The organism is Belliella marina (assembly GCF_042682445.1).
GTDB classification, from domain to species: domain Bacteria; phylum Bacteroidota; class Bacteroidia; order Cytophagales; family Cyclobacteriaceae; genus Belliella; species Belliella marina.
The window spans coordinates 264,632-322,302 of the sequence record NZ_JBHUHR010000015.1; the positions used below are offsets into that span (position 1 = coordinate 264,632).

Genomic DNA, 57,671 nt, shown 5'->3' on the forward strand with positions numbered 1-57,671 from the left:
TAATATTTCTTGACCAACATTATATCTTGTACTTCCTCCCGATCTTGATGTTATTTGATTTCTTACTAAATCAGTTTTTAAAGACTTATTCAAAAAAACAGGTTCATATTCTCCCACTTTTTTTCCTCTAATTACAAATCCTCCAAATGTTGCAGTTTTGTCTCTATCCAAATAAACACTTGTAGATCCTACTTCTTCTCTTGTCTCTGAACTTCTTTGAAATAAGATGTCTCCGTAGTTTACCGGAAATTTGTCAAAGATGTCTTTATTGACATTTACACTTCCAATAATTTTATTGTGTGTTATGAACTCATTATTTAGAATGTCCAATACATTTATAAATTTGTATCCACTCCCATATTGGTCTTTTGTAGCATTTATACCATTCTTAAATTCCATTAAATCACCCAGTCTTTTCACCTCCCACTCCCCCTCAAACCCCGGGAATCTCAGCTGTGGGATGTTTGGATTTCCTGTATTTTGAACTTTTGTGATTAAGGATTTTAAATCCTAAATGCAGAAGATTCAAAATCCTTAATTTCTAATTGCTTTTCTTTGAGTTGTCCGATAAAAGATACCAACAGAGATATTAACAAAGAGATCACTCCTTTGGAGCTTTGATATTGAACTTGATTTTCTACAAACACCTCATCTCGGTGGAATTTCTCTTAAGCTCCATCGAAGCAAACCGTTTGTAGCAGATTTATGTGCGGATATGTGTTTAGCTCCACCGGAGCAATCTGTTTTTTTAACAATCAAACAATAAATGATTTAATAATTAATCTTAAAACCAAATTTGGATGAACAAGCAAAAACCAATTTCAGAAATCGTAAAAGTGTGGAAAGTAGACAAAAAACAGTACGTAAAAAAATCAAGCTTTTCGGCTTATGTGCTATTAATAGAAAACCACATATTACCCGTATTTGGAGACAAATACAACATTGAAGAAGCAGAAGTGCAAGTATTTGTATTCCAAAAACTGAAACAGGGGCTTAGCCATAAAACCATCAAAGACATCCTGATTGTCCTGAAAATGATTCTCAAATTTGGAGCGAAAAACAAATGGCTGGATTACACACCTTTTGACATCCAGTATCCCACTGAGCGGGAAAAACACAACATCGAAGTGCTTAGCCGAACCGACCAGAAAAAAATAATGAACTACATTCAGGAACATTTTACCTTTCGCAACTTGGGGGTTTACATCTGCCTTTCTTCGGGAATGCGCATCGGGGAAATTTGTGCCCTGACTTGGGAGGATGTTGATACAGATACCGGGATTATTAACGTGAATAGGACCATCCAACGTATCTATGTCATAGAAGATGGGGAAAGAAAAACGGAACTTATCTTGGACACGCCCAAAACCAAAAATTCCATCCGTGAAATCCCCATTAGCAAAGATCTGCTGAGAATCCTCAAGCCTTTTAAAAAAATTGTGAACCCGTCATTTTTTGTATTGACCAACGATGCCAAACCTACAGAGCCCAGAACATATCGCAGCTATTACAAAAACCTGATGAAAGAATTGAATATGCCAGAGCTTAAATTCCACGGACTCCGGCACAGTTTTGCAACCCGCTGTATTGAGAGTAATTGTGATTACAAAACAGTGAGTGTACTCTTGGGTCATTCCAATATCAGCACCACCTTAAATCTCTATGTCCATCCCAATATGGAACAGAAAAAGAAAGCCATTGAGCAGATGTTCAAAGCATTGAGATAGTTGTGATAATCGAGGCTTTGCTATAATGATAGCAGAGCCTTTTTTTGTTATATTTGGTAATACATGCTACATCAATCCAAAATTGTTTTTGATTAGCAATAACCAAAACGGGTCGCTCCTATGGAGCTTTGTGATTATTGTGCACTTTGTGCTACAAACAGTATGCTCCTACGGAGCCATTAAACGAAATAAAATCCATAAAACCGTTCGTAGAGAAAAAATGATAACCAAAACGGGTCGCTCCTATGGAGCTTTGTAATTGCTGTGCCTTAAGTGCTACAAACAGCATGCTCCTATGGAGTAATCAAACGAAATCGGCTCCACATGAAAATGTTTGAAGAGAAAAACTGATCGCTCCTACGGAGCAATTAAACAAAATCAAATCCATTAGAAAGAAACCGTATGTGAAAGTATAATAATCAAAGCAGTCCTGTAGGAGCGAAACTGTTTGTGGAAAAATAATAACCAAAACAGCTCGATAAGAGCAAAACCGTTTGTAGAAAAAAGAAAAGCCAAAACAGCTCCGTAGGAGCAGAACCGTTTGTAGAAAACATCATTAACCATCAATCAAGCTCCGTAGGAGCGACCTGTAAATATGCCTAACACCTATACACAAATTTACATCCAAATAGTATTTGCCGTAAAAGGCAGGCAATATTTGATTTCAAAAAATAAAAGAGAAGAATTACACAAATACATTACGGGAATTGTTCAAAATAGAGGTCATAAAATGCTTTCTATATTTGCAATGCCAGACCACGTTCATCTTTTGGTGGGGCTCAAACCAAACATTTCCATTTCCGATTTGGTGAGAGATATCAAATCAGGTTCATCAAAACATATTAATGACAACAATTGGGTAGTGGGCAAATTCAATTGGCAGGAAGGCTATGGGGCTTTTTCATATTCTAAAAGCCAGATTGATAATGTTGTAAAATATATTTTAAACCAAGAAGAACATCATAAAACCAGAACATTCAAAGAAGAATACATTGATTTTCTAGTTAAATTCGAGATTGAATATGATGAAAAATATTTGTTTGAATGGATTGAATAAAACGGGTCGCTCCTATGGAGCTTTGTAATTTGCTGTCCACTTGGTGCTACAAACAGTATGCTCCTATGGAGCAATCAAACGAAATAAAATCCGTAAAACCGTTTGTAGAGAAAAAATGATAACCAAAACGGGTCGCCCCTATGGAGCTTTGTAATTTACTGTCCACTTGGTTCTACAAACAGTATGCTCCTACGGAGCAATTAAACGAAATCAAATCCATTGGAGAGAAACCGTTTGTGAAAGTATAAAAACCAAAGCAGTTCTGTAGGAGCGAAACTGTTTGTGGAAAAACAATAACCGAAACAGCTTGATAAGAGCAAAACCGTTGGTAAAAAATGAATAGCTGAAACAGCTCCGTAGGAGCAGAACCGTTTGTAGAAAATATCATTAACCATCAATCAAGCTCCGTAGGAGCGACCTGTAAATATGAGTAAACAATCCGAGCAGATTTTAGAAGAACAACTCCTGATCCAGTTACAAAAATTGGGGTATAAATCTATCACCATTGCTGATGAAAAAGCCTTATTGGTCAACCTGAAAAGCCAATTGGAAAAGCACAACCATATCAAATTTAGCGATAGTGAATTTGAAAAAGTATTGAATATTCTCAACAAAGGTTCGGTATTTGAAAAAGCTAAAATTCTCCGTGAAAAAAAGCACCATATCATCAGGGACAATGGAGACAATCTGTATTTTGAATTGCTGAATGTAGAGCATTGGTGTCAGAATGAATATCAGGTAACCAATCAGATCTCGCAAGAAGGAAAATATCTAAACCGTTATGATGTAACCTTGCTCATCAATGGTTTACCATTGGTTCAAATAGAGTTGAAGCGAAGGGGTTTGGAAATGAAGGAAGCTTTTAACCAAATCAATCGTTATCAAAAACATAGTTTCGGAGCAGGCAAAGGATTGTTTCATTTTGTTCAATTGTTCATTATCAGCAATGGTGTAAACACCAAATATTTTAGCAACTTCGGCACAAACAAACAGCAATATCTCCAAACTTTTCACTGGACCGATGAGCAAAACAATCCAATGAACAACATCCTGAATGGTTTTACAGACACGTTTTTAGAACCCTGCCACGTCAGCAAAATGATATGCAAATACATTGTGCTAAACGAAACAGATAAATGCCTGATGGTACTTCGTCCGTATCAGTATTATGCCGTAGAGAGCATTATCAAAAAGGTGACTGAAAATGAAATTTTGAACGGGTATAATGTAGAAAAAAACGGTTATATCTGGCATACCACAGGAAGTGGAAAAACCTTGACAAGCTTCAAGGCAAGCCAGATTTTATCCAAAATTCCAGCTATCAAAAAAGTGGTTTTTGTGGTGGACAGAAAGGATTTGGATTATCAGACCAATCAGGAATATGATAAATTCAGCAAAGGCTCAGTAAGCTCCGCTACCAACACGGATGACCTTATTCGGAAATTCAATGACCCAAATGTCCGGATTATTGTTACGACTATCCAAAAACTAAACAATGCTATTTCGGGTAGGAATTTATTGAAAATGAAGTCCATTCAGGATGAGAGGATGGTCTTTATTTTCGATGAATGTCACCGCTCTCAGTTTGGCGATACGCATAAAAACATTGTTGCTTATTTTACCAATATTCAATTGTTTGGTTTTACGGGTACACCGATTTTGGAAAAGAATTCCGACGGAATGAATACGACGGCAAGCCTTTTCGGAAAATGTCTGCATAAATACGTGATAACCGATGCGATACGTGATGAAAACGTATTGAAATTCTCTGTTGAATACATACAAACGTTTAAGAAAAAAGAAAATATCATTGATTTGAAAGTTGAGCAAATCAACGAATCTGAAGTGTTTGAAGCTCCTGAGCGCAAAGAAGCCATTGTAGATTACATCATTCAATACCACGATCAAAAGACACAAAACAGAAAATTCTGTGCAATGATGTGTGTACATAACATTGATGCTGTGATCCAGTACTATGAAATTTTCAAACGTAAGAGATTAAAGGGTGAACATAACCTGAAAATAGCTACCATTTTCAGTTTTGCCCAAAACGAGGATGAGATGGAAGAACAAGTTATTTCTCAACTCAATATAGCGGCTGAGCCTCAAGCGGAATACGGATATACACCGCATCGTAGGGAACTGTTGGAAATTTATGTACAAGATTTCAACGAAATGTTTGGTGAAGCTCAGAATATCCAAGACAATGAAGGCTTTTACAAATACTACAATGCTGTGGCCAAAAAATCAAAACATCCTAAACACGAAACGGATATTCTTTTGGTTGCCAATATGTTTCTAACTGGGTATGACAGTAAAAACCTAAATACATTATACGTTGACAAGAACCTACAATATCACGGATTGATACAAGCTTTTAGCCGTACCAACCGTATTTTGGATAAGAATAAAACGCAGGGGAACATCGTGTGTTTTCGAAACCTGAAAGACAAAACAGATGAGGCAATCGCTTTGTTCAGCAACAAGGAAGCCATTGATGAAATTATCGTTGAGCCTTATGAAACCTATGTTGAAAAATTCAACGAAGCGACCCAAAAGTTACTGGGAATCGTCCCAACGGTCGATGCTGTAGATGGCTTATATTCGGAAGAAGATAAACTACAGTTTATCTTGGCTTTTCGTGCACTGATGCGCTTGCACAAAAAGATGAGTCATTATACCGAGTTTACTTGGGAAGATTTGCAAATAGAGGAACAGCTTTTTGCAGATTACACGAGTAAATACTTAGATCTGAAAGATGAAATCAACCCCGATAATTCACCGGAAAAAACATCTATTCTGAACGATATAGATTTTGAATTGGAATTGATACGACGGGATACCATCAATGTTACCTATATTATCCAGCTGTTGATTAAATTCAAATCTAAACAAAGCACGAAAGATAAGGGGAATATTGAAAATGAAATCTTCAACTTGCTCAATACCGAAGCTACCCTTAGGAGCAAACGGGAATTGATAGAGAAATTCATTTCAGAAAATCTTGGGGTTATCAGTGATCCTGATGACATTTCTCCAGCATTTGATCAATTTTGGAGCGAAGAGCAACAAAAGGAATTTACCAAAATCATTCAAGAGGAAAACCTATCGACCGAGAAGACTGAAAAACTTATCGAAGACTATCTGTTTGCGGAAAGAGAACCTCTCCGAGATGAAGTGTTGGAACTTATAGAAGGAGAAAAGCCAAGTCTGCTCCAGCGTAAAAAATTAGGCGACAGGATTTTGAAACGTATCAGGGGTTTTGTGGAGACATTTATAAATGGAATGAATACAAATCCATAGATTTTGGACTCTTGGAGAAGATAAAGGGAAAAAGAAGAAAGGTTTGACATTCAAATTTTCAAAGAAAACTTGAATGTCAAACCTTTTTTGATTCTAAAAAAGACATTTATCTATATGAGTATCCGCAATGTTGCACGTTGTGATAAAAATGACTTTATTCGATGTGGATACTCGTCAACAAACAACAGTTCACACTTGTGCGCCGCGGCGTAGTCAACAGAAACTCAAATTGCTCACCCAACAATATTTTGTTTGGCTACGTGCAAGAAAGCGGATAGTCATTTTTATCTATAGCATCGACCTAAACTGCTTCAAAAACCTGACGTCATTTTCTGTGAATAACCTGAGGTCTTTGATTTGGTATTTTAGCATTGCTATACGTTCTATTCCCATTCCGAAGGCAAAACCTGTGTACTTTTTGGAATCTATCCCACAGTTTTCCAATACGTTTGGATCGACCATTCCTGATCCGCCGATTTCTACCCAGCCAGTTCCTTTGCAGACATTGCATCCTGATCCACCACATAGTTGGCAAGAAATATCAATCTCGGCACTTGGCTCTGTAAAAGGGAAATAAGAAGGCCTAAACCTCACTTTGGTTTCTTTTCCAAACATCTCCTTGGCAAAGTGGTAGAGCGTGTTTTTCAAATCTGCAAAACCCACATTTTCATCAACATAAAGACCTTCCACTTGATGGAAAATACAATGTGCCCGAGCCGAAATCGCTTCATTCCTATACACTCTTCCTGGAGAAAGTGTTCTGATCGGTGGCTTTTGGTTTTCCATCACCCTTACTTGCACTGAAGAGGTATGGGTCCGCAAAGCGATATCAGGATTTTTTTCGATGAAGAATGTATCCTGCATTTCCCTTGCCGGATGGTTTTCCGGAAAATTCAATGCCGTGAAGTTATGCCAATCATCTTCGATCTCAGGACCTTCAGAAAGGTTGAACCCAATCCGCTCAAAAATCTCAATGATCCGCTGACGTGTAGCAGTCAACGGATGGATTCCGCCTACAGCATTGTTGGTAGGAGGCAATGTCAAGTCAATATCCTGGGATTTTGACTGCTTTTGGCTGTTGTTTACCTTGTCAATCAATTCTTGGAATTTCTCTTCAGCAAGAACCTTCACTTCATTGATCAACTGGCCGTAGGCTTTCTTTTCTTCGTTGGGAACATTTCTCATTTCAGCAAAAAGCTCCCCAACGACACTTTTTTTACTGATATATCTCATTCTGTAAGCTTCAAGCTGTTCTGCATTTGTAGCATCAGCCGCTGCTATTTCAGACTTTATGGCATCTAATTTCTCTTGTTGCATCTGCTCCAGATTTTTTGAAAATACAAATCTATAAGATTCTGATAGAATGGCGGATTTTTTATACCCTAAAATCCGAAAACCTTTCAGGTTTTGTTGATTGTTGGCTGCCAGTTAAAATTATTGAGCGAAACCTGAAAGGTTTTTATCAAACAATTATTTGATCGCACGAACATATCAAGGATTTTGGAAATCACAACAAAAAGGCTTTTATTCCTTCTTTTTAAGCTTGGCAATGTAAAACCCATCAAAGCCACTCTCTTGGGCCAATACTTTTTGGTCTTCCAAAAGTTCGAAAGCCTTGCCCTTTTCGGAAGCCAAGAATTTGGCAATCTGATCCTGATTTTCACTTGGCAGAATACTGCAAGTGGCATAGACCATGATTCCCCCTGGTTTCAACATCGCAGAGTAGTTTTGGATGATCTCTTGCTGGATTTCTTGGACTTTTGCGACTGATTCTGGGGAGATTTTCCATTTGGTATCCGGATTTCTTCTCAATACCCCCAAACCTGTACACGGCACATCCAACAAAAGTCTGTCAGCAGACTCTTTCAACCTTTTGATGGTTTTGTTTCCTTCGATTACTCTTGGTTCGATGATGCTTACCCCAGCTCTTCTCGCCCTTAGTTTGGCATTTTGTAGTTTCCAACCCTCAATATCCATAGAAAGGATCCTGCCCTTATTTTCCATCAATGCCGCTAGATGGAGAGATTTTCCACCAGCACCTGCACAAGCATCGATCACCCGCATTCCCGGAACCACATCCAATGCCTGCGCTACAAGCTGTGAAGAAGCGTCTTGTACTTCAAACATCCCTGCTTTAAAAGCTGGGTTTTTGAAAATATTCTGTCTTTTCCCTAACACCAAAGCATCTTTATATCCTTTTGGAGCATAAGTTTCGACTCCCTCTTCAGCCAATCTGTTCATGAGATCTTCACGGGAAGTTTTTAGGGTATTTACTCGGAGTACTACATCCGCCTGTGTGTTGAGCGTTTCGATCTCTGAATCCCACATTTCTCCCAAAAGGCTCTCGCCCATTTCATCCAACCATTCTGGAATCGACTGAAGCGTTGCTCTGTCTTGGATTTTGTTGAATCTATGTTCCACCATCTTGGAATCGATTCCTTTGAACTCTTTCCAGTCAGGCAGTTCGTTTCCTTGAAGAAGCCAATATGTCCCAAACAAATGGAATGTATTATCAGATGGGCTGATTTTGTTGATCAATTTCCACCAGCGAACCATATCATACACCGATTCTGCTATGAATCCCCTGTCTCTAGCCCCCCACTTGGGATTAGAGCGTAAAGTTTTTTCAATGACTTTATCTGCATATCTGTTATTCTTGAAAATGTCCTCAATGGCCGTGATGACCCCGTGGACTGTACTGGTGTGAAGCTTCATGATTGTATATTTGAAAGGGCAAAGATAGGAAGAAAAGCGTGGAATTGGGGAAAAGAGAAAAATTCAAAATATAATACTGAAAATAAATTCTCGGTATCATCATTGCGGATTCTTGGAAGGTAGAGGAAATGAATGTAAAGATGATTAAGTTTGAGCTATGGGAGAGAAAAAATGTCCCCACTGTGGGAATTGGTCCAAATGGACGACAGATATCAACGATTTGTGTGAACATTGTGGAAAGCCTTTGGGTGGTCGAGATTTAGAATACAAAGAACAAAGGGATCGGGACACAAAAGCCAATGAAGAGCAATGGATTTTTTACATCAAAGAAACGGACACTGAGTTCGTCAAAGGCATGAAAAAAGTCGGGAATTTCTTCTACACCATCTATATGGCAATCTTGACCTTCTTGGCTTGGGTGATTGCTGCTCTTCCAGGCTGATGTCCGTATTCAAGAATATTTATTTCATCATAGCTTGCCTGCTTTTTTGGATCAATCAGGCAGTAGAAAAGGTATTTGGGATTTTTATTCCTTATGTCCATGCGTATTTGGATGACCTATTGGCGATGCCCGTGGTATTGGGATTGACTTTGCAGGTATTCAGGTGGATTCATCCGTCGGGAAATCAATTTTGTTTCACCAAAGTTCAGTTGGTCGTAGGTTGGCTTTATTTTTCATTCCTCTTTGAAATATTGCTCCCCAGGTGGTCAGCTATCTATACAGCCGATATTTGGGATGTATTTTGTTATGGAATCGGTACGGTTATTTTTGATAGATTGATCAATAGGAAACATTAACTTTGTCCAAATTTTAAAATTCAATGAATCTAAGATCCCTCTTCAGCCAATACTCAGAAAAACTTCAGGCTATTTATGATAAGCAAGAAGCAGAAAGTTTGGTTTTTTGGCTTTTTGAAGCTTTTTTGAACAAAGGTAGATCGGAAATTCTCAGAGATGAATTCATCGAAAGTGCACCGGAAGAATTGGAAAAGGCTTTGTTCCAGCTTTTGGAGAAAAAACCGATTCAGTATATTCTGGGTACAGCGCCATTTTATGGAAGGGAATTCAAGGTTGATGCTTCTGTTTTGATCCCCAGAAATGAAACCGAAGAGCTTGTTCATTTGATAATCAAAGAAAACAAGCGGTTGAATCTCCGCATTTTGGATATTGGGACTGGTTCGGGCTGTATTCCTATCAGCTTGGCACTTGAGATCCCCTCTTCCAAAGTGTACGCATTGGATGTAAGTAAAGAAGCTTTGGCTGTGGCAGAAGAAAATGCAGAACAGCATGAAGCAAGAGTTGCGTTTTTTCAGACAGATGTTTTACGTGAAGAAATACCTATAAAGGAGTTGGACATCATTGTCAGCAACCCTCCTTATGTTTGCGAATCAGAGAAAAGCTTGATGCATGAAAATGTATTGCAGTTTGAGCCACACCTAGCCTTGTTTGTTTCAGATGAGGATCCTTTGGTTTTTTATAAAGTCATCGCACACAAAGCCAAATCACATCTAAAAACTGGCGGGAAAATCTATTTTGAAATCAATGAAGCTTTGGGAAAAGCAACCCAAAACCTTCTTGTAGATCTTGACTTTTCAGATGTAAAAGTATTGAAAGATCTAAATGGCAAGGATAGGATGGTGAAGGCTGTGTGGGGTTGAATAGCTTCATGATTTATTCAGTTAAAAAGACATCCATATTTGAAGTATAGTTATTAGTCAAATGGTGATCAGTGGATTATGGGTCAAGGGTTTGATTCACCATCATCGAGAAGATAATTTATTGAAATTCATCTGTAGCTTAAATCAGCCGATTTTTGAACTTTATACACTATACTTTTTTGCTTACACCTCCATCACAAATTCCCCAATCCAAAACAGTTTGTCTGACTTAAAGACAGCCGTTCCTTCTTCTACCTCGATGAAAGTAGCATAAGTAATGCGCTGGATTTGGCTATCATCCTCTTCCTGAATCTCAATAAATGTACCTTCAGGCGCATGAAGCTGCAAGGCGGTTCCGTTATGTTATTTTTTGAAAAAATATTTTTAGAAAAGAGTTTTCTTCATTTTAGCTTCATTTTCGTGCTTTTACTTTGAAGCATAATCAAACGATACTACCATGAAAAATTTAGCGATTTTACTTCTGCTTTCTGTATGTGCAAGCTTTAGCTATGCCCAATCAACAGAACCGGAAAAAACAAAACCAACAAGTACAGAGCTTCCTGAAAAGGCTGAAAAAGGAGCCGAAATAAGTCAAATGGCGACCACCATTGAAGGTGGTAAAGAAAAAGGAATTAGTATATCGAGTGCCGCTAGAAAAAGCTCCCTGCTTAGACAAAGGGCAGAATTGGGAAACGCCAATTCAGAAGCAGGTAAAGAAAGAGCTGCTCTGGGAGAGGCAAATGCTGAAAAGGGTAAAGAAATTTCCAACCAAGCCAGAACGGGTGGGGATGTAAGGCCTGCACTACCAGCACAAGCTACCAGACCAACTATCACAGTACCACAGGCAAGACCAAATCCACCAGTGGTCAGACCAACTACACCGGAGAGACCTGCAAGGCCAGTGACCCCTCCAGGAGGTAGACCAGGCGGAATTTAAAATGAACAATTAACCAACTACCAATTAAACAGGTGCGCCTTTTTAGAAGCGCCTGTTTTTGGTTTATCTTTTCCTTTAAAGGGTATTTATTTAAATCTTGCAAAACATGAAATTAAGGTTAATCCTAGTATTCGCTTTTTCCATTACAATAATCAAATCTGCAATCTCTCAAGAGAGTGACTCAACTGATGTTTCCGGGGAAAAAGAGGTCTATGACTTTATCTTGATCAATGCCAAATACCAGAATGCATTCCATTTTCTTGGAAGGGATTTTGGGGAAAATATCCCACTATTTTCCACTGATATGATGTATTATTTCCATTCTGGATTATACTTCAATGCTTCTACCATAAAATTTATGCAAGCTGAATTGCCTTGGCAATATGCTTTGAGTTTGGGGTACAATAAAGACTTGAGTGAAAAAACAGACTTAAACCTAAGCTACTCACAATTTTTTGTCAATGAAAAAAGTGATATCACAGGTATTCAAAACCTTGGGTTTCTTCAAGGGACCTTGGGGTGGGAATGGGGTTTGCTATACAGCAACATCCAAGCCCAGTTTCTTTTCAACGAGCAAACAGATTATTTCCTAAGCAGTTCACACTCTAGATATTTTGAATCTGATAAGAAATTATTCAAAAAAGTCACGCTTTCATTTGAACCGAAATTCACCTTGATGGCTGGGACCTCTCGATTTTACCAAAATGGTTACGATTTGATTGATCAAGAAAACCAGGATTTGGAGAAATTCCAGCTTTTGAGCTGGGAAGCGGTATTACCGGTTGCCTTTGGGATTGGATATTGGGATATAGAATTCCATACTCGATATATCAATCCCCTGAACATCCCAAGCTTCGATGAATCCAGGAAAAGGTTTATCTTTACTTTACAGACATCATACGCTATTCCGATCAAAAAAACCAAAAAGTTATGAGAGTTTTATTAGTCGAGGATGAAAAGCAATTGGGGATCGAGATAATAGACTTCCTGAAAAATGATGGATACGTCTGTGACTGGTCCGTTAATTTAGATGACGGGTCAGAAAAATTAGCCACCAACCCATATGATTATGTATTGCTCGATTTGGGACTGCCGGATGGTGACGGTCTGGAATTGATCAATGAAATCAATACCTGCCAAAAAGATGTGTCTATCATCATTTTGACAGCAAGATCCGAAGTGAATGATAAGATTGAAGGTTTGCAGCAGGGAGCTGATGACTACTTATCCAAACCATTTTCACTCTTGGAGCTCAAAGCAAGAATGCAGGCAATAGCAAGGAGAAAAGGAGGCTGGAACAACAATGTTTTAGAAATTGGGTCATTTCAAATAGATCTTAACAGCAAAGAGGTATATCATGGTCAAGAAGGGATTCCCATGACAAGCAAGGAATTTCGACTTCTCCATTTTCTTCTGATTAACAAGAATAGAGTTCTCAACAGATTTCAACTTGCTGAGCATTTGTGGGGGGACCATTTAGATGATGACCATCAATCCAATTACATTGATGTACATATCAAAAATATCAGAAAAAAGATGGGGGCTTACGCAGATGTGGACTGGCTAGAAACAGTCCGTGGATTGGGATACAAAATCAGAAAATAATTTTCATGAGGATTTCCAGGCAATTACTTTTATATAACTTTCTTTCCAAAGGGCTAATCCTTTTGGTCTTCATGACTGCCGCACCCTTCTTGCTGAAATATTTTGCACTGCGGAACACTGACAGCCAACTCCTTGAAAAAAAGAACGAGGTACTGGAGATTATTTCAAAAAATGGGATGGACACTTTTATAGCCCAAGAAGATCCAAGTGTTGGCTTTGGATCATATAATATTCTCAAAGAAGAATATATCTTACTTGAACACTGGGAGTTCAGTACGGATGTAGATACAATTTTTGTGGAAGACAGGATTCTTGAAAAAGAGAAGGTCACTTACCGCGTATATTCGCACACTTTCAATTTTGGAGACAACAATTATATTTTAGAGATCGGTAGAAGTATAGAGACAATCAAAGAGATAGAGGCAATCCTTTTCAATATTCTAATAAGTGCACTGATCATATTCCTTGTGCTGACCTCTATTTTGGATTCACTTTATACAGAAAGGATTTTACTTCCCTTCAAAAAAATCATCAAGTACAAACTCTCTCAAATCAACGAACCACAGCAGTTTCCCTATTTGCAAATTGCGAGCAATACGGATGAATTCAAACTTCTAGACCAATCTATAACAGAAATGATGAGAAGGATCCAAAAATCCTTTAATCAGGAACGTATTTTTATTTCACATGCCTCCCATGAATTGAAGACCCCCATTTCCATCCTTCAAACAAAGGTAGAGACATTATTTTCCAGTGATGGGGTGAGTGACCTTCAGATGGAAAAATTATTGGATATGCAGATGACTATACAAAAAATGAAGAAAACGGTAAATGCACTTTTGTTAATCTCCAAAGTGAATAACACCCAATTTCTTAGAACCGATTCTGTCCCTTTAAATAAAATCCTTGTAAACCTGGGTGAAGAGTGGTTGGCATTTGCGGAAGACAAACAAATAACTTTGAAAATCGAAAGAAACGAAGATTTTGTTTCTAAAAACAGTAATGAATCTCTTTGTAATATGATGATTCAAAATGCACTGATCAATGCTTTGAAATATACTCCTGAGGGAGGGGAGATCGTGTTGAGTGGGGCGTACCAAGTTGATAATTATGAAGTTCATGTACGTGATACAGGCCCGGGGATTTCTGAGAATCTTTTGCAGCAAGTGAAGGATGGGATTGTTTTTTTGAAAGAGGTAGAAAAAGACAAATCTGGATTTGGCTTACAAATTATGTACAAAATAGCCTTGTACTTAGGGGTCGAAATCAATATAACAAGTAGTGATAAAGGAACTGCCGTATGCTTTAAGTTTCCAACGATAGTGAATGAGCTATAGAAATACTGGGAGGTTAAATTGCTTACACCTCCATCACAAATTCCCCAATCCAAAACAGTTTGTCTGACTTAAAGACAGCCGTTCCTTCTTCTACCTCGACGAAAGTAGCATAAGTAATGCGCTGGATTTGGCTATCATCCTCTTCCTGAATCTCAATAAATGTGCCTTCAGGCGCATGAAGCTGCAAGCTAGCTCCGGCAAACCATTTTTTGAACTGTCCATTTTTCACTGGAAAATACCTCATGGGGGCATCCCAGACCACCAAATCAAGAAATGAAAGCTTAGCTTCCAATCCAAAAACCTGTTGATGGTCAAACCCAATGATATTGACTGCCTCATGTTTGGTAGCAATCAAATATTGTAATCCTTCCTCAAGATAATCCTCGTTGTTGACTCCCAAAAATTTTACTGGATACTGCTCTTCCAATAGGATGTAATTTTCTTTTTGGAAATCCATACCCGCTATGATCAAATCAATTTTGATTCCCCAAGAAATCACTGTATGAACCTCCTCCTGTGTCACCAATACGGTAGGTGACCATTCCAAAAGCGGAGCTATATTCTCGTAGCCAAAGCCTTTTGTGTTCAAAATCAATAAAGCTGGTTCTTGTTGTTCTTTTACAAAGTGGTGGGAAGACATGGTGCTTGTGTAATTTTTTTTTTAAGTAATGAAAAGATCAAACCTAAATATAAATAATTACTAACCATTGTTTTGAAACTAAAATCGTTTAAAATTTGTAAATTTATATTATGGAAAAGATCGTAATTCAAACTAAGGATAAATCAAAGCTTGATCTAGTAAAGTCAATGCTTGAAGCTATGCGGATTGACTTTAAAGTAGTTACAGATCAAGTTGTATCAAAAGAAAACCCTTCGCCAAGTAGAGACCCGTATTTTGATAACCCAAAAAATATTGAAAATATACTCGAAGGAGTAAAGCAAGCGCAATCTGGGAAGGTTGTTAAATTGAGCAAAGATAAACGCAAAAAAATGCTAGGCTTGTGAGTTTTGAAATCATCTTTACTAAAATTGCCGAAAAGGATCTCTTGAGGCATAAAAAATCTGGAAATAAAAAGCTCATCAGAAAGCTTGATCAATTGTTAGACGAACTTGAAGAACATCCTGAGACTGGTACCGGTAAACCAGAGAGATTGAAGAATAATCTATCTGGATTGTGGTCAAGAAGAATAAATCATGAACATCGTCTTGTTTATTCTATTGATGGTGAAAAAGTCATAGTCACAGTAATTTCAGCTTTTGGACATTATTAAACCGCTATAAAATGATAGCGGTTTTTTTGTGACCAACCCGACACATACTGGTTGATGTCTAATCTTTACTTTTAGAATTAGATATTTTCACTTCCAAGTTCTCAGGAAAAACTCCTGGGCATTCTTGAAAGCTAATTTTTCAAGTTGATCATGTCCCAACTTTTCAGATAGTGTAGCTAAGACTTCGGGGTATTTGCTGGCGTTTTCCACATTGGGAAAGTAGAATGGAATCCTTCCAATATCGGGGAATCCAACTGTATAGAAGAAATCTGCACCAAAGCAGATCTGGTTTTCAGCTCCTTTTTCAAATCCATAAAGGATGTGTTCGTAGATTCCGTTTGGATCCTCTGTATCTACGAATGCTCTCAGGAAATTCACTCCGACAATACCCTTTCTTAGGATGATTTCTTTGACAAATTCATCTGTCAGGTTTCTTTTGTGATTCCAAATCGACCTGAAGTTCGAGTGGCTGGCGATCACAGGCACATTCAAACTATTATTATCGATATGGTTGAGAATACCCTCTGCAAGTAAATCGGATGTATGGGAGAGATCTATGGCTATTTTTTTCCCTGACATATAGTCCAGCAATCTTTTACCATCATCTTTTAGCCCGATGCCTTCAGTATAATTTCCACCACCAAATCGATTTTCTTTGTGGTGTGTCATGCTGATGTAAGCCAATCTCCCTGTTTTTGAGATAATTTTATCCAATCGCTCAAAAGCAGTTTGGATAGGTACAGTTTCATTCGCCAAACCTGATGCGCTCTCTATTGCCGCCAAGATTCCGGTTTTATTTTGATCTTCAATATTCCCCAAAAAGTCGGTATCAGCTCTTTCGAGGTCTGTGGAAAATGCATTCTGAATAGCCTCAAAGTGGGCCACTTGCTTATCAGCGAAGTCCATGCTGCTTGGAACTACATCTGTGAATATCGCCAATACCTGCATTTTTACATTTCCAGCTTTCAAAAAAGGGATGGCACAAGCAATATCTTCAGTTTTGTCCGCTCTGGCTCCTGGCACACTTGCCAGATAAGAAAGCAAATCACAATGGGTATCGACTATTGGGGTCTTCATGGGGTTGATTTGATTTGAAGATCAAAGAAACTCAAAAAATGACAGTTTTTTTATACTTTTAGACTTCTTTTGAGTCAAGAGGCTCAAAGTCTTCAATGACCTAAAAGCCTCACTCAACAGATAAGTCTCTAATTATTACGAAGAAATCAAACATTCATCACTCAACCACTTTCGATATGCCTATTTCAAAGCCTATTAATTTCACCAAATGGATAGACGAGAACAGACACTTGCTCAAACCACCGATTGGAAACCAACAGATTTATAAAGACAACGAAGACTTTATAGTCATGGTAGTAGGCGGTCCCAATTCCAGGAAGGATTATCATTATAATGAAGGTGAGGAGTTTTTCTTTCAAATTGAGGGGGATATAACACTTAAGATAGTGGAAGATGGCAAGCCAAAGGACATAAACATCAAAGAAGGAGAAATTTTCTTGTTGCCACCCAAAACCCCACACAGTCCGAGGAGACCTGCGAATACGATTGGATTGGTCTTCGAGAGATATCGAAGAGCAGGTGAGCGGGATGGGTTTATATGGCATTGCGAAAACTGTGGCGAAAAACTCTATGAAGAGTATGCCGAAGTCACTGATATCGTCAATCAATTACCACCAATAATGGAACGCTTTTGGTCAAACCCAGAACACACCAAGTGCAAGAGCTGTGGAACGGTAATGACCAAGTAAGGAAGAAAGCGAACTGAGCAATTTCATACCTATATATTGACTAAACAAAACAGGATTAACCCTAAATAAAACGAAAATGTCCCATCCAATAAATTTTGATTTCAGTGAAGAGTTTGCTCGGAAAATGGATGAAAAAGACCCGTTGAAAGAGTTTCGTTCAAAATTCATTTTCCCCAAAGTAGATGGAAAAACGGCGATATACTTCTGCGGAAATTCACTCGGAATACAGCCCAAAACTACCAAGCAATACATACAAAAGGAGCTGGACAATTGGGCTGATCTGGCCGTTGATGGGCATTTTTATGGAGAAGATGCTTGGTATCATGTCCGAAAAAAATCCAAACCGGCACTGGCAGAGATCGTTGGGGCGCATGAGCATGAAGTGGTGGCAATGAACAATCTGACATCAAACCTCCATTTTTTGATGGTGTCATTCTATCAACCCACAGCCGAGAAATTCAAGATCATCACAGAAGCAGGTGCATTCCCCTCAGATATGTATATGCTGGAAACCCAAGTCAAATTCCATGGCTTGAATCCTGATGAAGTAATCGTAGAATTGACACCCAGAGAAGGAGAACATACTTTGAGGACTGAAGATATCCTGAAAACTATTCGGGAACATGGGGATCAATTGGCCTTGGTGATGATGGCTGGGCTGCAGTATTATACCGGACAGCTCTTCGATATGGAAGCTATAGCCAAGGCTGCCCGGCAAGTTGGTGCTTATGTTGGCTTTGATTTGGCACATGCCGCTGGCAATGCCCAATTATCCCTGCATGATTGGGAAGTTGACTTTGCGACATGGTGCAGTTACAAATACATGAATTCGGGTCCTGGAAATATTTCGGGGGTATTTGTGCATGAAAAACATGCCGAAAAACCAGATTTGCCCCGATTTGCAGGTTGGTGGGGCCATGATGAAGGTGAGCGTTTCAAGATGGAAAAGGGTTTTAAACCCATGTTTGGGGCTGATGGCTGGCAGCTTGCCAATTCAAATGTATTGGCATTGGCAGCCCATCAGGCATCATTGGATATCTTCTTGGAAGCAGGAATTGGGAATTTAAGGAAGAAAAGCGAAACTTTAACTGGATATTTGGAGTTTTTGATTCAGAATATAAGTGGAAAAAGCGGTGTAATAGAAATAATTACACCAAAAAACAAGAACGAAAGAGGTTGTCAGTTATCTTTGCTCGTTCATAAAGGAGGTAAAGCGGTGTTTGACGAACTGTACCAAAATGGTATAGTAGGTGATTGGAGACATCCGAATGTTATCAGGATTGCTCCGACCCCCTTGTACAACAGTTTTACAGATGTCTTCAGGTTTGCCCAAGTCCTGAAACAGTCTCTCCTAAAGTTTGCATAAAAGTAGGGCATTGAAATGGAAGTGATGGATAAAAATGATATTAGCATCTTAGGTGCTGGATTAATTGGATCTCTTTTGAGTATTTATTTGAAAAAAAGAGGCCTTGATGTTTCAGTATTTGAAAAAAGGCAAGACAACAGACAATCACAATATAAAGAAGAAGGTCGTTCGATCAACATGGCTTTGAGTGATAGGGGTTGGAAAGCATTGGATAAAATTGGTTTAAAGGATAAAATCATGCCTTTGGCCATACCGATGTATGGAAGAAGGGTTCATGATGAACATGGAAAGACTACATTTATCCCCTATGGCAAAGAAGACCAAGCTATCTACTCAATCTCAAGAGGCAGGTTCAACAGGGTACTGATTGACGAAGCTGAAAAAGAAGGGGTGAAATTGAATTTTGGCCATAGATGTGACCATGTCAATCTCAGCAAGGGGGAATTGCATTTTACACAAGGGGAAGATAGAAAGCAGGTCCTTTCGAATATAATCATCGGTGCAGATGGAGCGTACAGTTCCTTGAGGATGGCGATGCAAAAGCAAGGAAGGTTTAATTACAAGCAGGAATATATCTCCCATGGATACAAAGAGTTGACAATCCCCGCAACAGCTGAGGGCGAGTTTGCCATGGATCCCAATGCGCTTCATATTTGGCCGAGGGGGAAATTCATGCTGATAGCACTGCCCAATCCGGACAAATCATTTACATGTACCTTGTTTTTACCATTTGAGGGAACAAAGGTTTGTTTTGACAAAATCAACGATGAAGTAGATGTCAAAAGTGTCTTCAAGACATATTTTGATGATGCGTTTCGTCTAATGCCTAACCTTGCGGTAGAGTATTTCAAAAACCCAACTTCAGCATTGATCAATATCGAATGTTTTCCTTGGGTACATGAGCGGGCATTATTGATTGGGGATGCATCACATGCGATGGTTCCTTTTTATGGTCAGGGGATGAACTGTGGTTTTGAAGATTGCTTTATATTGGATGGTTTGATTGATAAATTTGGAACTACTGCATGGGATTTGGTTTTTGCGAAGTTTCAAAAAATCAGAAAACCTGATACAGATGCTATCTGTCAGTTGGCACTTGAGAATTTTGTGGAAATGCGGGACGCAGTCTCTGATCCCAAATTCTTGATCAGAAAAAAGATCGAGGCGAAGCTCCATGCCTTGTATCCAAAGGATTGGATCCCACTATATACCATGGTGACATTTTCAGACATTCCTTACTCGGAAGCCTATGCACAAGGTAAATTGCAGGAATCGATTATGAATAAGGTCATGGCAAACCCTTTGATTACCCAAAACTGGGATAAGCTGGACTACGGTGATATCATAGACCAGATGGATGCTACAAAAGCAGTCTAAGTTTATGAAAAAACCAAAAAAGGGCTGTCTTAAAAGTTGATTTTGTGACTGCCTAACCATATATTATTTGGGCAACCACCCTACAAAAGCAAGAAGGGAAGAGAAAAAGGCTAAAGGATCAACCTCTTTAGCCTTTTTCTTCTTCCCATTTTTGTGGTTGGTTCAATTTTCACATTTGTATTTTGAGAAAACAAGCTGCTTTTAAAATATGCCAGACTTTAATCGGCTTTAGTCCATTTTATAGTGCATCCTATAGCTTTGGTTGTCTCCAAAGCTATTTTTTCCCCAGACAACAATGCATTCATTGCATTTTCTACGTACTTTTCTGTGACTGCGGAAGGATTCTGGTAGTTGTTGTCAATAGCCCCGATATATTTCACAATAAGCTCATCACCTTCCTTGTTGAGTAGATATACATGGGGAGTCCTTGTGCCTCCATATGCTTTTATGATTTCCTGTGATTGGTCGTAAACATAGTGAAAAGGGAAGTTTTTGTCATTTGACCTTTCCTTCATTTTATCGAAACTATCCCCTGGACTTAATTTCGCATCGTTGGAGTTGATGGCAATTACAGGGTATCCTTTTGAAGCAAACTTCTCATGCAGGGCAATCATCCTGTCTTCATATGCCACTACATAGGGGCAGGTATTGCAAGAGAATATAACTATTGCACCTTTTGCACCACTGATACCTGATATAGACACCCATTCACCATCTACGCTTTGGAGTTTGAAATCCGTGGCAGCATCACCAATCTGGTAACCTGCATTTTGCGCCAAAACCGCATTGGGAAGTGAGTAGAGCAACATCCCTCCCAATAGTATCATGATCAATTTTTTCATTTTATTTAAGGTTTATAAGTGATAAATTATTTTATGTGGATATACGCTTCCTTGCCAGTAGACCTATAGACCATCCTCAACAAAGGATCCATCCAGTATGTTGATGTTGTTAACCGTTGACATTCGTGCGCCTTGGCGTAGTTGAAGATTATCAGTAACATTATGCCCTTGGTATTTATTTACTGGCAAAGTAGCAGATAATCATATTATTTTAAATCTAAAGGCTTGATATCAATGACAGGAGCTCTTCTTCAGACACTTCCCCTTCATGGAACACTTTCTCTCCATTAGGTTTGATAAATAGTGTTGCAGGGATTGCTCCAGACCACTTGGGACTTACTTTATTGATCCATTTGTCATAATCCACATCATTCAATAAGTATACTGGGTTTTGGATTCCTCTTTTTCCCATAAAGCTCGTGACCCTTTCAGGATTTCGACTGTCATCCATTGATATGAACACCAACTCCAAATCTCCATTGTCGGCAGCCACACTTTCAAAATAGGGCATCTCCTTTACGCAAGGAGCACACCAAGTTGCCCAAAAATTAAAGACCCTGATTTTTTCTGATGGTTCTGTCATCATGCCTTCAAATTCCTCAAATGTAATAATCCTGAAATCCTCAAGATTGGATTCTGTACTCGGTGCGGAAGCAAGAAAACAACCTAGGAGAATAGGGAAAACATATGCATGTAGGTAGCCTTTCATTTTTATTGTTGTGCTTGTTATATAGAAACAATCAAGCAGTACCTGAATGTTGTTCTAAGTTATAAATGAACAGCCAAATTTTCTTCTATTCGGAATACAATATTTTAGCCGTAAAAGAACTACGAATCAATGCCAAATTTGTTTGACCACTCATCAAAAACCTTTAAAAAACGACGTATGTCAACAAGTAAAAAAGCAAGTGTTTTTTATCCACAATTACAAAAAGTTATCCACAACACTATTCCGTAACACTTCATCACACTGACTACCAATCACTTATGAACTTGATAAAACAATAGTATTTGTGGATAATATGCTGTAAATGAGATTATTAAAATTTACACATGTTTTTCCAAGGTGGATAAATTCAAAAACAGAATATTATTTTTCAATAAGGGTCTGCTCTGGACATTCAACTTCCGTGAGGCCTAAACCCTATCTCAGTAAATATACATCTTCCCCACTTTTTTGATATAAATTTTCCAACAAGGGAATCCTCTTAATGAGGTTTTCAAAGGCACTTTCCTGATCAATGATAACCTCGGGCCTTTCTGTCAAAAACTCTTGGTATACACTGGCCATATCGGCAAAATCATCGAAATCCTTCAGGATCCTGTTGGACAATTTGCTGTTGAGATAAGAGGTAGCTAAACTGGCTTCTTTGTAATAGGCGATATCGTCTCCAAGCACAAGGATTCTTTTTCCTGCCGTTATCTTGTGCTTTTCCTGGTACTTGACTTCATAGGAGCGAAGATTTCCCGAATTTTTCTGATAAGCCAACCAAGAGTACCCAACCAACGGCACACCAATAAAGAAAACAACAGCTAAGACATTGAGCGCTTTGGCATGAGTCAGGTAGATGAAGATTTGGCTAATAAAATAAGTCAACGCAGGAATCAAAATTATCCACTGATAGGGAGTACTTCTATTGGTAAGAAAAATAGAGGAAATGGCAAAAACCAAAAATATCACAATCAATTGCCTCTGCTTTTGCTGGTTGACCGTGATCAATTTGAACCATGCCCCTACAAAATACCCAAAGAGGGCCAATAGGATCGGCAATGCAAACAACACGACCACGTCCATGAATCCCACATGAGAATAGATATCGATGATTCGGGTTGCGAAGAAATATTCGAATATAAATTCAGGCAAAGCATCCATCCAAAAATAATACAATCCACAGAAGACGATAGGAAGGAAATAACCAATCAAAGACAAGACGAATTGGTTGAAAGAAAATCCGCTCACCGCTATTCCAGCAACTATCAAAAAGGGCAAAAAGATCACCAAAGGAAAGTGGAAGCAAGTGGCAATCCCACCAAAAACCCCTACCAACAATACCGAATCAGACCCCTCTTTTTGTAAAACTGTCTGGGAGAATAACTGTCCCAGTGCCAAAACTATAAATGTACTGCCCATCAAGGCTGGCGAGATTGTCAAAAAATCGAAAGAAAGATGAAACAGGACAATCATCACTGCAGCAGGTATATAGGTATTTTCTTCAAATGATTTGTATTGGATAAATAGGGAATTGATATAAGCCACCTGGAAAAGGATCACAATCCCAGCAATGAATTTATATATAAACAAGTTTTTGCCAAATACCAGATGGATGATCCAATAGACCCCAGCTGACAGTGGGCCAGTGTCATCGACGACATCCTTGTACATGTGGAAGCCACTCGCAAGACGCTCTCCCGCGAGCATCCATATGAGCTCTGGCTGTATCATGGGAGCCTTCAATACCCAATAGTAAATACTACTCAAAACGACAAGTATGAGCAGGATTCCAATCATGCGAAAGGGATCATTGATTCTAAAAAAACGGAGCAAAATCTAGTTGATGTTAAAAGGTGTGACATTCATACCCCACGAAATTAAAGGTTACTCATTTAATTCACTAAATTTGTACCAACTATTATCATTATGGAAAGTAAAAGACAACAAAAATATTCTAAGTTGATTCAAAAGGAACTTGGGGAAATTTTTCAGAAAGAGGCTAAGCTATTGGTAGGCAATGCAATGGTCACTGTAGTCAGGGTGGGTATGAGTCCGGATTTAAGTGTGGCAAAGATTAATCTGAGCTTGCTGCTGGCAAACAACCAAGAACTTTTTGAGAAGATCAATGAGCACAAAAAAGAAATCCGTAAGTATCTGGGCAAGAGGATTGGAAAAAGTGTAAGGATCATTCCTGAGTTGGCGTTTTTTATGGATGAATCCGCTTCATATGCCCAGCATATGGACAAGGTAATATCCTCGTTGGATATTCCTGAGGCTTCAGAGGAAGATGGGGAGGAGGAAGATTAATTCCAAACAACTAAGTTCTTGAACCTCTCCTTTTTCATAGCGTCAAGATATTTCCGTAGCAAAAAGAAACGGAATTTTATCACCATCTTATCCCGGATCTCCATGGTTGGAGTAGCGATTGGTACGATGGCATTGGTGATCGTGCTTTCTGTTTTCAACGGCCTGGAGGATTTGGTGAGGGGGTTGTATGCCTCATTTGATGCTGAGCTGAAGATAGAAGCTGTTCAGGGGAAGTCCTTCGTTGTAGACAGTGAATTCCTGTCAAAAATCAACCATGTCGAGGGGGTAGAGATAGTTACCGAGGTCATAGAAGACAATGCCCTTTTCAAATATAAAGATTACCAGCACCTTGCCAGGTTGAAGGGGGTATCGGGGAACTATTTAGACCACGGGAGATTTCAGGAAGGATATGTCTCGGGAAAACTTGACCTGGGGACTGACTCCCAACCCAGGGCCATCATCGGTCAGGGCGTTGGTTTTTACCTTTCGATAGATATAGAAAATGAATTCGAGTTGTTGCAGGTTTTTTATCCAAAAGCCCCCAGAAACGCTGGCACTTTGGATCCTAGGCAGCTCTATTCCAGAAATGTAATCAAACCCTCCACATTTTTCAGCATCGACAAAGAATTTGATGACAATTATATCATCGCCCCTATTGGTTTTGTGCGAGACTTGCTGAATTACGGAGAAAAACTGAGTTCGATAGAAATCAAAGTCCGTGAAGGGCAGCGGATTTCTTCTGTAAAGAAAAGACTGAAAGCAGCTTTGGGTGAGGACTTTACGGTCAAAGATACGGATGAACAGCATGCCGGACTTCTCAGGACTATCCAAATCGAGAAGCTTTTTGTTTTCATCACTTTGAGTTTTATCCTTGCAGTAGCATCTTTTAATATTTTCTTCTCACTGTCTATGATGGCCATAGAAAAAAAGAAGGATACGGCTGTATTGGTTGCTATGGGCGCCAAGACCAAGCTGATAAAACAGATCTATTTGAAACAAGGGGCAATCATTGCCTTTTCAGGGGCCGTCATTGGTCTGGTATTGGGTTTCATTTTTTGTCTGATCCAAGACACCTTTGGCATTATAACATTGGGGATCAGCTCTTCCGTGATAGAAAGTTATCCAGTGAAAATGATCTGGACGGATTTCTTGTGGACAAGCATCGCTGTGATCGCCATCACATTTGTAGCATCCTATAGGCCAGCGGTAATTGCCTCCAAAGTGAAATCAACGGATCTATAGTATCTTTCATATATATCCTCTTACTCACCAATAGCCACTTAGTATATTTTACCTTTAATATTTCCAGGGGCTGTTGACTATGTCTCGGCGCACAAGTGTCAACCGTCGACTATTATCCGCATGATTTCATATGCATCTTAACTGCTGGTGCCATTGCGGATAACCATAATCTATGTTATATCAATTTCAGGATTTCATCGATGTATTCCCTGGAATTAGAGAGTCTAGGCACCTTATTTTGCCCTCCCAACTTCCCTCTGGATCGCATCCAGGATTCAAACAATCCTTCTGCCACCAAATGTACTTTGGGAGCTGTCAATGCCAAATCCTTGTAACGTTTTGCGTCATAATCTGAATTGATTTCCCTCAACGAGACATCCAATAAATCCCTGAATAAATCCGGATTGTCCGGCATGGTTTTGAACTCTACGATCCATTCATGTGCTCCTTTGGATTTTGAATCATTGAAGTACACGGGAGCTGCAGTGAAGTTCATAATGCTTGCTCTGGTTTTTTCAGCCGCCATCTGTATGGCTTTCTCTGCATTTTCCACAATAACCTCTTCCCCAAATGCATTGATAAAGTGCTTTGTCCTTCCTGAGATTTTGATCCGATAGGGGTATGTGCTTGTAAACTTGACAGTGTCTCCAATTTTATACCTCCAAAGCCCTGCATTGGTCGAAATCAAGATGGCATAATTTTTCCCAACTTCAACATCGCAAAGAGGGATTACTTTCGGACTTTCCTTTTCCAATTCTTCCATAGGGACAAATTCATAAAAAATCCCATAATCCAACATCAGAAGGAGTTCATCAGAATCTCTTTGGTCTTGGATGCCGAAAAAACCTTCCGAGGCATTGTAAGTCTCCATATAGTGCATGGTCTCACTTGGGATCAATTCCCTGAAAAGGCTTCTATACGGCCCAAAAGCCACTGCACCATGGAAAAACACTTCCAGATTTGGCCATACTTCAAGGATATTTTTTGCTTTTTTCAACTCCAATACCCTTTGAAGCAATACAATAGTCCAAGTCGGCACTCCAGAAATACTGGTGACATTTTCATGCATTACCTCCCGAGCCATCCGGTCTATTTTCGCCTCCCACTCTTCCATCAAAGCAATATCGAGACTTGGGGTTCTGGCCATCTGAACCCAAATGGGAAGGTTCTGGGTGATCACTGCAGAAATATCTCCCACTCGGCTTGTTAGGTCTGGAGAGATCGGGTTGGGTGCCAGACTGCCACCGATAGTCAGGGCTTTTCCAGAAAACAGTTTGCTTTCGGGATAGTTGTTGACATACAGGGAAATCATGTCTTTCCCACCTTTGAAGTGGCATTCTTCAAGCGACTCTTGGGACACGGGAATATATTTGCTCCTGCTGGAAGTAGTGCCTGATGATTTTGAAAACCACTCTATCTCTGTTGGCCAAATCACATTTTGAGTGCCTTCCATAGTTTTTTCTATGTAAGGCTTCATCTCTTCATAATCATGGATCGGGACATTTGAGGCAAAATCATTGTAATCTTTGATTTTTGAAAAACCATACATCCTGCCAAATTCCGTTCTTTTGGCATTGTCTATCAGTTCAAAAAGAATCTCTTCTTGAACTTCAATCGGGTTTTCCATAAAATTTTTGATTTGACCAATACGGTTTTTAAAAATCCAGGTCATAAAAGTATTGACTACTTCCATCAATTAAACACTTTACGTTTCAATTCAAAATTTTGTCCCAAGTATACTTTCCTCACTTGTTCGTCTGCGGCAAGTTCTTCTGCTGAGCCAGCTTTGAGCAATTTCCCTTCAAACATCAGATAGGCCCGATCGGTAATCGATAGTGTCTCATTCACATTATGATCGGTGATCAGGATTCCTATGTTTTTGTTTTTGAGCTTCGCCACTATAGTCTGGATCTCTTCTACAGCGATGGGGTCTACACCTGCAAAAGGCTCATCCAGCAGCACAAACTTAGGGTCTACAGCCAATGCCCGTGCAATCTCCGTCCGCCTCCTCTCTCCTCCGGACAGTACCATCCCCAAGTTTTTTCGCACATGGGTCAGGGAGAATTCCTCCAAAAGACTCTCGACTTTTTCTTTTCTCTCTGCTTTTTTCAGCTTAGTCATTTCCAACACAGCCATGATATTCTCCTCCACAGACAGTTTTCTGAACACAGATGCTTCCTGCGCCAAGTAGCCAATGCCTAATTGCGCTCGTTTGTACATCGGTAAGGATGTGATATTTTTATCCTCCAAAAAAATCTGACCCTCATTGGGCTGAACCAAACCGACTATCATATAGAAAGAAGTCGTCTTCCCTGCCCCATTTGGGCCCAATAAGCCAACTATTTCACCTTGTTTGACTTCTACGGAAATGTCATTGACAACTTTTCTGCTCTTGTAAACCTTCACAAGGTTGTCTGCCTTTAATATCATCATATCAATCGAATTTTATGTCTTTGACATACAGCTGCAAGCTACTGTTATTTCTGAAGGTATTTTCCCTGATTTCGAATGCCAAGTCGAACCTCATCTTTTGTTTCAGCATTTTGTATACAATCTCGTCCTCGTATTTGGTTCGGTCTGCCATTCCAAAAGCAATACATACCGGTTTGGTGACCTGACCATTTTGAACGACATTGAAACGAAGATGTTTTTCTTTGAGAATCCTCACGTCTTCTGCATATACTTGGTTGGCATAGAAAATAGGCTCGGAATTGCCCGGTCCAAAGGGTGCCATTTGTTTCAATATGTTATAGAATTTATAATTGATCTGATCCAATAGAATCTCATCATCCACCTCCAAGACAGGCATCAAGTGTACATCTTGGATTCTGGCACTGACTACTTTCTCGAATTTCTCCTGAAATGCCACCACATTTGATACCGACATGGTCAGACCGGCTGCATACTTATGTCCTCCAAATTGCTCCAGCAAATCACTGCATTCACTGATCGCTTCGTAGATGTTGAAATCATAAACTGATCTGGCACTTCCAGTGGCTTTATTGTTGGACTCTGTCAGGATGATTGTTGGCCGGTAGTACTTCTCGATACATCTGGAAGCTACGATCCCTATCACTCCTTTGTGCCAATCTTCTTTAAAAAGCACTGTGGATTTCATTTGGTGGATGGTATCTTTCTCTTCGATCATCTGAAGGGCTTCCCTTGTGATGTTTTCATCAAAGTTTTTTCTGGCTGCATTGACCGTATCTACGATTTCTGCCCGGCGCATGGCATCGTCGAGATCTTTGGAAATCAATAATTCCACAGAAGCTTTGGCATGTTCCAACCTTCCTGAAGCATTGATTCTTGGCCCGATCTTGAAGACGATATCAGAAATATCAATTTCTTTTTCGATCAGATTGCTTTTTAATATCAATGCTTTGATACCCGGCCTGGGGTTGTTGTTGAGCCTTTCTATCCCATAAAATGCCATTATCCTGTTCTCCCCGGTAATCGGGACAATATCCGCCGCTATGCTGATCGCCAACAAATCCAAGTAAGAAGTGACTTTGGATGCATCTTTGCCTGTTTTCATGGCATATCCCTGAATCAACTTGAAACCAACCCCACAGCCACTCAATTCTTTGTAGGGATAAGTACAATCTGTCCTTTTAGGGTCGAGTATAGCTACTGCCGGAGGCAGTTCCTCTCCTGGCGTATGATGGTCACAGATGATAAAATCCACTCCCAATTCCTTGGCCAACTTTACTTTTTCTATGGCTTTGATCCCACAATCCAAGGATATTACCAGTTTGAAATTTTCTTCTGCCGCATATCTGACCCCCCTTTCCGAAATCCCATAACCTTCTTTGTACCTATCTGGAATATAGAATTCCAAATGGCCATAAAACTGGCTCAAATAGCCATAGACCAGAGCCACTGAAGTAGTGCCATCCACATCATAGTCCCCATAGATCAAAATCTTCTCTTCGGCGGCGATTGCTTGGATCAGACGATCCACTGCCTTGTCCATATCCTTCATCAGGTAGGGGTCATGGAGCTTGTCCAAATCCGGCCGGAAGTAGTCTTTTGCTTTTTGGAAAGAATTGATGCCTCTGTTGACCAACATGTTGGCCAATGTTTCATTGACATTGATTTCACTACTCAAAGAATTCACATCCTCTATATCCGCCTTTTCTCTGATCTTCCAGTTGTACACCATAAGGCTAAATTACTAAACTGAATGGCTAATTAAGTATAGGGAGTTGAATTTATTTGTTCTTTTCTGATAAACTGGATTCTGGTTTATATCTTAGATATGTGTAGTTTTCTGAGAAAATTAAAAATTTACTGGCTAATTTAAAGGTTAAAAATATATCAGCTGATATTGGAAAGAATTAAGAAAATATAAGAATACGGATATGGAGCAGGGTTACCGTTTGCAACCTTTTAAAAATGATACTGAGCGTTTGGAATAATTGTTTAAAATGCGTGAAGAGATGTTGCAAAAGGATCCCCTGTTAGCGAAAGTTAAAAAACGAAGAAAAAATGAGCAAGAAGGAAAATAAAAAATTAGAGTCAAAGGAAATAATTCGCTCTTCATCAGCAGAATACTTAACCTTTATTGCAGCTACGGGAGAAGGCGGTGTGGATGCTATTTATGCTGAAGAAAATGTATGGCTGACACAAAAAATGATGGGTACGCTTTATAATGTAGAAACGCATACCGTGAATTATCACCTCAAAAGGATTTTTTCTGACAGTGAAGAGGAAAGCGCAGTTATTCGAAATTTTCGAATAACTGCTTCAGACGGTAAAACTATAATAAACAGCATTTTATAACTTCGAAAAACACTTTATTCAAATGTCTTTGATCCCATCTAAAAACAGATTAGCACATATAGTTTTCGAACATGATGACAAAGCTTCAAGAGCTTTTGACATAACCATCCTGATTTTGATATTGGGGAGCGTCATTGTGGTGATTTTGGATTCGGTAAGTGCTATCCGGATGGAGTACCATGCATTTTTCACTGTATTGGAATGGACTTTTACTGTACTTTTTACACTGGAATATTTACTTAGGATTTGGTTGAGCAAACGAAAATTAGGCTATGTCTTGAGTTTTTATGGTCTCGTGGATCTTTTCGCAATTGTCCCGACTTATTTGAGCCTGATTCTTTTGAACACCCAGTTTCTGGTAGTAATCAGGTCACTGAGGTTGCTTAGGGTCATCAGGGTCCTGAAATTGGGCAGGTACCTGAATGAAGCTGAATTTCTGAAAGAAGCATTGAAGGCAAGCAGGGCAAAAATCCAGATATTTATTGGGTCTGTTTTGGCGATAGTATTGATAGCAGGTACACTGATGTATATTGTGGAAGGACCTGAAAACGGCTTTACCAGTATCCCCATGTCCATGTATTGGGCCATAGTCACTTTGACTACTGTAGGGTTTGGCGACATCACACCACTGACAGCATTTGGAAAGTTCTTGGCTTCCCTGATCATGCTGATGGGCTATGGAATCATTGCCGTGCCGACAGGTATCGTAACTGCAGAAATGGCAAGTGTAAAGAATAGAATCAGCATGGCAAATGCACGTACTTGTAGCAATTGCAATTTTATAGAATCTGACCTCCAAGCTAAATTCTGCAAAAATTGTGGTGAGAAATTCCCTGAAAAATAAGCCTTGATTTTATTTCATCCGTTATACTTTTTAAAATTCACTAAAACATATGAAAAAATCTATTTTCTTTTGCTTGCTGCTGGTCAGTGTGGGATTTACTGCACAAGCCCAGTCCGACGAAGTCCAGGAATCATTCAATGAATGGAAAATCGTAACAGTGGTAGAGTCCATCATTCCGATGGGTCTTGGGAGGTCTAGGATGATCGAAAACATGACAGAGGTAGATACCGAACAGTTTCGGACTTCCAGGACAGACGGGAAGAAGTCTTCCCAAAGAAATGTAAGTCGCAAAGAGCTTAAGGTAGACAAATTTGACGAGGCCAAGCTGTTGAACTTTTTTAGTGCAACAGGGATAAATTTCCAGAACATTGCTTCAAATGATGCGATGATAGCAGCTAGAATCATGGAGCTGGAATCGGAAGGGTATGGTTTGGTGTATGTTACAAGTGCAGTTGAAAGCCATGCTGGAGCGGAAGATAGCAGTGGTCTGTTTATTACCAGAATGTTTTTCAAAAGGACTTTAACCGATTAGACATTGTTCGTCTGACCTCCCAAGCACTAGTCAGGGCTGAAGGAGGTCAGACAAATAGTATACTTTTTGGCATCGAAGTTATAATTTTTTTATCTTTCATTCATGAAGTTTAAGATTGCGATTCTAGGTACAGGAAATGTGGCTTCCCATCTCGTCCCTGCTTTGGAAAATGCGGGACATACCATCACTGAAATTTATGGTAGAAATCTGGAGGATGCAGAAAAATTGACTGAAAAGGTCTATGTGGCAGAAGCTGTAGATGATTTGGATTTCTCTGAAAGTGAAGCAGAAATATTCATTCTGGCGGTCAGCGATGCTGCCATTTCGGATATAGCTGATGAGATTATCCTACCTGAGGAAAGCATTCTTTTACATACTTCGGGAACTGTCCCATTAAGTATCTTAGGCTACAGCTCTGCCTCCTATACTGGTGTTTTTTATCCTTTGCAGACCTTTAGCAAGGGGAGGAAGATTGATTTTGAGGATGTTCCATTTCTGCTGGAGTCTGAGGATGAGGAGACTTTGCAAAAATTGAAAAAACTGGCTAAGAGCCTTTCTCCGAACAACTACTTGGTAAAATCAAAAGATAGGCTGGCATTACATGTAGCAGCTGTATTTGCAAGCAATTTCACCAACCATATGATAAGGTTGTCGGAAGAAATCATGGCGAGACAGGGATTGGACTTTGAAATGATCAAACCCCTGATCATTGAGTCTATCAGCAAAAGTTTGGAAATAGGTGCCAAAAAAGCCCAGACTGGTCCAGCCATACGGGGAGATTTTGGCACACTGGACAGCCATCACCATTTTCTGAATTACAATGAGCAAGTGGCAGAGCTGTACAGGCTTATCTCACAGGATATAATCGATGTGAATTAGTCCTCCCAAACTCCAAATTTCCCAGCTTGATAATCTTGATAGGCTTGCATGATTTCTTGCTGAGTATTCATCACAAAAGGACCGTGTGCTACCAAAGCTTCGTTGAAAGGCATGGCATGCCCCAAGAGGATTACTGAATCTTTTGATGCTTTTACCGTCAAGGAATCTCCATCGTTATTGAATTCAATGAGGTTTCTGAATGGAATATTTTCACCCTGAATCTGTACTTCTCCCCTCACTACATAGAAAAACACATTTTCTTCTTTTGGGATAATTTTGGTGAATGAACTCCCTGGTTTGAGGTAGAGAGTACTCATCAGCATCGGACTGATGGTTTCGAGAGGTCCTCGATAGCCATTCCACTCACCAGAGATCAGTTGTACGCTGATTTTTCCTCCATCCAGTTCAAAACGCGTGATTTCTTCATTTTGCAAACCTACGTACTTGGGTTTTGTCATTTTGTGTTTGGAAGGTAAATTCACCCACAATTGAAGTATTTCAAGGTCTCCTCCCTCTTTTTTGAATTTACCTGAGCTGACCTCCGCATGGATCAGCCCACTACCTGCAGTCATCCATTGGATCCCCCCTTTTTCAATAACGGACTCATGACCACCGGAATCTTTGTGCATGATGTCTCCTTCCAAGATAAATGTGACCGTTTCCATTCCCCTGTGCGGATGTGGACCAAACGGAAGTCCATTGTTATTTTTGGGGTAAGTTTGAAATCCATGGTGATTGAGAAAAATAAAAGGATCAATTTGCCTTAGATTCTGTGAGGGCAAGGGGTTGTAGGTGATGAGATCTGCGATTGGATGGTAAGATGCCGGATGTATTGCCTTGATTGTTTTCATTGTCGAATTTGTGTGTATATACATTCAAATCGCTTTTCCATCAAATTTGTTCCATGCTAAACAAAAAAAGCACTGGGTTTGAATCCAGTGCTTTTCTATAGTCTTTATTCTAAATGACTTCCCAATATTATTTTAACCAAGCTAATTGAACTTCGTCTGGCGCTTTCATCCTATCGGCTACCCGCATGTAACGGTCAGCTAGGTTTGCCAAATAATCTTGTGCTTTTGAAGCCACATCATTCAATCCTGACAATTTTTCGATATCCCACAATTTGACCAAGTGGTCAATGATTCTGGCATAATCCCATCCGGTATATACCCCGATTTTCTGTGTGATGGCAGAGAATTGATCAAACAGGGTAGGGTTTGCGCTTCCTTCTCCCATCAATACCGCAGGCATCACAATCTGCTTGCGCATCATTTTTTCGAATGCCATGATTGCCCCATTAGGATCTATTTTGAATATCTCAGACATAAAGCTTTTATAGGCTTTTTCATGCCTTGCTTCATCTCCGGCTATGGTTTTGCAGATCCTAGAAAGGACATCGTCACCAGCTTTGTCAGCCAGCTTTCCTGTATTGACGTGGGATACTTTGGTAGCCCTTTCTTGAAATGAGGTATAGATAATGGCTTGATACGGATCTTTTTCTGACTTTGGATCAAACCCATTGTAAATCAACCTGTGGATTGTCTGCTCCACTTTCTTCATATCGGCTCTTCCTGAGAGATAGAGATACTTGTTGAGAAGATCACCGTGACGGTTTTCTTCAGCAGTCCAAGCTTTGGACCATCTCACCCATCCCGAAGGGCTGAGCAAGCTTCCTTCCTCATTGATTCCTTCCAGCAAATTGAAATAAGTCTGGTAACTGGGAAGTGCCTCTTCGGTAATCATATTTCCGATTAGAGAAGTGATCACGGTATCCGGAATACCTGCAGCTCTCTCCTGAAGGAGTTTCACTTGATCGAAGGCATCCAATTTAGCCATATCCGGCAAAAAATCCGTTGGCTGCCAACAATCATCCGGATCAACCAAAACATTGTCCACAGCATGACCCACGAAATCATCCAATTGGCTGATGACTTCCATGTTTTTTTCTAATTCGTAATTGATATTTTTTGACTTGTTCATAATGTAATCATTCAACACCCTACAGAAATCCCCAAAAATTCTTTAGTCATAGATTTATGTCGGGAAATTGCTATAAAGATACGTACAAAATAGAGAAATGCGATGTAGTAAACCTTATTTCTAATTAAGGTTTATTACTCAATAGTTTAATTTATACGCAACTACCTTGTTCTTAAAGAACGTAGGAACAAGGACAAGGTTATCGGAAGGTATAAATCCTATATCCGCAGTATTCGATTCTTCGTCTTTGGTATCCAGTATTTTAGTCTCTTTTCCATCTTGGATCAGATAGATTTCCCCTTGCCATCTACTTGCTATGAAAGTATGCTCATCAATGACAATCAAACCATCACCACCAGTAACTACCCTATTGAGTGTTTCGAAACTTCCGTCCGAATTGTATTTTTTCAATCCTGAACCATCTAGTCCGTAAAGCACACCATTCTTGCCTACCCTTAGGCCATTGATGTTATCTTGGCCTTCGGCAAAAATACTGAAATCACCATTTTCGAAAAGATGGATTCTCCCGGTTTTCATATCGGAAAAATACACCTTGTCTCCATCCGTATCTATGTCATTTAGAAACTCAGCCCCTTCTATTGCATACCTCTTGCTGATCTGGGCTGTTTCGATATCTATCTCAACAAGCTCATCGATGTTTGTGACATATAACTTTCCATTGCTTATTCCCATCCCCTTGGGTGCATCTATACCTGATACCCATTCCTTGTGGAGAATCTCACCTTCTTTATTGATCATGGCAATGCTTCCCTTGCCGTCTTTTTCTGTCGGATTCCCGTCGATGTTTGAGACATAGATATCACCGGTAGCCTCGTCAAACAGGACGGATTCATTGGTGGGCAAATCCTCGGAAGTCTCCCACACTTTGGTTAGTGATGGTTCTGTGGTTTCTTCTATTTCAACTTCAGTGACTTCTTCCGTCTTTGTGCTGGAGTTACAACTCCAGATCAAGAACGATAGAAGAAAAACAAGTGATAATTTTAGATTGGTTTTCATAATTTGGTTTCCGTTTTTGGTTTGAACGTTAGGTTACTCTTCTTTGAATCCTTTTTTCAACACCTTAAAATTAAGCAATAATTTAGGAACTGGTATGCAATCAGGCAATTGAATGACAGAAGGTAAAGAAAAATCCCCTTAAGCCAGAAACCATAAGACAAAACTCCTTTACTTACAGACTCTTATAATCTCAACTCAAAACTTTTGGAGCTATATATTTCCCAATTCACCAAACATCAAATTACCTCCAAAAACATCTTGTTTCGAAATTGCCCGGGACTTTTTTCTTTTAATTGAAGAAGTTCACCCTCCCAATGTTCGGGACAGGCTCTTAGTGGTTGATTTTATCGCATCTCACTTTTGTCTGAGGTCTTTGCCTTGTGTCTTATATCCCAATGCCTTCTGCAAATCTTGCCTCTTTTCTCTACCATCTCATATCCCCCTGTCATATATTCCGTATTTTTAGACACTAAGGTATAAGTATGAAGCAACAGCTACTCGATCAAATCATCAAGGAACTCCATCATGAGGCCTATCTCTGGTCTCGGCAGTGTTGTGGTTTTGATGAGGAGCTCGCAAAGGATGTGTTGCAGCATGTGTATCTGAAAATCTGGGAAGAAAAAGCAAAGTACAGGGCAGAATCTAAAGTAAAGACATGGCTGTTTTCAGTAATCAGGTTTACAGCCTTGGAATGGCTGAAAAGGGATCAGAAAACCGTTTCTTTAAATGCTGATTTCGACTTGGCAGAACCTGACAAAATACCGGAAGCGACATCCCATGAAGAATTAATCCAAATGTTACCGGAAAGACAAAAGGAAATTCTATTGCTGGTATTTTACCATCAAATGACATTGGAAAAAGCCGCTGAAGTGATGGAAGTGACGCTTGGAACAGCCCGGGTCCATTACGACAGGGGAAAGAAAAAACTCAAAGAACTCATTTTAAAAAAACAACATTATGAAGCTACAAGATGATATTACCGATGTAGAGCTGGAAATGTTTTTTTCTGAGCTTCGAAATAAAGACAGTCACTTAAACACGCCCACATACCCCGGAAAACCAACTTTCAAGATCTGGAAGCTATTGCCAATTGGCATAGCAGCTTCTCTTCTATTGGGATTGTGGATTTGGAATCAAGAAAAAGATGACATTACCCTCTATCAGGATATGATAATCATTTCCCTGATAGAACGAGAAAACCAAGAACAAACCATCATCATTGAACAAGCCGCATCGATGGATGTGTGGGAATCTCCTACCGCATCCTTATTAAATGAATTCTAAACCAATTATAATGTTATGAAAAAATTATTCACAGTGTACTTATTGCTCTTGGCAGGGATGGTTCAAGGACAAGATTTGTTTCAGGGAAGTTTGTTTCCAGCCGAATTGATTATGAAAAATAGGGAAACAATCTCCCTAAGCGATCAACAAGCAGAAAAGATCAAGGCGATTCACAGCAAAAATGCTGGTGAATTCAGCACGCTGAGATGGGATCTGGATGCGGAAAATGAAAAACTGAAGAAAATACTCCAAGAACCAAAAATAAATTCAGAAGCAGCCCAAAAGCAAATGGACAAAGTCCTCAACTTGGAAAACCAACTAAAGAAAAAACAATTCAGCAACCTTTTGTCCATCAGAAATGAGCTGAATGAAGAACAAGCTACTCAATTGGCGAAGTTTAGCAAACCTAGCATTTCAGTAACAGGATATAAAGGCAACGGTAGGATTGAAGGGATATCAACAAATAATAGTGTATCCGTATTTAGTGGTACGCCCTCCTACTCCTCGGCAGATGGAGAGAAAAAATCAACGAGTATTGTACTCCGTGGAACAAATAGTCTGTCAGGGGAAAATCAACCCCTTTACATTCTCAAAAAAGATGGTAAAGATACAGTCATCAAGGACATGAAAGATATAAATCCAAATGATATTGAGAGTATAACAGTACTAAAAGATGCTACAGCAACAAGTCAATATGGACCAAAAGCTTCGAATGGTGTCATCATCATTACCCTTAAAAAAGGAGCGGACTTCAAATATGAAAAATAAAATGCAAACCCTTGAAGGGTTTGCAGACGAGAAAATTGTGATGAAGAAAAAAAGGTTATTTCTATCTATTTTGATTGGTTGTATTACTTCTATTGTTTTTGCACAGGACCTTAAAAGACAATTATTGGGAAAATGGAAATTGACAAAGAATGAAGCTTATGAATTTTCAATATTGCATTCCATACCTAACCATACCGATGAAGCAGCTCTTGTAGACATCATGGCATGGATGGATGATGTACATGAAAATACATATATGGATTTTTTTAGCCCAGATTCTCTCAGATCCACACTTATAGACAAGAAAGAAATAATACAATATGCTGATGTTTGGAATGTATCAGATCAGGATTCCATCATTACCTGGAAGACAAAGTTTCCACCCCATGTCCTTCAGGCAAAAGTTATAAAAGTAAATGATGAAATTCTTGAACTTAAATTTCTCAAAAACCAAAAAGTAGGGAGATATAGTACACATTTCAAGAAGTTGAGATCTGAAACTGACAAAAAATCCCTTTAAGTAACAATTGAAATCCGCTATTATATATAAAAGAGACAAAATACCCTTTGGAAACATAAATGGTTTCCAAAGGGCTTGTCCATGTCATACAGGGATTTATTTTTATCGTATAAAAATTACTTGATAAACCGCTCCATTTCCGAATAAAACCAATCCGGCTCGTCCAAGAACACAAAGTGGTAGGCACTTTCTGCGACTAGCAAATCTGCATCTTTGATGTCTTTCAGTTGGTTTTGGTATCCTAATGTCACGTTTTCTTTGGTAGCACCGAAGTTTTGGTAGGCGGACCAAGCACCAAAAACCTGAACAGGGATTTTGATCTTTTCCATCAATGGACGAATGTCTGTAGTGTACATTTCACCATAGGCCTGACCGATAATCTTGGGGTTGCTACTGATTCCCATCTCTATCACTTTTTCTCTTTTGGAAGGAGTAGCGATCATTGTTTCGACAATCGTTTTTTGGTTTTGCAAGGCTTGCTCCTCGTTCATTGAGGCCATCCCCGCAGTCATTTGCTCTACGATGGGCTTGGCAGACTCAGGAGTTATCCCCGGCATCTGCAATACAGGAAAATATGGCACACCATCCACTGACACCACTTTTTCAAATAACTCCGGCGCCTCTGCTGCTGCCCAAAGACTCAAAAAACCACCCATGCTGTGACCAACGAGAATGGCATTTTCCAAGTTATTTTCCTTCGTATAAGAAATCAATTCTTCTAAAATTGCTTTGAGGTAATGATCCTTTTTTACAAACTCATCATTACCAAATCCCTTGATATGAACCAAATGCAATTCATAATTATCCTTATACCTTCCCACCAAATCATCCCAAACATCAGAAGTACAGGCCATCCCATGAATCAAGATTATCGGCTGTCCTTTTCCCAAGACAGTTGTACTCATTACTTTCTCAGATTGCTGCGCAAATATTGTCCCTGTAAATGCCATGCATAATAGAAGCGTCAAGATAGACTTTGTTGTTTTCATGATTTTGCTGTTTTGTTTGACTCAAATTTGGCAGAAGGAATAGACTTCCTAAAATTACTTTGACATAGGGGGTCTGGGACTTGACGAAATGTAAAAAGCACTCTCAAAAACTGTTTCCGAGCCATAAAACTATCCTTTTCTCAAACAATTCGGTTTTATCGACAATTGGTCATTGAAAACTTACGATTGGTCAATCAATTTTGATTGCCTTCTTGATTATTGTGATTTTTGGAGAAAGAGAAAAATGATTTGGTGGACAATATATATCGTAGCTGTTGTATTTTTAACCTTAGGTTTGGCGAAGGCATTCCAAAAAGAAAGTAAAGACTAAAATTTGAATTCAAAAACATCCATAACCAATAAATTCATGGGGAACATTACTGGTAACTTCATCGGACAAATCCATCTGCTTGCATCAATTGCGGCCTTGATTTTAGGGTTTTATGTTTTGGTCTCAGACAAAGGAACCAAAAGACACAAACAAGTCGGCTATGCATATGTTCTGTCAATGGTTTTGGTGAACCTAACTGCATTTATGATCTATCGACTTTTTGGCAAGTTTGGAATATTCCACTGGTTTGCGATTATCAGCATTATGACAATCATCGCAGGCCTATACCCTTTGATTTCAAAAAAAACAAAAGACTATCTGGTTTACCATTTCAACTTTATGTATTGGAGCGTAATTGGTCTTTATTGTGCATTGATGGCAGAGACTTTCTCAAGACTTCCTGACATTGTGCTAAAAGAAACCGGTGAGCCAAATATGGTATTTTATAAATTTGTCGGAATCGGAACAGCAGTAGTAATGGTAATTGGAGTATCTTTCTATTTAAAATTTAGGCCAATTTGGCAAAATAAATATGGCCGATAAATTCTACTTCATGATCGAAAAACTTAAACACTATAAGATCCATCATTTTCTATTTTGGGCAGTATATTTTTTCTTTTGGGTCGATTACTATACTCCATATTATGAAAATATAATTGATCTTTATGGTGTAACGGGAATTTATCTGTTTGCACATGCATCACTTTTTTATACGATGCGTTGGATGTTTCTCTCTGAGGATCAAAAAAAACTGAATTCCTATCTTTTGATTATCATTTATCTAGTCTTGTGTGTGGTATTTAGTTTTGTCATGTATGCTATGATCAAGCTATGGCTTGGGGGTAGGCCAGAGGAAATTTTCAAGACAGACTTCATTCAGATCATCATGTTTTTTTCTATTTCTAACTTCTTCACAGTTGGCGCCTTATTGGTCCTTGCGATATTTTCACACAATAGAAGACAGCAAAGAATAGTTGAAGCCATGGAAAAGGAGCGGCTAGAGACGGAACTACAATATCTCAAAGCACAAGTCAATCCACATTTTCTCTTCAATACCATCAATTCTATCTATGTGTTGATCAAGATTGATCCTGAAAAAGCCTCCGACACCTTAATCAAATTATCAAACCTACTGAGATCTCAGCTTTACGAATTCGCAGAAGACAGGATCGACATCGCCAAAGAATTGGATTACCTCGAAAACTACCTTGCACTCGAAAAAATCCGTAAAGGTGAAAGATTGGAATTGACATTTGAAAAAGATGGAGATTTGGCTGGCTTTGAGGTTGCCCCCTTGATGCTGATTCCATTTTTGGAAAATTGCTTCAAGCATCTCTCCACCTACACAGACCGGCCCAATACTGTTCAGATCAAAATAAAAAAGGAAGGGAAGTTATTGGAAGCCACATTTTTCAATACTTGTGAAGTAAAGAATACAACGAAGGAACCAAAGGTTGGAGGAATTGGTCTGAATAATATCAAGAGAAGACTTGAACTTGTCTATCCAAAGCAACATGAGCTAAGTATCAGGCATGACCAAGAGGGATATTTTGTACATTTGAAAATAAAGCTAGAAGGATGAAAATCAAGGCAATCATTGTAGAAGACGAACCATTGGCCAGACAAGGTCTGGAAAGCTATGTCCATGAGATAGCGAGCCTTGAGCTTTGTGGTCTATGTGAAAATGCCCTTCAAGCCAATGAAATACTAGCTTCCGAAAAGCCAGATTTGATGTTTTTGGACATTCAGATGCCAAAGATCACTGGGCTCGATTTCCTCAAATCACTCTCCTCCCCTCCACTTGTCATCTTGACTACCGCATATCCCAATTATGCCTTACAAGGTTTTGAATTGGATGTGGTGGATTATTTGGTAAAGCCCTATCCCTTTGACAGGTTTGTCAAAGCCGTGAACAAAGCCAGGGAAATTCTTACCCTTAGACAAAGTAAAGAGAGTAATTCCAAAAATGCTTTGCAGAAAGACAGCATCTATGTCAAAGTTGACAATGCCCTAAAAAGGATCAATCTGGCCGACATCCACTATGTAGAGGGCATGGAGAATTATGTATCGATCTATACAGCCACAGATCGTCATATCACCCTGCTCACCATGAAAAGTATGGAAGAAATGCTTCCTACATCTGACTTTCTCCGGGTACACAAAACCTACATCGCCGCCAAGTCAAAAGTCTTGGCAATCACGGGCAATGAACTGGATATGGGAATCTCCAAAATCCCAATTTCGAGAAACAGGAGAAATGAAATTATTGGGGAGTTGACTGGGGGAGGTTAGAGATTGTAAGGTTGGGAAAATTAAATGAGCCTTTCCGTCGAGGTAGATTAAAAAGATTAGGGTTAGAGAGCTTGTTTGGGAATAGATGGGTAAACAATCAATTGACAATTTTTTTATTGATCCAGCAGTAAGGTTTGGTAAACACTGTATCAAAGGCATAAGGATTTCGGTTTTTGATATTCATAAAATACCAAAAATTGGCCTTTGAGTATATGCTTATACCCAAAGGCTTTATTGATTGGCAAAGACATAGGACTAATCAATCCCAACAGTCACATGGTTTGGATTGTGTGGCACCAAATTTTTCATAAATCTCGTCCAACTGATCCTGTTTTTCATCATAGGGCAGTTTATTGTTTTTCTGGATAGCCAATACCTGTTTTTTCAAGCTCTCCAATTCCGATTTCTTTTTGGTGTAACAATTAAGGTTGCATTGGGCTTCAGCTCTTCTTTTCGAAGCCTCCACACCATTGTTGTTTTGAAGCTCACTAAGTGCGGTTTTTGCTCCCAATATGTGGTTGTCCATTGATGCTATCATCAGATCAAATACCTCAATGGAAAACTCCGGATTGTCATATCCCTCTCCAAGTGAAAGTATGTTATTGCTTTCCATAAAATTTGACCAATTCTCACTGTTCTGCTTTTCAACCATGGTATTGTATCCATTCGGATTACCCTTGTCAAAAGCAGCTGCACCCAACTGATCAGCCAGATAGGAATTCATCCCCTGATACCCCCTGGTGTCAAAGGAAAAATCCGCGTCTTCATACCCTATCATCATAACCAAAGATTTGGAATCTCTCATGCCGATAAGCAGGTAAGTTTTGCCTTTGCCATCATAGACATAGCCCAAACCAGAGAATCCGAGAACTGTCCTTGGGGAAGTTCCCGAAAACTCTACATCGGGAGATTTGGCCAACCAAACCCCCACTTTCTTTCCATCTATGTTTACCACATACTCCTCACTGTCCAATCCCAAAAATTTATTGGTTGATTTTCTTCCAGACTTAATTGCAGAATCAAGAAAATCCTTAGCCTCCAACCCACTATTCCCTTCATCATAACCACCCAAATCCATATTGGTGAAAAATGACCCTTCCTTGCTTTTGATGTATCCCATAAACCTTTCGTTGTTGGGGTCAAACACCTGATGCATCTGGGCTTCCATTTTCTCCCGGCTCAATTTCTCCAACGCTTTGGTATCCTTGATAGACAATCCCTCTGCAGTACTATGATAGAAGTAACTCACCCCAAGCTCACCCTCTAAGGTATACAGCGCATAACTGATTTTCTTATCAAAATGCATGATTGCGGGCGGCCCCTGCCTGGGAGTCTTTGGGATTTTTGGTTGTTTATTTCCTGTAGGGATATCTGGACCATCGGGAGATGGCTGGCCAGAAGGTGACCCACCACCTATACCATTTGGAATGCTGCTCCCCTCAGCTCCCTGAAAACCACATGGGAAACTGAAAATTCTGAGCAACTCATTGTCCTTGAACTTTTTAGACAATTCATCTTCATCACAGTCATCGCTCTCTGGGGAATCTTCCTCAGTAAACTCCTGACTTGGTCTTCCTGCCTTCTCTGAAGGAATCTGGCTTGCCCGGATGACTTTTCGCTGTTGGGCATTGGAAAGTGTAGCCAACAATGGGCAACACCAAACCAACACCATAATTAATAAGAGATATTTTATTGATTTCATAGCAATTTTCCATTAAACGATTCCATTCTTTCAATCGGTTTACTTCCATTGTTGTAATTGGTAATGGATTTGACATGCCCAGTGTACCTGTCTACTGACCGGATATGAATCCAAAGAAATTCATATGTAATGGTTGCACTGCCCATATTTTGGGAGACGACCATTTTATGTCGAGAGCGACCATCAGTATTGTCAAAATTCACCGGAACTTGATTCCAGGTCTGCTTGGTTGTAGCCATCAAACCTTTGACTGACAGCGTGGTCTTCCCATCTTGGATGACGAATTTTGGATAAACCCCATCACTTTTTGTGTTGGTGAATACCAAATCTTGCCCCAAGAGCCCATGGACTCCAATTGCATAGAACAGCATCAATGTAAGGATTGCTATTCTCATGACTTTAGAGTTTGATGAATTCCACCCTTCTGTTTTGGGCTTTTCCTTCCGAAGTATTATTGGTAGAAACCGGCTGGGACTGACCCTTGCCATCTGTTTCCAATCTTGATGCATCTATCCCAAAATCATTGACAAGGGCACTTTTTACAGCTGCTGCCCTTCGTTTGGAAAGATCAAGGTTGAGATTTTCCGAACCGTCACTGTCTGTATGGCCAATGACCTGAACCCGAACACCCGCGTTTTGCTGAAGTGTCTCAGCAATTTCCTTCAACACTCCAAAGGAAGAATTTTTCAATACGTCTGAATTGCTGTCGAAAGTGATGCTATTGGTAACAAACTTACCTTCAGTGATCAGCTTGCTTCTGGTATCAGGTTCCCCCGAGGCAATTTTCAGGTCAGTGAAATACAGATCCCCAGACCAATAGTTTGTCCCAAAAAGCAATGCATACTCAACACCCGTTGAAAAAGCCCTAGGTAGATCATATATTTTTTCGTCGTCGATATATACCCTTAACCTTGTACCTTGTCTCCACATGGAGACTCTATACACGGATAGAAAATCCCCTGATTTGGTACCATTGTTTCGAAGTTCCGTACCTGTACTACTTTTGGAAAAATAGGAATACTGGATCCCTTCAGGAAGGGGATGGACTTCCACCAACACCTGCGTATCACCACTGAAATGAAGGTCATAAGCCATCCTATCAGGCATAGCTTCGACAAATATCGTCTTCAGTCCTCCCATGCTGTTCGAAAAATCCTCACTGACGGTGATGTCAAATTCCAACGTGAAATTTTCAGGTAGCTTATTGACAAAATCTGGGACAAAAACCCCTGACTTGGCAGGTAGCATCCAGTTCATGTCATCCCCTTCAAACCTCACTATTTCCCCTCCTGAATCTGTATTCCAATCTACAGGAAAATCTCCCATGGCAACATTCTCGAAACCTTCGTAAGCAATCACTTTTTCTCCAGATATAAAATCGAACTTAGAGTCAACACTTCTCTTATGACTGCTTCTTGACACACCCTCACCCTGATTTTGGAGATCCTCTGAAGACCCCATTTCAACCCCCTCCTCGGCTTGGCGTTCCTCCCGATTGTTCTTTTTATTTCTTTTTTTGAAAATACTGCCGATCCCCTCTTCAATTTTATTGAGGGCCTTATCGACACCCTGTTCAGACCTTGATTCCGCCCTATTGGTGGTTTGGTCTTTGCTTCTCTGCACTACCCGTTGACCTACTCCATTCTGGGCAGCCAATTCTTCTTGTATAGTAAGAAATGCCAGAATTATTAAAATTTTTTTCATCTCATGTATGGTTTTGGTGAATTTTAATTTTATACTTAGTGCAAAAACCCATTTGTGGTAAACCCAACTGAAAAAATATTTTTTGAGGGGTTTACCTTGAGGGATACCTTACACTAATGGAGTAGATGTGAAAGAACTACTGGATAGATTACAAAATGGCGATCAATCGGCACTAGAGCAGGTCTACGTCGATTACCGGATACCTTTTTTAGATTTTCTGAAAAGGTACAAGTTAGATAGGAATCTTGCTGAAGATATCTATCAGGATGCCGTATTGGCTCTATTTGAGAATGCTGTCAAAGGCAAACTCAAGGACATCAAAAGCAGCATCAAGACATATCTTTTTGCCATCGGAAAATATATGGTATACAAAAGGTTGGCAAACAGCAAGAATGATGGTGCATTGGTCACTGAATTGCCTGAGGAGCTGGAATGGGACGGTTTTGAATCTGAACAAACAAATTCCGCAATCATCAAACTTCAGGAATACCTCGGTCAGTTGGGTGAAAAATGCAGGGAAATAATCAAGTTGAGTTATTTCGAAGAAAAATCCACTGAGGAAATTGTAAGCCTTCTTGGCTATCCAAACAAAGAAACACTGAAAAGCCAAAAATCCAGATGTATCCAACACCTTAAGAAAAAATTTCAAGTTTATGAAAAATAATATGGAAGAGCTAATTGAGAAGTACCTGAACAACCAGCTCAGTGAAGAGGAAAAAAGTGATTTTGAAAATCAATTGGAAAAAGACCCGGAATTAAAGGCAGACCTTGAGTTTAGGCATCAAATCAAGATCGCCTCAACCCTCAATGAGAGAAAAAGACTCAAAGAAATCCTACATAAAAAGTCACAGGAAGCAAGAAAACCAAGATGGCGATCATGGAAGATGGCAGCAGCACTCGCAGTGCTGCTTTCCCTCACCTGGATAGGATACTGGCTGACCAGCCAATACTCACAACAAAACGATCTGTTTTTGGCACATTACGAAACATTTCCAAACCTTGAGATGCCATCCATTAGGGGAGGAAGTATGGACAGAAGCTTATCGGAGGCTTTCCTCGCCTATGAAAATGAAGACTACCAGATAGCCAAAGACCTCCTTCTGCAAGACTATGAAGGTTCGGGAAACATGGTCAGCAAATATTATGCAGCAATGGCTGCAATGGAGCTAAAGGAATATGATATCGCTTACAGCTTACTGGAAAGTATAGACCAAAATATCCCCGATATCTACAAGACTCCCAGAGATTGGTACTTAGGCTTGCTTTTACTGAAGGGAAAAGATAACGAAAATGCCAAGTCAAAAATAGAAAAAGTAGCCAAGACAGAGCATGTGCTTGCTGGAAAAGCAAGTGAGTTATTTGACAAAATACCTTAAAACGATCTTTTCCCTAAGGGAAATCAATTATTGCATTTTCGAAACGAAGGGGATTTGAGGACTGAGGATTTTGTGCTGATCTGTTTGATCTCTGAAGACACAGACCAAGGCAGTCCGGATTCTATTCTATGGGGACACGGCCCAAGACTGCCCTGCTATTGGTAGTCCTCCGCAATGATTTTCTGTTAATTGCGATTTTCGACTCCTTTTTTCCAAAACCAAAAAACAGCAAACATTACAAACGCAGAGAAAATTGCGAACAAATAAGGTCTATATCCAAAATTGGCTTCAGTCACTTCCGAAGTATCGCCATTCAATACGAATCCTGCCCAAAAATAAGGATGTGTTTTTAGGGAATTGTGTTTGACAAAATCTATTTTCGCCAATCTGAGTGCTTCATCTTTTGGAAACCCATTTTTGAGATACTGATAGAAATACTCCATCAATACGCTTGTCTCCTTATCTGAAACTGGCCAAAGGCTATATACAGACGCTCCTACTCCAGAATATGTCAATGCCCTGCCCAAACCCATCAACCCAAGCCCAGGCTCCAAGCTCCCCACTCCCGTATTGCAGGCACTGAGAACTACCAAGTCTGCCGGAAAATGCAAATTGTACAATTCATGAAAAAACAACTTTTCGTCTCCTGAAAAAACCAAAGCCGAATTTTCAAACGAAAAATCATCTTGTTCCGCATGCAATGCCAGGTGGTGAATCTTGAATTGGGTCATGTTCGAAATGAAAGTCTTTTTGGTGGCATCTGTGTTGAGAAACACACTCCCCCCTAGAATATTACCTACCAAAGAAGCTTCTTTTCTATTGTTCTTGATACTCGAATAGCCACTTCCATCATATGCAGGGGCATAACTCGCCAAAAAATCCCCATCAAACTTTTTTTCCCTCATGTTCCTATATTCAAAAAACTTCAGGGAATATGAATAGCTGACCGGGTTGGTCTGTAGGAGGTGATTACTTTCAGCATCCATCAGAGTTTCAAAAGGGATATAACTTAACTCTGCATGTGGTATGATGACCAATTTTTTGCCTAAAATTGGCATTCCATCGGGGATCAATCTTCGGAAAAGCACTTTGGATTCAGCTTTGAAATCCAATTTTGGATCTATCAATTTTTCCTTCAGCCCAAATATTTCCTTCAGGATGACATCCCTTTCCCCAAGATGGAATAAATGTATCTTTTCCCCTTCCACACCCAAGAGAAACCCATTTTTATCTGTCAGATAATACTTCAAAACAAGCTCATTGGCTTTCAGCATTTGCTGGATCCGGGATATGTCAAAACCAAGTGGATCATTCGCATAGCCCATGAAGCCGTCTTTTCCTATTTGGTCCTCAATACTGTCCAGCAACAACCGGTACATGATCAAATCCTCAGAGGCCTCTACCCCAGAATCTTCCAATCCTTTGACTGTAAGTATCAAATCATTCTTTTGCCTAATCAGCTCAAATGAACCACTTAGATTTTGGATGTTTTTACTCAAAAATTCCTTTACAAATTGTTGGGACTCATTTCTTTCTATCTGATTTACCCCCATCATAATTCCATTTTCTATCAGATTTGGATTGGTTGTAAGTATCGTCAACAATCCATCGGATATTTGGCTTTGCTTCTGGGCTAGCTGTGGGTTGTATGCTCCCTTCAGATAAAAGGCTTCAAAAGTTTGTGAAGCAAGGGTGTAAAAATTGTAGGCAATCTGAATCAAACTGTTGTCATTTTCAAGCAATCCAATCTCATAGATAGTATTGGCAGACTTGATCAATACGTCGATATACCCAATATTGTTTTTGCCCTGTAGAGACAGTATGTCCAAAGACCGCAATTCTGAAAAACCAATAGGATTCGCTGTCCAAAGCCCATAAATATCTGCAAGGAGCACTTTGGATTCGTCAACTTCCCCTGTCCTAAACAGCATCTCTGCTTTCAGGACTTTCAATACCAATTCGCTGACTCCAAATTTGTTTTTTTCAAAATACCTGAGAGCCTTATTGCAGTGACTGAGTGAAGAATGCCACTGTTTGTCATGATAATATACGATTGCTTTATTTGCATCCATCTTCATCTCAAAAAAATCCTTTGCACCATAGGATTTCATTTCGTCATAAAAAGACAATGCAAGATCATACTTGCCCATAGTCTTATACATAAAACCGATGTTTTCCAATGATGCAAGAAAATATGCTTCCAGCCCAGTCAATTTGGATCGTTTCACAGTTGGGTAGAGTACTTTCAACTCGTCCCATCTTTGGAGAACGGCTTTTTCTTCGGGGATGTTAGAAAGAAAGGTCACCTGGCTAAACAAAAACCTGACGTCATAATCCAGCAAGTCCAATTCATCTTCGATAAGGTTTTGTTTTGCATGGTCTGTGTATTCTGCAAACTTGTCCATGTAATACCTCCCCCTTTTGAGGTCACCATACTGGACAAATGCATCCCGGAGATTGTTGAAAATGGTCGCCATATTCCAATAATCATCCGAATAGTTGTTGGACCACAATTCGAAGGCTTTCTCGTAATGATCAATGCAGCGGTTGGAATATCCCATCCAATCATAGGCATAGGCCAGATTGTTGTGGCATAAAGCCAACAAATTCAAATCCGCTCCAGGAAATTCATTCAGGATTTCTATCGCTTGGAGAATATGGTCTGATGATTTGGCAAAATTGTTCAAAGCTGAATAGATATAGCCTAAGTCTTTGAGCACTTCGGCTTTTTCGTTGGAGATCTCATCTATTGGGAACAACTCAAGGGAATCCAAAGCCAAACCAAGTGCTTTGTCATATTCCCCAGCATCCAGCCATTGTTTGTAATTTTCTTTATCACTATGTCCATAGCCTGGCAAAGCAATGACATAAAGTAATTCCAATAGCAAAATAAACTTGCTCAGTTGCCAAAAACTCCCCATCCTTAGATTATATAAAAGATTTCCATTGACTAATATTTCCAAATATCACCAGACAATGATGCGTCCGATTGGTCAATCGTATAATAAATAAGCTCCAGCTTATTGGAAGCAGATATGATTTTTGATTTGGGTGCAGATTACTATTACAAGATGAAAAATAATTGGAAAAATTCCCAATTTTATGTTCATATTACTGTACTTATAAAGGCAAGTGTATTTTCCCTAAATTATTGAGCTATTTGAGAACTTTTCCAAAGTTCGAAACTTTGGAAAAGTTTACTTCTTGCTAACCAATCACCTCTCTGATTTCTTATCCCAATTGAATACACCTCCCATACCCAATTGGATAAACCAATAATTGAAATTATCTGTTGGAGAATTCGTGATCGGGGTGTAGAATGATTCCCAAGGAGAACTTCCTTCCACTTGTAAGCGTTTTCCAATTTTCAAATGGAGAAGCGGAGATTCATTTCTAAAAAGCCAATGGAAATCAAAACCAACGCCCAAAAACAAACCTGCCGATTCATGGAATAAATTGACAGAGTTTCCTGGTGAAGCTAATATACCATCTAGTGATGTGCCTGGTGCTGTGGTATTGGAAAGAAACAAGTTGGTGTCAGTAAAGCTAAATCCGACCTGCGGGTACAATGCAAACCAATCTCTCTTGAACACATGGTAGGCAAAGTTGAATGAATATGTCCATGGGTTTCTTTTAGACATGGCACGTGCCGGAGTATCTATGGTATTGACTTGATTACCCCAAAAAATATCAGCCCCCATCATAAACCTATTCATCCTATAATTAAACCCAAAGCCATAATTCAGATGGCCTCTTGGCAGAATCGGATAATCATTTTGGAAGAGATTTGCATTGATATTGGCATAAGGACTGATCGTATAGGCAGGAATAATCGCATAGACCTGTACACCTCGCTTATAATCAGACCTGTCTCTGATCACCCGACCCTCTTCAGGAAAATCTTGGGAGATAGCTTCGCCCAAGACTCCGATAGAAAACAATAAGACGAGAAACTTGAATTTAGCCACTTGAATTTAATAAAATCAAAACTTTGGTTATATCTCCGTTTCCAGTTTTCTGAAGTTCACCATTTGGAGAATGAGAAATACCTAACACCCTTCAAGTGGAAAATCTAAAAACCGAAACAAAACATTGACCCTAAGATTTACCCATAATTAAAATTGGTCTTTAATTAAAGAATAAGTATCAAAGAATGCCCTCTGAAATAAATAAAAAATTAGATATTAGTCAAGTAAACACTTAATAAAAAAACCTTCGATGTTTCGAGAAACACCGAAGGTTATATTCATTTTAGCGCTCTTTGCACTTTTGCTTGCCTTTGCGAGAAGCCTTATATCATCCCTACAGATCTCTTCACAAACTCTGTCAAGTCTCTACAGGCCGGTAGATTGATAACTTTTGTAAATTACAGCAAAAGCTTTCATTCCATGTCAAAAAAGGAATCTTGTATCATAATCTCATAATAAAGAAATTCATCATCTGACATTTGACTTTTCGCCTTTACTACGATGCTTGATGAAATTGGAAAATGTAGCAATCCCAAATCGGAGTTTAAATTACTTAAATTAATTTCAGACTTTTTTGTTAAACCTATATCATAAATTTCTAAAAAAACATCAAATTCTTTAGCCCCGCCTACTGAAGGGCCTTTAATAAAGCGATAATACCCTTTTTCGCTAGGTAAAACTTCTAGCCTGCCAAAAGCAACTTCATTATCCCATTCTTCATTAAAGCCCATTGCTTCTGAAAATTTTTTTTCGGGAGGAATGGGTTTGGGTTTACTTTTTTGACTTTCAAAATTATAGGTTTCAATTGAAATGTTAAAGGACTTCTCTGAATCCAAATCGTAATAGTCAATTTGAGATGAAGCAAAATAGCTGATAAATATTTTGTTATCATGGTAAAGGATGAAAGGGAAATCATCTTTCATCATGGTTACTTTGCCATCTGAATATTTAATTTCATGCTGATCTAAAAGGTTTTTATCAAAAATGTCTGGTAATTTAACTATTGTATCATTTAATATGTCAAGCCCAAAAAGTCCGGAGTAACTAGACAATAAGTCCTTTACGTAAAAATAATAGGTAAAGCTTTCATTGTTATACTGATTATTGAAATTACCCATTTCATGACTATGTGTACCAGTGAATACTGGATTACTCATATTTTTGAAAGCAGGATTTTTTAATAAGCTGAAATTTTTTAATGTCTTCCCTTTATTATCTAAAACAGATATGTTGTGAATCTGCGGAAGGATTACATGTCCGTTAGTCAATATGATTGATTTTGGAATTTTAACCGCTTCCGGTCCATCATCAGCTAATGTAAAGCCATGTAATACCTCAGCGGTATTATTTTTAAATTGAATCATGTCTAATGTATGATGGTAAACATTATAGACTAATATGCTATCAGAACCCGGATAAACAGCACTTGATGGGAATAAATTATAAGCACTTAAATTCTTTTGAGCAAATGACAAAGATTTTTGCTTAGATACTTTAATAAATTCAAAATGTTCAGGCAATTTACTATTGCCTGAACACCCAGTTAAATAAATTAAGCCTAATAAATAAATTTGATACTTAATTACCATTTTTATCAAACAATAATTACTGAACAACTTGAATTGCCACCATGCTCATTTAAATGAAGAGTTCCTGTTTGACCAGTATCTATATTGGTAATTGTTATGGATGATCCAGCACAGCAATTATTTGTAAAATCATTTATTATGCTATCAAAATCCTCTTGACTACCTGCAAAATAAGTATCACCATTACACGCCATACCAGTTACAAAAACAAATGATAATACCACGGAAAATAGTTTCTTTTTCATCTTTGAATAAATTTTTGTTAAAGAATATATCACTGACCCTCAATGATATAGAACAAATAATTACCGGTAAAAACTAATTCTTTTTAAAGAAAAAAAAAAAAAACGACATAGATGCAAATTCTAAACTAACAATCTATTAATATTTTTCATAACTATTTGGTTTTCAGTCATAAAATTTTCATCTGAAGGAAGTGCTTTTTATTAAGTATTTGATTATCAAGCATCCAGCACAAAGCAGTTTTTTGAAAAAAAATGTTTCCGAATATTCAAATTTAGATGAAGAAATTTATTTTTTGTCAGGATTGTTTCAACTTGATTTTTAAAAACAAAAAAACCTTCGATCCACCACTGTGGACCAAAGGTTTTATTCATTTTATCTGAGCGCTCTTTGCACCTTTGCTTACTTTGCGCGAGATATGCCTTATATCATCCCTACAGATCTCTTTACAAACTCTGTCAAGTCCTTACCTGTCAGCATACCTTGGGCAAGAAGCGCCAGGTCAAATGACTGCTTGGCAAGTTTGGTCTGTTCTTCTTCGTTCTCTGCTTTGAGGATTTTATCTACTACTGCATGGTTTCCGTTGATGGCTACTTTGTAGTTGTCTGGAAGGGAACCGTAGAAGCCCATTCCACCACCTGTAGCTGCCATATCCTTCATTCTACGCATAAATTCATCCATAGTGACAGTTACCGGAAGCTCTTCAGGATTCAAGCCTTCGACTTCCACACTGTAGGATTTGTTGTCAATCGCTTTTTCGAAGATTTCCTTCACTTTGGTCGATTGCTCCTCAGAAAGCAGGTTTGCGAAAGCATCATCCTTCTGGATCAACTTTTCTGCTACATCAGCATCCACACGCTTCAGTTGGGTTTTTTCTTCTTTACCTTCCAAATGTTGGATAAAGTGGCTATCGATCGGTGAATCCATCACCAAGACGTCATAATCTTTTTTGTTGGCAGATTGGATAAAGGCATCCTGCTTGTTGACATCCGTGGCGTAGAGATAAATCGTCTGCTCGTTTTTGTCAGTTTGGATTGCCTGTACTTTTTCCTTGTATTCCGGTAAGGTATAGAATTCACCTTTGGTGTTTTTCAACAAGACGAAATCTTTCCCTTTTTCGGCAAATTTCTCCTCGGAGATCATTCCGTATTTCACAAAAAGTCCAATGTCATTCCATTTTTCTTCATAGACTTTTCTGTCTTTCTTATAAAGTTCCGCCAACTTATCTGCCACTTTTTTGGTGATGTAGTTGTTGATCTTTTTCACATTTCCATCAGCCTGGAGGAAGCTTCTCGATACGTTCAGAGGAATATCTGGAGAATCGATCACTCCATGAAGCAGCATCAGGAATTCAGGAACGATGTCTTTCACTTCATCCGTGATAAAAACCTGTCTGCTGTAAAGCTTAATTTTGTTTTTCTGGAAATCAAAGTCGTTTTTCACTTTCGGGAAATACAAAACCCCTGTCAGGTTGAATGGATAATCCACATTTAGGTGAATCCAGAAAAGAGGATCTTCACTCATTGGATAAAGCTCCTTGTAGAATGAAAGGTAATCTTCATCTTTCAGATCACTTGGAGACTTGGTCCAGATTGGAGAAGTGGTATTGATGATGTTGTCTACTTCTACAGACTTCCACTTTTTCTTGCCTTCTTCATCTACGCCATCTTCTACACTATCTGTTTTGGTGCCGAACTTGATCGTAACAGGAAGGAATTTACAGTATTTGTCCAAGATTCCCTGAAGCTTCCACTTGTCGAGAAACTCTTCGGATTCTTCGTTGATATGGAGGATGATATCTGTTCCTCTTTCAGTTCTGCTTCCTTCGGAAATCTCGAAAGATGTACTTCCGTCACATGTCCATTTGGCAGGCTCAGAATCTTCCTGATAAGACAGGGAATTGATCTCTACCGTATGGGCTACCATAAAAGCTGAGTAAAACCCAAGACCAAACTTACCAATGATCTCGTTGGCATCTTTGGCGTCTTTGAATTTTTCCACGAATTCAGTAGCACCGGAGAATGCGATTTGGTTGATGTACTTTTTGATCTCCTCGGCAGTCATCCCAAGACCCTTGTCGGAGATAGTGATGGTCTTTTTGTCCTTGTCAAACGACACCTCAACGGTTGTATCACCAAGTTCTCCCGTATATTGACCCAGTGTAGCCAATCTTTTGATTTTCTGGGTGGCATCTACGGCATTGGACACCAATTCACGGAGAAAAATCTCATTGTCTGAGTAGAGAAACTTTTTGATGATGGGGAAAATATTCTCGGTATGGATCGAGATGGTTCCTTTTTCCTGCATAGCTATATTGAATTTTGATTATTGATAAACATTTTTGACAATACAGCCTTATCAATGCCTGTTCCAAAGGGTAGAAAATGTCATTTTGGCAGATTTAAACGAAAAACAACTTCGCTGATTATATGTAGAAATAAAATTGGAACAGGTATATCCACTTTCATACCTGTAACAACTTAAATATATTGTACACACTTTATTTAAAGTTGCAGCTGAAATATGCTTTGCTCTATTTAAAAAGGATGCATGTGTGATGGATATCATTTTTTCTTATGGACTAAAGACTGCGAGCTGCAAACCCATAGCGGTCTGATGCAAACAGCAATAAGTCTTGAACTTGATGGGTTAAGGTGGTTATTCAAATTATATATATGACTATATAGCAACCTGTGATTTCCAACTAAACACAACCATTAACTTTCTTAAAATCAGCAAGATAAATAAAAACCAGAAATTCTATAATTGGTTAAATTAAACGTATATTGAACGCTGAACAACTTTAATTTTGCATTCCGATTTTTATAATAGAGACAATTAGTGGACTTTGAAGGCAAAGGCAGATGGCTCTAAATCAACAATTTTTATTTGATCGACAATCAGAATTAAACTAAAACAACCCGAACTTCTCTGATATTTAAACTATGACTTTTGAAACCAAAAACCCTAAAAATGAGCTATATATCATCGCCATTGGTGCTTCTGCAGGAGGAATGGAAGCAATCCATTCACTTTTTGACCATACTCCCGAAGATGGGGTAGCCTATGTGATCATCCAGCACCTTTCTCCAGACCACAAAAGCTTCATGGCAGAACTTCTTGCCAAGCACAGCAAGCTGAAAATTTCGGTTGCCGAAGATAAAATGTATGTTGAAGCGAATCGTGTCTACTTGATGCCAAAGGGGAAAAACATGACCATCAAGAACCGAAAGCTACTTCTCACTGACAGTCATGCAAAGCAACCAAATACTGCCATAGACATATTTTTTGACTCCTTGGCAATGGAGTCTGGCAATAAAAGTATCGCCATCATCCTATCAGGCACTGGAACTGACGGAACCAAAGGAATCTCCTCCATCAAAAAAAATGGAGGATTCGTAATCGCACAGGATCCAGAAAGTGCCAAATTCAATGGAATGCCAATCAGTGCAATTGATTCAGGGAATGTGGACATGATTAGGAGGCCGGAATTGATCCCGGAGGAAATCATTTCACACTTGGTACAGAGTTCAATGGAAAGCAATTTCAACAGTCAAATCGAAGAAAAAGATGAAGTTCAATTGGCCAAAATCCTCAAACTGATTCAACAACATACACCTTTTGACTTTTCTGATTACAAACGCCCAACTATCATAAGGAGGATTGTCATAAGAATGTCTAAAAACAATGTTTCTTCCCTACAGGAATATGTCCAATTCATAGAATCAGATCCTTCGGAAATTGCTATTCTTGCAAAAGAATTTTTGATCAGCGTCACCAAATTCTTTAGGGATAAAGAGGCCTTCAAAGTAATCAAAGAAAAAGCCTTCACTGAGATCATCGAAAACAAACTGCAGGTAGACACTTTGAAAGTCTGGGTAGTAGGCTGTGCTACAGGTGAAGAAGCCTATTCACTTGCAATCCTTATTTTGGAACAACTTACGGAACTCAAGAAAAACCTCGAAGTAAAAATCTTCGCCAGCGATATTGACAAATCAGCCCTTCAGCACGCATCCAAAGGAATCTATTCTGAAAATATCTCAAGGGATGTCTCCAAAGAGAGATTGGAAAAGTTCTTTATAAAACAAGACAACAAATACAAAGTAAGGGAGAACATCAGGAAAATGATCGTTTTTGCCGAACATGACATCGTCAAACAACCTCCATATGGAAAAATAGATTTGATTAGCTGTAGGAATCTCCTGATATACATCAACCCTATATTACAAAGAAAAATCCTTGCTTCACTCCACTTCTGCCTGAATATGGGTGGTTATTTGTTTTTGGGTCCAAGTGAAAGCTTGGGTGAACACAAAAAATCTTTTGTTGAGGTGGACAAGAAATGGAAAATTTTCAAAAGCATAGAAGTTGCCCGAAACCTAAGGAACACCACCTATAGTACTCCGGGATTGGAACGACAAATGATAAATATCAACCTGAATGCAACTCCACAAAAAGGCCGTGTAAAAAACAACTTGACTGACCTTATCAACCAAACATTGTTGGAAGAATCAGGCTATGATGCAGGAGTTTGGGTAGATACCAATTTTGAGATCATGCAAACTTCCGGTAACTACGAAAAATACCTACTTCCCAAAATATTCAATTTCAACCTGCTTGAGATGTTGCCAGAGGAGCTTGCAATAGCCACCTCAACGAGTTTGAAAAAAGCAGTAAATACCAATAGGAAGACAATAATCAAAAAGGTTGCTTTTAGAAGAGATGACACTTTACATTCGGTAAATATCCTTGTGAAACCATTCCTTTACGAGGATCAATCAGCCCAAAATGTTGTCCTGGTACTTTTCAGCGAAGAACAGATAAAAAGTACGGGCAAAAAAGATGTTGAATTCTTTGGGGTGGAGGCGCATACTTCACGGTACTTCGAGGACATGAAACTTGAATTGGCCGAAACCAAAAACAAGCTAAACGAAGCCTACGATGCATTGGAAGTATCCAATGAACACATTTCTTCTTACAACGAAGAGTTGATTTCCGGCAATGAAGAATTGCAAAGCACTAATGAAGAACTGCAATCCGTGAATGAGGAACTACAAACAGTCAACAATGAATACCAACTGAAAATCAAAGAGCTGGCAGAACTGAATGACGATTTGAACAATTATTTCAAATCCACCATCAATGCACAACTCTATGTAGACAGAAGCCTTATTCTTCGCAAGTTCACACCATCTGCCATATTGCAAATCAACTTGAGAGAAAGTGATCTGGGAAGACTAATCAGTGATATTTCAACCAATATCAGATTCTCAACACTGATGGATGATATAGCCAACGTCATATCTACCGAAGCAACCGTAGAGAAAGAGGTGCAGACAATAGAAGGAAGGTGGTATCAGATGATGGTGATACCATATATCAAACAGTTGGGTAACCAAAATGGAGGGGCGATCATTACTTTTAACGATATCACAGAGCTAAAAAAGGTGCAAAACAAACTCTCAAGGATCAATGAAGATCATGATACATTTATCTATACTGTTTCTCATGATTTGAAAGGTCCTATAAACAATCTGAAATCGCTAACTACGCTCTTGAAAGATTCTTTTGAGTCCACGCAGGAAGAAGATCATGAAATCCTCGATATGATCATGCAATCCACATCCAACCTGAGTTCCATAATCACCG

The 57,671-nt window shown here is 39.1% G+C and carries 55 protein-coding genes (1 of these 55 cut by a window edge); 31 read left to right on the forward strand and 24 right to left on the reverse strand.

The genetic code is table 11. The features are described 5' to 3' along the window. The coding region (locus ACFSKL_RS05425; RefSeq protein ID WP_465252690.1) for a restriction endonuclease subunit S domain-containing protein at positions 1-399 on the reverse strand (399 nt) is incomplete at its 3' end. A gap of 401 nt (positions 400-800) precedes the next feature. Between ACFSKL_RS05425 and ACFSKL_RS05430 the strand changes: the two genes are divergently transcribed. The 3 genes from ACFSKL_RS05430 to ACFSKL_RS05440 all read left to right on the forward strand — a co-directional run bounded on the left by ACFSKL_RS05430 (position 801) and on the right by ACFSKL_RS05440 (position 6,087). After that, entirely contained in the window at positions 801-1,727 is a 927-nt protein-coding gene (locus ACFSKL_RS05430) for a tyrosine-type recombinase/integrase (RefSeq protein WP_376884166.1), read from the forward strand. 595 nt (positions 1,728-2,322) lie between these two features. Then, on the forward strand, positions 2,323-2,784 hold the full coding sequence (tnpA, locus tag ACFSKL_RS05435) for an IS200/IS605 family transposase (protein ID WP_376884168.1): 462 nt from the start codon (positions 2,323-2,325) through the stop codon (positions 2,782-2,784). 426 nt (positions 2,785-3,210) lie between these two features. Next, complete coding sequence (locus ACFSKL_RS05440; protein ID WP_376884171.1) at positions 3,211-6,087, forward strand: type I restriction endonuclease subunit R; 2,877 nt, start codon at positions 3,211-3,213, stop codon at positions 6,085-6,087. Between the two features lie 288 nt (positions 6,088-6,375). Here ACFSKL_RS05440 and ACFSKL_RS05445 read toward each other — a convergent pair whose 3' ends face one another. Continuing rightward, on the reverse strand, positions 6,376-7,404 hold the full coding sequence (locus ACFSKL_RS05445; RefSeq protein WP_376884173.1) for a phenylalanine--tRNA ligase subunit alpha: 1,029 nt from the start codon (positions 7,402-7,404) through the stop codon (positions 6,376-6,378). Positions 7,405-7,611: 207 nt separating this feature from the next. Next, on the reverse strand, positions 7,612-8,802 hold the full coding sequence (locus ACFSKL_RS05450) for an RsmB/NOP family class I SAM-dependent RNA methyltransferase (protein ID WP_376884175.1): 1,191 nt from the start codon (positions 8,800-8,802) through the stop codon (positions 7,612-7,614). Between the two features lie 157 nt (positions 8,803-8,959). Here ACFSKL_RS05450 and ACFSKL_RS05455 point away from each other — a divergent pair, with 157 nt between their 5' ends. From ACFSKL_RS05455 to prmC, 3 genes are read left to right on the forward strand one after another with little or no spacing between them, the layout of a single operon-like run. Continuing rightward, the gene (locus tag ACFSKL_RS05455) at positions 8,960-9,244 is read left to right on the forward strand and encodes a hypothetical protein (RefSeq protein WP_376884177.1); all 285 of its coding nucleotides are present in this window, start codon (positions 8,960-8,962) and stop codon (positions 9,242-9,244) included. Beyond that, entirely contained in the window at positions 9,244-9,600 is a 357-nt protein-coding gene (locus ACFSKL_RS05460) for a magnesium citrate secondary transporter (RefSeq protein WP_376884178.1), read from the forward strand. Before ACFSKL_RS05455 ends, ACFSKL_RS05460 begins: the two co-directional genes overlap by 1 nt. Before the next feature lie 23 nt (positions 9,601-9,623). After that, positions 9,624-10,460, forward strand: coding sequence for a peptide chain release factor N(5)-glutamine methyltransferase (gene prmC / locus ACFSKL_RS05465; protein ID WP_376884179.1), 837 nt, complete (start codon positions 9,624-9,626; stop codon positions 10,458-10,460). 183 nt (positions 10,461-10,643) lie between these two features. On the opposite strand, the gene ACFSKL_RS05470 is transcribed toward prmC, so the two are convergent. Then, positions 10,644-10,808 carry a hypothetical protein gene (locus tag ACFSKL_RS05470; protein ID WP_376884181.1) on the reverse strand — a complete coding sequence of 55 codons (165 nt, stop codon included), beginning with the start codon at positions 10,806-10,808 and terminating at the stop codon, positions 10,644-10,646. A gap of 109 nt (positions 10,809-10,917) precedes the next feature. Between ACFSKL_RS05470 and ACFSKL_RS05475 the strand changes: the two genes are divergently transcribed. The 4 genes from ACFSKL_RS05475 to ACFSKL_RS05490 all read left to right on the forward strand — a co-directional run bounded on the left by ACFSKL_RS05475 (position 10,918) and on the right by ACFSKL_RS05490 (position 14,339). Then, complete coding sequence (locus ACFSKL_RS05475; protein ID WP_376884183.1) at positions 10,918-11,397, forward strand: hypothetical protein; 480 nt, start codon at positions 10,918-10,920, stop codon at positions 11,395-11,397. A gap of 106 nt (positions 11,398-11,503) precedes the next feature. Continuing rightward, entirely contained in the window at positions 11,504-12,331 is an 828-nt protein-coding gene (locus tag ACFSKL_RS05480; RefSeq protein ID WP_376884184.1) for a hypothetical protein, read from the forward strand. After that, positions 12,328-13,002, forward strand: coding sequence for a response regulator transcription factor (locus tag ACFSKL_RS05485; protein WP_376884186.1), 675 nt, complete (start codon positions 12,328-12,330; stop codon positions 13,000-13,002). Before ACFSKL_RS05480 ends, ACFSKL_RS05485 begins: the two co-directional genes overlap by 4 nt. A 71-nt stretch (positions 13,003-13,073) precedes the next feature. Then, positions 13,074-14,339, forward strand: coding sequence for a sensor histidine kinase (locus ACFSKL_RS05490; protein ID WP_376884188.1), 1,266 nt, complete (start codon positions 13,074-13,076; stop codon positions 14,337-14,339). A 22-nt stretch (positions 14,340-14,361) separates the two neighbouring features. Here ACFSKL_RS05490 and ACFSKL_RS05495 read toward each other — a convergent pair whose 3' ends face one another. Continuing rightward, positions 14,362-14,979 carry a thiamine pyrophosphokinase gene (locus tag ACFSKL_RS05495; RefSeq protein ID WP_376884190.1) on the reverse strand — a complete coding sequence of 206 codons (618 nt, stop codon included), beginning with the start codon at positions 14,977-14,979 and terminating at the stop codon, positions 14,362-14,364. Positions 14,980-15,089: 110 nt separating this feature from the next. On the opposite strand from ACFSKL_RS05495, the gene ACFSKL_RS05500 reads away from it, so the two are divergent. Further along, the gene (locus tag ACFSKL_RS05500; RefSeq protein WP_376884192.1) at positions 15,090-15,344 is read left to right on the forward strand and encodes a DUF2683 family protein; all 255 of its coding nucleotides are present in this window, start codon (positions 15,090-15,092) and stop codon (positions 15,342-15,344) included. Then, positions 15,341-15,610 carry a Txe/YoeB family addiction module toxin gene (locus ACFSKL_RS05505; protein ID WP_376884194.1) on the forward strand — a complete coding sequence of 90 codons (270 nt, stop codon included), beginning with the start codon at positions 15,341-15,343 and terminating at the stop codon, positions 15,608-15,610. The genes ACFSKL_RS05500 and ACFSKL_RS05505 overlap by 4 nt, the downstream gene beginning before the upstream one ends. Before the next feature lie 87 nt (positions 15,611-15,697). On the opposite strand, the gene ACFSKL_RS05510 is transcribed toward ACFSKL_RS05505, so the two are convergent. Continuing rightward, positions 15,698-16,687 carry a dipeptidase gene (locus ACFSKL_RS05510; protein ID WP_376884196.1) on the reverse strand — a complete coding sequence of 330 codons (990 nt, stop codon included), beginning with the start codon at positions 16,685-16,687 and terminating at the stop codon, positions 15,698-15,700. A 176-nt stretch (positions 16,688-16,863) separates the two neighbouring features. Here ACFSKL_RS05510 and ACFSKL_RS05515 point away from each other — a divergent pair, with 176 nt between their 5' ends. From ACFSKL_RS05515 to ACFSKL_RS05525, 3 genes are all read left to right on the forward strand, one after another. After that, the gene (locus ACFSKL_RS05515) at positions 16,864-17,376 is read left to right on the forward strand and encodes a 3-hydroxyanthranilate 3,4-dioxygenase (protein WP_376884198.1); all 513 of its coding nucleotides are present in this window, start codon (positions 16,864-16,866) and stop codon (positions 17,374-17,376) included. A 76-nt stretch (positions 17,377-17,452) separates the two neighbouring features. After that, positions 17,453-18,742, forward strand: coding sequence for a kynureninase (gene kynU / locus ACFSKL_RS05520; protein ID WP_376884199.1), 1,290 nt, complete (start codon positions 17,453-17,455; stop codon positions 18,740-18,742). Between the two features lie 24 nt (positions 18,743-18,766). Continuing rightward, positions 18,767-20,119 (forward strand): FAD-dependent oxidoreductase, encoded by a 1,353-nt coding sequence (locus ACFSKL_RS05525; RefSeq protein ID WP_376884201.1) that lies wholly within the window; start codon positions 18,767-18,769, stop codon positions 20,117-20,119. Positions 20,120-20,337: 218 nt separating this feature from the next. Here ACFSKL_RS05525 and ACFSKL_RS05530 read toward each other — a convergent pair whose 3' ends face one another. The 3 genes from ACFSKL_RS05530 to ACFSKL_RS05540 form a co-directional block, all read right to left on the reverse strand. Then, the gene (locus ACFSKL_RS05530) at positions 20,338-20,961 is read right to left on the reverse strand and encodes a thioredoxin family protein (protein ID WP_376884203.1); all 624 of its coding nucleotides are present in this window, start codon (positions 20,959-20,961) and stop codon (positions 20,338-20,340) included. 217 nt (positions 20,962-21,178) lie between these two features. Continuing rightward, positions 21,179-21,670, reverse strand: coding sequence for a TlpA family protein disulfide reductase (locus ACFSKL_RS05535; RefSeq protein ID WP_376884205.1), 492 nt, complete (start codon positions 21,668-21,670; stop codon positions 21,179-21,181). Positions 21,671-22,105: 435 nt separating this feature from the next. After that, entirely contained in the window at positions 22,106-23,470 is a 1,365-nt protein-coding gene (locus ACFSKL_RS05540; RefSeq protein WP_376884207.1) for a hypothetical protein, read from the reverse strand. A 129-nt stretch (positions 23,471-23,599) separates the two neighbouring features. Between ACFSKL_RS05540 and rbfA the strand changes: the two genes are divergently transcribed. Then, the gene (gene rbfA, locus ACFSKL_RS05545) at positions 23,600-23,980 is read left to right on the forward strand and encodes a 30S ribosome-binding factor RbfA (RefSeq protein ID WP_376884209.1); all 381 of its coding nucleotides are present in this window, start codon (positions 23,600-23,602) and stop codon (positions 23,978-23,980) included. A gap of 18 nt (positions 23,981-23,998) precedes the next feature. Beyond that, positions 23,999-25,222 (forward strand): ABC transporter permease, encoded by a 1,224-nt coding sequence (locus ACFSKL_RS05550; RefSeq protein ID WP_376884211.1) that lies wholly within the window; start codon positions 23,999-24,001, stop codon positions 25,220-25,222. Between the two features lie 175 nt (positions 25,223-25,397). On the opposite strand, the gene ACFSKL_RS05555 is transcribed toward ACFSKL_RS05550, so the two are convergent. Genes ACFSKL_RS05555 through recJ form a run of 3 tightly spaced genes read right to left on the reverse strand, consistent with a single transcriptional unit; the run spans position 25,398 to position 29,384 of the window. After that, positions 25,398-26,915: a GH3 auxin-responsive promoter family protein gene (locus ACFSKL_RS05555; protein WP_376884213.1), complete on the reverse strand. Its 1,518-nt coding sequence runs from the start codon at positions 26,913-26,915 to the stop codon at positions 25,398-25,400. After that, positions 26,915-27,652 (reverse strand): LPS export ABC transporter ATP-binding protein, encoded by a 738-nt coding sequence (lptB, locus tag ACFSKL_RS05560; RefSeq protein WP_376884673.1) that lies wholly within the window; start codon positions 27,650-27,652, stop codon positions 26,915-26,917. The genes ACFSKL_RS05555 and lptB overlap by 1 nt, the downstream gene beginning before the upstream one ends. A 4-nt stretch (positions 27,653-27,656) precedes the next feature. After that, positions 27,657-29,384 carry a single-stranded-DNA-specific exonuclease RecJ gene (gene recJ / locus ACFSKL_RS05565; protein ID WP_376884215.1) on the reverse strand — a complete coding sequence of 576 codons (1,728 nt, stop codon included), beginning with the start codon at positions 29,382-29,384 and terminating at the stop codon, positions 27,657-27,659. A gap of 326 nt (positions 29,385-29,710) precedes the next feature. Between recJ and ACFSKL_RS05570 the strand changes: the two genes are divergently transcribed. From ACFSKL_RS05570 to ACFSKL_RS05585, 4 genes are all read left to right on the forward strand, one after another. Continuing rightward, complete coding sequence (locus ACFSKL_RS05570) at positions 29,711-30,004, forward strand: hypothetical protein (RefSeq protein WP_376884217.1); 294 nt, start codon at positions 29,711-29,713, stop codon at positions 30,002-30,004. A gap of 22 nt (positions 30,005-30,026) precedes the next feature. After that, complete coding sequence (locus ACFSKL_RS05575) at positions 30,027-30,848, forward strand: ion transporter (protein ID WP_376884219.1); 822 nt, start codon at positions 30,027-30,029, stop codon at positions 30,846-30,848. A gap of 49 nt (positions 30,849-30,897) precedes the next feature. Continuing rightward, positions 30,898-31,380, forward strand: a complete 483-nt coding sequence (locus ACFSKL_RS05580; protein WP_376884221.1) for a hypothetical protein — start codon at positions 30,898-30,900, stop codon at positions 31,378-31,380. A gap of 102 nt (positions 31,381-31,482) precedes the next feature. Beyond that, entirely contained in the window at positions 31,483-32,259 is a 777-nt protein-coding gene (locus tag ACFSKL_RS05585) for a Rossmann-like and DUF2520 domain-containing protein (RefSeq protein WP_376884223.1), read from the forward strand. On the opposite strand, the gene ACFSKL_RS05590 is transcribed toward ACFSKL_RS05585, so the two are convergent. From ACFSKL_RS05590 to ACFSKL_RS05600, 3 genes are all read right to left on the reverse strand, one after another. After that, positions 32,256-33,110 (reverse strand): pirin family protein, encoded by an 855-nt coding sequence (locus tag ACFSKL_RS05590; RefSeq protein WP_376884225.1) that lies wholly within the window; start codon positions 33,108-33,110, stop codon positions 32,256-32,258. The genes ACFSKL_RS05585 and ACFSKL_RS05590 overlap by 4 nt on opposite strands. Positions 33,111-33,237: 127 nt before the next feature. Beyond that, positions 33,238-34,239, reverse strand: coding sequence for an acyl-ACP desaturase (locus tag ACFSKL_RS05595; protein ID WP_376884227.1), 1,002 nt, complete (start codon positions 34,237-34,239; stop codon positions 33,238-33,240). Positions 34,240-34,377: 138 nt separating this feature from the next. Next, a complete protein-coding gene (locus ACFSKL_RS05600) occupies positions 34,378-35,256 on the reverse strand; it encodes a YncE family protein (protein WP_376884229.1) in 879 nt (292 codons plus the stop codon). 482 nt (positions 35,257-35,738) lie between these two features. Between ACFSKL_RS05600 and ACFSKL_RS05605 the strand changes: the two genes are divergently transcribed. Genes ACFSKL_RS05605 through ACFSKL_RS05620 form a run of 4 tightly spaced genes read left to right on the forward strand, consistent with a single transcriptional unit; the run spans position 35,739 to position 37,828 of the window. Next, positions 35,739-36,230 carry an RNA polymerase sigma factor gene (locus tag ACFSKL_RS05605; RefSeq protein ID WP_376884231.1) on the forward strand — a complete coding sequence of 164 codons (492 nt, stop codon included), beginning with the start codon at positions 35,739-35,741 and terminating at the stop codon, positions 36,228-36,230. Further along, positions 36,214-36,540, forward strand: coding sequence for a hypothetical protein (locus ACFSKL_RS05610; RefSeq protein ID WP_376884233.1), 327 nt, complete (start codon positions 36,214-36,216; stop codon positions 36,538-36,540). The genes ACFSKL_RS05605 and ACFSKL_RS05610 overlap by 17 nt, the downstream gene beginning before the upstream one ends. Before the next feature lie 15 nt (positions 36,541-36,555). Continuing rightward, the gene (locus ACFSKL_RS05615) at positions 36,556-37,308 is read left to right on the forward strand and encodes a Spy/CpxP family protein refolding chaperone (RefSeq protein ID WP_376884235.1); all 753 of its coding nucleotides are present in this window, start codon (positions 36,556-36,558) and stop codon (positions 37,306-37,308) included. Further along, positions 37,298-37,828: a hypothetical protein gene (locus ACFSKL_RS05620; protein ID WP_376884237.1), complete on the forward strand. Its 531-nt coding sequence runs from the start codon at positions 37,298-37,300 to the stop codon at positions 37,826-37,828. Before ACFSKL_RS05615 ends, ACFSKL_RS05620 begins: the two co-directional genes overlap by 11 nt. 116 nt (positions 37,829-37,944) lie before the next feature. Here ACFSKL_RS05620 and ACFSKL_RS05625 read toward each other — a convergent pair whose 3' ends face one another. Continuing rightward, positions 37,945-38,817: an alpha/beta fold hydrolase gene (locus tag ACFSKL_RS05625; protein ID WP_376884239.1), complete on the reverse strand. Its 873-nt coding sequence runs from the start codon at positions 38,815-38,817 to the stop codon at positions 37,945-37,947. A gap of 367 nt (positions 38,818-39,184) precedes the next feature. On the opposite strand from ACFSKL_RS05625, the gene ACFSKL_RS05630 reads away from it, so the two are divergent. From ACFSKL_RS05630 to ACFSKL_RS05640, 3 genes are read left to right on the forward strand one after another with little or no spacing between them, the layout of a single operon-like run. Beyond that, entirely contained in the window at positions 39,185-39,691 is a 507-nt protein-coding gene (locus ACFSKL_RS05630; RefSeq protein WP_376884240.1) for a DUF2306 domain-containing protein, read from the forward strand. Then, the gene (locus tag ACFSKL_RS05635; RefSeq protein WP_376884242.1) at positions 39,681-40,730 is read left to right on the forward strand and encodes a sensor histidine kinase; all 1,050 of its coding nucleotides are present in this window, start codon (positions 39,681-39,683) and stop codon (positions 40,728-40,730) included. The genes ACFSKL_RS05630 and ACFSKL_RS05635 overlap by 11 nt, the downstream gene beginning before the upstream one ends. Then, a complete protein-coding gene (locus tag ACFSKL_RS05640; protein ID WP_376884244.1) occupies positions 40,727-41,440 on the forward strand; it encodes a LytR/AlgR family response regulator transcription factor in 714 nt (237 codons plus the stop codon). The genes ACFSKL_RS05635 and ACFSKL_RS05640 overlap by 4 nt, the downstream gene beginning before the upstream one ends. Positions 41,441-41,699: 259 nt before the next feature. Here the strand turns inward: ACFSKL_RS05640 and ACFSKL_RS05645 are convergent, their stop codons facing one another. From ACFSKL_RS05645 to ACFSKL_RS05655, 3 genes are read right to left on the reverse strand one after another with little or no spacing between them, the layout of a single operon-like run. Next, positions 41,700-43,142 (reverse strand): hypothetical protein, encoded by a 1,443-nt coding sequence (locus ACFSKL_RS05645; protein ID WP_376884246.1) that lies wholly within the window; start codon positions 43,140-43,142, stop codon positions 41,700-41,702. Beyond that, positions 43,139-43,537 carry a hypothetical protein gene (locus ACFSKL_RS05650; RefSeq protein ID WP_376884248.1) on the reverse strand — a complete coding sequence of 133 codons (399 nt, stop codon included), beginning with the start codon at positions 43,535-43,537 and terminating at the stop codon, positions 43,139-43,141. Before ACFSKL_RS05650 ends, ACFSKL_RS05645 begins: the two co-directional genes overlap by 4 nt. Positions 43,538-43,541: 4 nt before the next feature. Then, the gene (locus ACFSKL_RS05655; RefSeq protein WP_376884250.1) at positions 43,542-44,846 is read right to left on the reverse strand and encodes an OmpA family protein; all 1,305 of its coding nucleotides are present in this window, start codon (positions 44,844-44,846) and stop codon (positions 43,542-43,544) included. A gap of 127 nt (positions 44,847-44,973) precedes the next feature. On the opposite strand from ACFSKL_RS05655, the gene ACFSKL_RS05660 reads away from it, so the two are divergent. Then, positions 44,974-45,510 (forward strand): RNA polymerase sigma factor, encoded by a 537-nt coding sequence (locus ACFSKL_RS05660; protein WP_376884252.1) that lies wholly within the window; start codon positions 44,974-44,976, stop codon positions 45,508-45,510. After that, on the forward strand, positions 45,500-46,222 hold the full coding sequence (locus ACFSKL_RS05665) for an anti-sigma factor (protein ID WP_376884253.1): 723 nt from the start codon (positions 45,500-45,502) through the stop codon (positions 46,220-46,222). Before ACFSKL_RS05660 ends, ACFSKL_RS05665 begins: the two co-directional genes overlap by 11 nt. Before the next feature lie 185 nt (positions 46,223-46,407). On the opposite strand, the gene ACFSKL_RS05670 is transcribed toward ACFSKL_RS05665, so the two are convergent. The 5 genes from ACFSKL_RS05670 to htpG form a co-directional block, all read right to left on the reverse strand. Continuing rightward, a complete protein-coding gene (locus tag ACFSKL_RS05670) occupies positions 46,408-49,143 on the reverse strand; it encodes a CHAT domain-containing protein (RefSeq protein WP_376884256.1) in 2,736 nt (911 codons plus the stop codon). A gap of 294 nt (positions 49,144-49,437) precedes the next feature. Continuing rightward, positions 49,438-50,190: a hypothetical protein gene (locus tag ACFSKL_RS05675; protein WP_376884258.1), complete on the reverse strand. Its 753-nt coding sequence runs from the start codon at positions 50,188-50,190 to the stop codon at positions 49,438-49,440. 413 nt (positions 50,191-50,603) lie between these two features. Beyond that, positions 50,604-51,779: a hypothetical protein gene (locus ACFSKL_RS05680; RefSeq protein ID WP_376884260.1), complete on the reverse strand. Its 1,176-nt coding sequence runs from the start codon at positions 51,777-51,779 to the stop codon at positions 50,604-50,606. Positions 51,780-51,784: 5 nt separating this feature from the next. Next, positions 51,785-52,024 (reverse strand): hypothetical protein, encoded by a 240-nt coding sequence (locus ACFSKL_RS05685; protein ID WP_376884262.1) that lies wholly within the window; start codon positions 52,022-52,024, stop codon positions 51,785-51,787. A gap of 421 nt (positions 52,025-52,445) precedes the next feature. After that, positions 52,446-54,329 carry a molecular chaperone HtpG gene (gene htpG / locus ACFSKL_RS05690; protein ID WP_376884264.1) on the reverse strand — a complete coding sequence of 628 codons (1,884 nt, stop codon included), beginning with the start codon at positions 54,327-54,329 and terminating at the stop codon, positions 52,446-52,448. Positions 54,330-54,967: 638 nt separating this feature from the next. On the opposite strand from htpG, the gene ACFSKL_RS05695 reads away from it, so the two are divergent. Beyond that, positions 54,968-57,671 carry the 5' portion of a CheR family methyltransferase gene (locus tag ACFSKL_RS05695; RefSeq protein WP_376884265.1) on the forward strand. It continues 497 nt past the right edge of the window, so only the first 2,704 of its 3,201 coding nucleotides appear in the window; the start codon lies at positions 54,968-54,970; its stop codon lies off the right edge, out of view.

Bases quoted from the DNA above. Each gene is read 5' to 3' on its own strand.
- ACFSKL_RS05430 (WP_376884166.1), top strand. From the start codon at position 801: ATGAACAAGCAAAAACCAATTTCAGAAATCGTAAAAGTGTGGAAAGTA.
- tnpA (WP_376884168.1), top strand. From the start codon at position 2,323: ATGCCTAACACCTATACACAAATTTACATCCAAATAGTATTTGCCGTA.
- ACFSKL_RS05440 (WP_376884171.1), top strand. From the start codon at position 3,211: ATGAGTAAACAATCCGAGCAGATTTTAGAAGAACAACTCCTGATCCAG.
- ACFSKL_RS05445 (WP_376884173.1), bottom strand. From the start codon at position 7,404: ATGCAACAAGAGAAATTAGATGCCATAAAGTCTGAAATAGCAGCGGCT.
- ACFSKL_RS05450 (WP_376884175.1), bottom strand. From the start codon at position 8,802: ATGAAGCTTCACACCAGTACAGTCCACGGGGTCATCACGGCCATTGAG.
- ACFSKL_RS05455 (WP_376884177.1), top strand. From the start codon at position 8,960: ATGGGAGAGAAAAAATGTCCCCACTGTGGGAATTGGTCCAAATGGACG.
- ACFSKL_RS05460 (WP_376884178.1), top strand. From the start codon at position 9,244: ATGTCCGTATTCAAGAATATTTATTTCATCATAGCTTGCCTGCTTTTT.
- prmC (WP_376884179.1), top strand. From the start codon at position 9,624: ATGAATCTAAGATCCCTCTTCAGCCAATACTCAGAAAAACTTCAGGCT.
- ACFSKL_RS05475 (WP_376884183.1), top strand. From the start codon at position 10,918: ATGAAAAATTTAGCGATTTTACTTCTGCTTTCTGTATGTGCAAGCTTT.
- ACFSKL_RS05480 (WP_376884184.1), top strand. From the start codon at position 11,504: ATGAAATTAAGGTTAATCCTAGTATTCGCTTTTTCCATTACAATAATC.
- ACFSKL_RS05485 (WP_376884186.1), top strand. From the start codon at position 12,328: ATGAGAGTTTTATTAGTCGAGGATGAAAAGCAATTGGGGATCGAGATA.
- ACFSKL_RS05490 (WP_376884188.1), top strand. From the start codon at position 13,074: ATGACTGCCGCACCCTTCTTGCTGAAATATTTTGCACTGCGGAACACT.
- ACFSKL_RS05495 (WP_376884190.1), bottom strand. From the start codon at position 14,979: ATGTCTTCCCACCACTTTGTAAAAGAACAACAAGAACCAGCTTTATTG.
- ACFSKL_RS05500 (WP_376884192.1), top strand. From the start codon at position 15,090: ATGGAAAAGATCGTAATTCAAACTAAGGATAAATCAAAGCTTGATCTA.
- ACFSKL_RS05510 (WP_376884196.1), bottom strand. From the start codon at position 16,687: ATGAAGACCCCAATAGTCGATACCCATTGTGATTTGCTTTCTTATCTG.
- ACFSKL_RS05515 (WP_376884198.1), top strand. From the start codon at position 16,864: ATGCCTATTTCAAAGCCTATTAATTTCACCAAATGGATAGACGAGAAC.
- kynU (WP_376884199.1), top strand. From the start codon at position 17,453: ATGTCCCATCCAATAAATTTTGATTTCAGTGAAGAGTTTGCTCGGAAA.
- ACFSKL_RS05525 (WP_376884201.1), top strand. From the start codon at position 18,767: ATGGATAAAAATGATATTAGCATCTTAGGTGCTGGATTAATTGGATCT.
- ACFSKL_RS05530 (WP_376884203.1), bottom strand. From the start codon at position 20,961: ATGAAAAAATTGATCATGATACTATTGGGAGGGATGTTGCTCTACTCA.
- ACFSKL_RS05535 (WP_376884205.1), bottom strand. From the start codon at position 21,670: ATGAAAGGCTACCTACATGCATATGTTTTCCCTATTCTCCTAGGTTGT.
- ACFSKL_RS05540 (WP_376884207.1), bottom strand. From the start codon at position 23,470: ATGATTGGAATCCTGCTCATACTTGTCGTTTTGAGTAGTATTTACTAT.
- rbfA (WP_376884209.1), top strand. From the start codon at position 23,600: ATGGAAAGTAAAAGACAACAAAAATATTCTAAGTTGATTCAAAAGGAA.
- ACFSKL_RS05555 (WP_376884213.1), bottom strand. From the start codon at position 26,915: ATGGAAGTAGTCAATACTTTTATGACCTGGATTTTTAAAAACCGTATT.
- lptB (WP_376884673.1), bottom strand. From the start codon at position 27,652: ATGATATTAAAGGCAGACAACCTTGTGAAGGTTTACAAGAGCAGAAAA.
- recJ (WP_376884215.1), bottom strand. From the start codon at position 29,384: ATGGTGTACAACTGGAAGATCAGAGAAAAGGCGGATATAGAGGATGTG.
- ACFSKL_RS05570 (WP_376884217.1), top strand. From the start codon at position 29,711: ATGAGCAAGAAGGAAAATAAAAAATTAGAGTCAAAGGAAATAATTCGC.
- ACFSKL_RS05575 (WP_376884219.1), top strand. From the start codon at position 30,027: ATGTCTTTGATCCCATCTAAAAACAGATTAGCACATATAGTTTTCGAA.
- ACFSKL_RS05580 (WP_376884221.1), top strand. From the start codon at position 30,898: ATGAAAAAATCTATTTTCTTTTGCTTGCTGCTGGTCAGTGTGGGATTT.
- ACFSKL_RS05585 (WP_376884223.1), top strand. From the start codon at position 31,483: ATGAAGTTTAAGATTGCGATTCTAGGTACAGGAAATGTGGCTTCCCAT.
- ACFSKL_RS05590 (WP_376884225.1), bottom strand. From the start codon at position 33,110: ATGAAAACAATCAAGGCAATACATCCGGCATCTTACCATCCAATCGCA.
- ACFSKL_RS05595 (WP_376884227.1), bottom strand. From the start codon at position 34,239: ATGAACAAGTCAAAAAATATCAATTACGAATTAGAAAAAAACATGGAA.
- ACFSKL_RS05600 (WP_376884229.1), bottom strand. From the start codon at position 35,256: ATGAAAACCAATCTAAAATTATCACTTGTTTTTCTTCTATCGTTCTTG.
- ACFSKL_RS05605 (WP_376884231.1), top strand. From the start codon at position 35,739: ATGAAGCAACAGCTACTCGATCAAATCATCAAGGAACTCCATCATGAG.
- ACFSKL_RS05610 (WP_376884233.1), top strand. From the start codon at position 36,214: ATGAAGCTACAAGATGATATTACCGATGTAGAGCTGGAAATGTTTTTT.
- ACFSKL_RS05615 (WP_376884235.1), top strand. From the start codon at position 36,556: ATGAAAAAATTATTCACAGTGTACTTATTGCTCTTGGCAGGGATGGTT.
- ACFSKL_RS05620 (WP_376884237.1), top strand. From the start codon at position 37,298: ATGAAAAATAAAATGCAAACCCTTGAAGGGTTTGCAGACGAGAAAATT.
- ACFSKL_RS05625 (WP_376884239.1), bottom strand. From the start codon at position 38,817: ATGAAAACAACAAAGTCTATCTTGACGCTTCTATTATGCATGGCATTT.
- ACFSKL_RS05630 (WP_376884240.1), top strand. From the start codon at position 39,185: ATGGGGAACATTACTGGTAACTTCATCGGACAAATCCATCTGCTTGCA.
- ACFSKL_RS05635 (WP_376884242.1), top strand. From the start codon at position 39,681: ATGGCCGATAAATTCTACTTCATGATCGAAAAACTTAAACACTATAAG.
- ACFSKL_RS05640 (WP_376884244.1), top strand. From the start codon at position 40,727: ATGAAAATCAAGGCAATCATTGTAGAAGACGAACCATTGGCCAGACAA.
- ACFSKL_RS05645 (WP_376884246.1), bottom strand. From the start codon at position 43,142: ATGAAATCAATAAAATATCTCTTATTAATTATGGTGTTGGTTTGGTGT.
- ACFSKL_RS05650 (WP_376884248.1), bottom strand. From the start codon at position 43,537: ATGAGAATAGCAATCCTTACATTGATGCTGTTCTATGCAATTGGAGTC.
- ACFSKL_RS05655 (WP_376884250.1), bottom strand. From the start codon at position 44,846: ATGAAAAAAATTTTAATAATTCTGGCATTTCTTACTATACAAGAAGAA.
- ACFSKL_RS05665 (WP_376884253.1), top strand. From the start codon at position 45,500: ATGAAAAATAATATGGAAGAGCTAATTGAGAAGTACCTGAACAACCAG.
- ACFSKL_RS05670 (WP_376884256.1), bottom strand. From the start codon at position 49,143: ATGGGGAGTTTTTGGCAACTGAGCAAGTTTATTTTGCTATTGGAATTA.
- ACFSKL_RS05680 (WP_376884260.1), bottom strand. From the start codon at position 51,779: ATGGTAATTAAGTATCAAATTTATTTATTAGGCTTAATTTATTTAACT.
- ACFSKL_RS05685 (WP_376884262.1), bottom strand. From the start codon at position 52,024: ATGAAAAAGAAACTATTTTCCGTGGTATTATCATTTGTTTTTGTAACT.
- htpG (WP_376884264.1), bottom strand. From the start codon at position 54,329: ATGCAGGAAAAAGGAACCATCTCGATCCATACCGAGAATATTTTCCCC.